We start from the raw sequence: 56,687 nt of genomic DNA, 5'->3' as shown, positions 1-56,687 counted from the left end.
CCGCCGCGGGCTCGACGATCACCGTCGACGAGCTCAAGGACATGATGGACGCCGGCAAGGACTTCGAGCTGATCGACGTCCGGGAGCCCAACGAGTACGAGATCGTGTCGATCCCCGGCGCGAAGCTCATCCCCAAGGACGAGATCCTCTCCGGCCGGGCGCTGTCGCAGCTGCCGCAGGACAAGCCGATCGTGCTGCACTGCAAGACCGGCGTCCGCTCGGCCGAGGTGCTCGCCGCGGTCAAGAACGCGGGCTTCTCCGACGCCGTCCACGTGCAGGGTGGCGTGACGGCCTGGGCCACGCGCATCGACAAGACGCTGCCCACCTACTGAGCGGAGGACCACCCTCCCCCCGGCCGCCCTGCAGGGTCCCGCCGCGAGCCTGCCACCGGTGGGGGGGCGGGGTGGTCCTCCCGCCGGTCCGCTCCCGTTCGCGGGCGGACCGGGCCCTTCCGCTGTCTACTGATCGCATGGCCGACTTCGCCCCCACCGAGCTGCTCGCGCTGTTCCAGCGCGCACAGGCTGCGTTCACCGACCGCGTCGACGCGGTGAAACCGGAGCAGTGGGACGACGAGGCGCTGCCCGGCTGGACCGTCGCCGACCTGGTCGCGCACCTGGTGACCGAGGCGCTCTGGGCGCCGCCGCTGCTGGCCGGCGAGCCGTACATCGACGGCCGCTTCCCCGACGACACCAGCGACCTGCTCGGCGACGACCCCCTGACCGGCTGGGAGACCGCCGCCGACGGTGCACTGGCCGCCTTCGCGCAGGACCGCGCGTTGTTGCACACCGTGCACCTGCAGCGCGGCCCCACCTCGGCGGCCGAGTACATCGAGGAGCTGACCGCCGACCTCACGGTGCACTCCTGGGACCTCGCCCGCGCCACCGACGGCGACACCGAGCTGGACCCGGCGCTGGTCACCGCGGCCCTGGTGGTCGCCGACCGGCTCCCCGTCGACGGTGTGCCCGGCTTGTTCGACCCGCCGCTGGACGTGCCGCGGACCGCCTCGCCGCAGGCCCGGCTGCTGGGCAGGTACGGCCGCCGGGGCTGACCCCGGCCGGTCGGCGAGAGGGGTGGACGACGACCCGCGGCCCCGTACCCGCGGCAGCGGTGGGCCGCTCTCCCCGGGTGCCTCGCCGCTGGACGTCGACGAGGCGGTGTTCGACGTCGTGGAGCGCATCCCGCCGGGGCGGGTGAGCACCTACGGCGCGATCGGCCGGCTGGTCGGCGTCGGGCCGCGGCGGGTCGCCCGCGCGCTGTCCCAGGGCGGGGGAGCGGTGCCCTGGCACCGGGTGGTCCGCGCCGACGGCTCGGCCGCCGGGCCGGTCCGGGTCGAGCAGCTGGCCCTGCTCGCCGCCGAGGGCGTGCCGGTGCGCAACGGCCGGGTCGACCTGGCCGCGGTCGGCTGGCCCTGAGCGCGGTCGGTCAGCAGCGGGTGCCCCCGATGAGGCGGTGGCGTCCGGCTCGGTGAGCGCGCGGCGGCCGTCACCCGATGCGGTCCCGGTCACGGTCGCAGCCCGTGAGGACCTCGGGCGGGTGGCGGCCGCTCACCCGGTCTCCGTGCCCCGCCCGCCGGTGACTCCCGTCGCCGGGGTGCGGGGTCCGACGGGGGCCGCCGCCGTCGGCGAGCCGACGGGTCACCTCCGCGTTCCGCCGGGCGCGCGTGGCCATGGCTGCCCGCAGCGCGGAGCGGTCGTCGTCGTACCCGTAGGCGTCGAGCAGCAGGTGCAGGCGCCGGTGCCGCTCCTGCACCGGGCGGGACGCCGCCGGCCACGCGGGGGCGGACGGACTGCCGGGACCGCGTCCTGGTCGCCATCCCTTTCCGGCGCAGCGCCCGGCACCGACGACGGGGGAGTCCACGGTCGCTGCGCGGCGCGGGCCGCGCCGTGTGACCCGACCCATCCGGAGATCGTCGGCCGCTCGTGGTGTCATCGAGGTGTGGCACTGCGGGGGGACGAGTCAGCGCCGGTCTACCGCCTCGTGCAGCCGGCCGTGCCGTCGGTTCGGCGGCCTCGGCTCGACCCCACCCAGCAGGCCGTCGTCGACCACCCGGGCGGCCCGCTGCTGGTGCTCGCCGGCCCCGGCACGGGCAAGACGACGACGATCGTCGAGGCGGTCGCGGCGCGGATCGCCCGCGGCGTCGACCCCGAGCAGATCCTCGTCCTGACCTTCAGCCGCCGGGCCGCGGCCGAGCTGCGCGACCGCGTCGCCGCGCGGGTGGCGCGCACCATCCGTGAGCCGCTGGCCCGCACCTTCCACTCCTACGCCTACGGCGTGCTGCGGCGGGCGGCGCTGCTGCGCGGCGAGGCGCCCCCGCGGCTGCTCACCGCCGCCGAGCAGGACGCCGTCGTCGCCGAGCTGCTGCGCGGTGACCTGGCCGGGGAGGGTGCGGTGCGCTGGCCGGAGTCGCTGCTGCCGGCGCTGACCACCGCCGGTTTCCGCGGCGAGCTGCGGGACCTGCTGCTGCGGGCCACCGAGCGCGGGGTCGACCCCGAGCTGCTGGCCGCCTGGAGCCGCGAGACCGGCAACGAGGCGTGGCTGCACGCCGCCGCCTTCCAGGAGCAGTACGAGGCGGTCACCGCCTTCTCCACCGCCGGCGGCGGTGACGCGTCGGGCTACGACCCCGCCGAGCTGGTCCGGGCCGCGATCGCCGAGCTCGAGGACGACCCGGAGCTGCTGCGCGCCGAGCGCGAGCGGGCCCGCTGGCTGTTCGTCGACGAGTACCAGGACACCGACCCCGCCCAGGTGGAGCTGCTGCAGCTGCTCGCCGGCGGCGGGGGCGACCTGGTCGTCGTCGGCGACCCCGACCAGGCCGTCTACGCCTTCCGCGGCGCCGAGCCGCGCGGCATCGTCGAGTTCCCGGAGCGGTTCCGCACCGTTGCCGGCCGGCCCGCACCGCGGCTGTCGCTGGGCGTGTGCCGGCGCTCGGGCCCGGGGCTGCTGGCGGTCAGCCGGAGGGTCGCCGAGGCGCTGCCCGGCCCGTGGGAGCACCGCCGGCTGGCCGCGGTCGAGGGTGTCGAGGAGGGCGCCGCCGAGGTGCACGTCTTCGGCTCGGCGGCGGTCGAGGCCGCCTACGTCGCCGACACCCTGCGCCGCGCGCACCTGGTCGACGGCGTCCCGTGGTCGGAGATGGCCGTCGTCGTCCGCGCCGCGCTGGCGATCGGGCCGCTGCGGCGGGCGCTCACCTCCGCCGGCGTCCCGGTCGAGGTCGGCACCGACGACCTGCCGCTGGCCGCCCAGCCGGCCGTCGCGCCGCTGCTGGCCGCGCTCGGCGCGCTGCTGCCGCAGCCGGGCGCCGAGCCGGGCACGCCGGCCCTCGACGAGCCCGGCGCCGAGGCGCTGCTGACCTCCGCGCTGGGCGGCGCGACCGTGCTCGACCTGCGCCGGCTGCGCCGGGCGGTGCGGATCGCGCAGGCCCGGCGCGGGGTCGACGCCGACGAGCGGGGCGCGCCGCTGGCCACCGCGCTCACCGACGAGGCGCTGCTCGAGGAGCTGCCCGAGGCCGTCGCCCGCCCCGCGCGCCGGGTCGCGGACGCGCTGGCCGCCGGCCGGGTGGCGCTGGCCCGCGACGGCTCCGCGGAGGACGTGCTGTGGGCGATGTGGCAGCGCAGCGGCCTGGCCGGCCGGTGGGCGCGGGCCAGCGCTGCGGGTGGGGCGGCCGGAGCGGTCGCCGACCGCGACCTGGACGCCGTCGTCGCGCTGTTCGACGCCGCGGCGGGCTTCGTCGACCGGCTGCCCTCGGCCACCGTCGGCGCGTTCGTCGAGCACCTGTCGGCACAGGAGCTGCCCGGCGTCACCGGCGCGGGCCGCGAGTCGGCGACCGACGCCGTCCGGCTGCTCACCGCGCACGCGTCCAAGGGTCTGGAGTGGGACGTCGTCTGCGTGGCCGGCGTGCAGGAGGGCGTCTGGCCCGACCTCCGCGACCGCGGCACCCTGCTCGGCACGGAGCTGCTGGTCGAGCGGGTGGCGGGCATCGACGGCGCCGTGATCGACCGGCGCGTGCAGATGCTGGCCGAGGAGCGGCGGCTGTTCTACGTCGCCTGCACCCGGGCCCGCCGCCGGCTGGTGGTCACCGCCGTCGAGGGTGCCCTGGACGGTCCCGACGCCGGCGCCACCGCCTCCCGGTTCCTCGACCTCGTCGTCGCCCCGCCCGACGAGGGCCGGCCGCTGACACCGCTCCCGCGCTCGCTCACGCTGCCGGCGCTGGTCGCCGAGCTGCGGCGGGCGGTCAGCGACCCGCAGACCGAGCCGGCCCGCCGGTCGGCCGCCGCCGCGGTGCTGCGGCGGTTGGCCGACGAGGGCGTGCCCGGCGCCTCCCCGGCCGACTGGTGGGGGCTGGCGCCGCTGTCCGACGACGCCCCGCTGGTGCCCGACGGCGAGGCGGTGCGGGTGCGCCCGTCGGCGATCGAGACCTTCCAGCGCTGCCCGCTGAAGTGGGTGCTCGGCGCAGTCGGCGCGGAGGCCTCGCCGGACGCCACGCGCACCGTCGGCTCAGCGGTGCACGCCGTCGCGCAGCAGGTGGCCGAGGGGCTGCCCGCCGCCGAAGCGCCCGCCGCGCTGGCCGAGGAGCTCGACCAGCTCGACCTCGGACCGGGCTGGGCCGACCAGCGGCAGCGGGCCGCCGCCCGCGACATGCTCGACCGGTTCCTGCGCTGGCACGCCGCCAACGGCCGCGAGCTGGTGGCCGCCGAGGCCGACTTCGACGTCACCGTGGGGCGGGCCCGCATCCGCGGCCAGGTCGACCGGCTGGAGCGCGACGGCGCCGGCCGGCTGGTCGTCGTCGACCTCAAGACCGGCCGCAGCGCCGCGCGCGACATCGACACCCACGGGCAGCTGGCCGCCTACCAGGTGGCCGTCGCCGCCGGCGCGTTCGGTGCGCACGGCGACGCCCCCGGCGGGGCGGCGCTGCTGCAGGTCGGCTCCGGGGCCAAGGCCAAGGAGCAGGCGCAGGAGCCGCTCCCCGCCGACGTCCCGGTGGGGGAGACCTGGGCCGGGGAGCTGGTGGCGCAGGTCGGCGACGGCATGGGCGCGGCCACCTTCGAGGTGCGCACCGGCAGCCACTGCTCCCGGTGCCCGGCCCGGCGAAGCTGCCCGCTGCACGAGCGCGGCCGGCAGGTCACCTCGTGAGTCGTCGGGCTCCGGTGCCGGCCGAGGAACAGCTCTCCTTCGACGACGCGCTGTTCGGTGCCGCACCCGAACCGGTCCAGGAGCGCCGGCTGCTCACCCCGGCCGAGGTCGCCGCCCGCTGCGGACTGTCCTACGCGCCCTCCGACGAGCAGGCGCGGGTGGTGTCGGCGCCTGCCGACCGGCCGCTGGTCGTCGTCGCCGGGGCCGGGTCGGGCAAGACCGAGACGATGGCCGCCCGCGTCTGCTGGCTGGTGGCCAACGAGCTGGTCGCCCCCGACGCGATCCTCGGGCTGACCTTCACCCGCAAGGCGGCCAGCGAGCTGGCCGAGCGCATCCGGATCCGGCTGGGCGCGCTGGCGCGGCACCCGGAGACCGATCCGGGGCTGAAGGAGCGGCTGGCCGTCGCGATGCCGACGGTGTCGACCTACCACGGCTACGCCGCCTCGCTGGTCAGCGAGCACGGGCTGCGGATCGGCGTGGAGCCCGGCGCCGGCGTGCTCGGCCCGGCCATGTGCTGGGGGCAGGCGTCCTCCGTCGTCTCCGGCTGGACCGGCGACATGAACGACGTCCAGCTGAGTCCGCTGACCACCGTCGAGGACGTGCTGGCGCTGGCCGGCGAGCTCGGCGAGCACGACGTCTCCGCCGACCGGCTGCGCGCGTGGACCGCGCAGCTGGAGCGGCAGATCGCCGGCTACCCCGACGCGAAGGGCAAGCGCGGCCCGTACAAGCCGGTGGTCGACATGCTGGCCCGCCAGCGCGCCCGCGTGGCGCTGCTGCCGCTGGTCGAGGCGTTCGAGGCGCGCAAGCGGGCCGCCGGGGCGATCGACCACTCCGACCAGGTGGCGCTGGCCGCGCGGGTCGCCGTCAGCGCGCCCGAGGTCGGCCGCCGCGAGCGCGCCCGCTGGCGGATCGTGCTGCTCGACGAGTACCAGGACACCAGCGTCGGTCAGCTGCGGATGCTCGAGGCGCTGTTCGGCCGCACCACCGGGCACGCGGTGCTCGCCGTCGGGGACCCGAGGCAGTCGATCTACGGCTGGCGCGGCGCGTCGGCGGGGACGATCGAGCGCTTCGACCGCACCTTCCCGGGCGTCCGCGGCCGGGCGGCGCAGCGGCTCACCCTGGCCACCAGCTGGCGCAACGACGGCGCGGTGCTCGCCGTCGCCAACGACGTCGCCGGGCTGCTGCCGGCGCCCGAGGTGCCGCTGCCCGACCTCGCGCCGGCACCCACCGCCGGGCACGGGCTGGTCACCGCCGGCCTGTACGCGACCGTGGCCGAGGAGACCGAGGCGCTGGCCGACCGGCTGGCCGCCTGCTGGCGCGGCGAGGACCCGGCGCTGCCGCCGCGCGCCGACGGCCGCCCCCCGACGACGGCGGTGCTGGTGCGCACGCGCAAGCAGCTGCCCGGCATCGCCGCCGCGCTGCGCGCCCGCGGCCTGCCGGTGACCGTCGTCGGCCTGGGCGGGCTGCTGGAGGTGCCCGAGGTCTCCGACGTGGTCGCGACGCTGACCGTGCTCGTCGACCCCACCGCCGGCGACGCGATGGGCCGGCTGCTCACCGGAGCGCGCTGGCGGATCGGTCCCCGCGACCTCGCCGCGCTCGAGTCCCGCGCCCGCGCGCTGGTGCACTCCCGCCGCCCCGGTCGCGAGGACGACGACGATCCCGCTCCCCGCCCGTCCGAGCGCGGCAGCCTCGTCGAGGCGCTCGACGACCTCGGGGACCCGTCGGCCTACTCGCCCGCGGCCTTTCGGCGGCTGCGCCGTCTCGGCGCGGAGCTGGCGCACCTGCGCGGCCGGCTGGGGGAGTCGCTGCCCGACCTGGTGGACGACGTCGCGCGGGTGCTGGGCCTGGAGACCGAGCTGGCCAGCGCGCCCGGCGTCAGCCCCGGCTCGGCCCGGGCCCACCTCGACGCGCTGCACGCGGTCGCCGCGGAGTTCACCGAGCTGGCCGAGCTGCCCTCGCTGCCGGCCTTCCTCGGCTACCTGCGCGACGCCGAGGAGCGCGAGCGGGGCCTCGAGCCGGGGGAGGTCGCGGTCGACCCCGAGTCGATCCAGCTGCTCACCGGCCACTCGGCCAAGGGCCTGGAGTGGGACGTCGTCGCCGTGCCGGGGATGACGGCCGACCAGTTCCCGGCCCGCACCGACACCAGCGACTCGTGGGTCAAGGACCCCGGCGCGGTCCCGGTCGACCTGCGCACCACCGACCGCGCGGAGCTGCCCCAGCTGCGCCTGCCGGTGCCCGGCTCCGGCGACCAGGCCGCGGTGCGCGCCGCGCTCGAGGACTACGTCGAGGAGTGGAAGCGCTTCGGCGAGGCCGAGGAGATCCGGCTCGGCTACGTCGCGGTCACCCGCGCCAAGCACCTGCTGCTGTGCTCGGGCAGCTGGTGGCGCGACGGCGTCAAGCCGTGCGGGCCCTCGGTGCTGCTCGACACCGTCCGCCGCGCGTGCGGCGCCGGGGCCGGTGTCGTCGTCGCGTGGGCCGAGCGCCCCGACGAGGGCGCTCCCAACCCGGCGCTGGAGGAGTGGCCGGTCGGCGTGTGGCCGGCCGACCCGCTCTCGCCGCCGCGCCGCCGGGCGCTCACCGCCGCCGCCGAGCTGGTGGCCGGCGCCGCTCCGCACCCGCTGGACGCCGCGGCCGCGCTCGGCACGGGCGACCCGGAGGTGGAGCGGTGGGTGCGCGACGCCGACCTGCTGCTGCGCGAGCGGAGCCGCACCGCCTCCCCGACCGTCGAGGTGCCGCTGCCCAGCCACCTGTCGGTGTCCGAGCTGGTCACGCTGCGCCGCGACCCGGCCGAGCTCGCCCGGCGGCTGCGCCGGCCGATGCCCGCCGCGCCCGCACCGCTGGCCCGCCGCGGCACCGCCTTCCACGCCTGGCTGGAGGAGCGCTTCGGCGTCGCCCGGCTGCTCGACCTCGACGAGCTGCCCGGCTCCGGTGACGAGTCCGCCGCCCCCGACGGCGCGCTGGCCGCGCTGCAGGAGGCGTTCCTGGCCAGCCCCTGGGCCGACCGGCAGCCGGTCGAGGTCGAGGTGCCCTTCGAGACGCCTCTGGGCCCGCTCACCCTGCGCGGGCGCATCGACGCGGTCTTCGACGACGGCGACGGCGGCTTCGAGGTCGTCGACTGGAAGACCGGCCCGCCCCCGTCGGGCGCGGAGCTCGCCGCCGCGGCGGTCCAGCTGGCCGCCTACCGGCTGGGCTGGTCACGGCTGACCGGCGTCCCGGTCGGGCGGGTCAGCGCCGGGTTCCACCACGTCGCCGCCGGCGTCACCGTGCGCCCGGTCGACCTGCTCGACGAGGCCGGCCTGCTCGCCCTGGTCACCGGCCGGGACGACGACCTGCCGCCCGAGCCGCCGGACGACGACCTGCCCCCTCCGCCGGAGGAGGACTGAGCCTCAGGTCGAGGCGATGCGGTCCAGGACCGCCACGGCCAGCTGGTCCGGGGCCTGCTCGGGGACCCAGTGGGAGATCCCGGCCAGCTCGACGAAGCGGTAGTCGCCGGTGACGTGCTCGGCGCAGCCCTCCGCGGCCCGTCGTCCGATCGCGACGTCGTCGTCGCTCCAGACGTAGGTGGTCGGCACGGTCACGTCGTCGACCGGCGTGGCCGAGCTCATCGCCCGGTACCAGTTGAGCGCGGCGGTCAGCGCGCCCGGCGCCGACAGCACGGCCACGTACTCGTCGACGGCCTCGGCCGGGACGACGTCCCCGAACATCCGCCGCAGCCGCCGGGCGTCGTCGGCGAGCAGCACCTCCTCGGCCTTGCCCTGCTGCCAGAACAGCCGGATGTAGGCCGAGCGCTCCTTCTGCTCCGGGTCGGAGCGGAAGGCCGTGGTGAACGCCGTGGGGTGCGGCACCGAGACGGCGGTCAGCGAGCGCACCCGGTCCTCGTGCCACGCGGCCAGCGCCCAGGCGACGTTCGCGCCCCAGTCGTGCCCGACGACGTCGGCCACCGGCACGTCCATGGCGGTCATCAGGTCGGCGGTGACCTGCGCCAGGTTGGTCAGCGCGTAGGCGTCGACCTCGGCCGGGCGGGCGCCGGGGGAGTAGCCCAGCTGGTCGACGGCGTAGGTGCGCAGCCCCGCCTCGGTCAGCCGGGGCGTCACCGCGGCCCACGACGCCGACGTCTCCGGGAAGCCGTGCAGCAGCAGCACCGGGCGGCCGTCGTCCGGCCCGTCGGCCCGCACGTCGAAGGTGAGGTCGCCGACGTCCACCCGCAGCAGCTGTCCCGGCATGCTGCCGACGCTACCGTCGGCAGCCGTGAGCAGCCCGGAACGCGACTTCGTCACCGCACACTCAGGCGACCTGCACGCCGACCTCGACGCGTGGTTGCGCATCCCGTCGATCTCCGCCGACCCGGCCCACGCGCCCCACGTCGCCGCGAGTGCGGCGTGGCTGGCCGACGCGCTGCGCCGCACCGGCTTCCCGGTCGTGGAGGTGTGGGAGACCGCCGGGGCGCCGGCCGTCTACGCGGAGTGGCCGTCGGCGGACGACGGCGCGCCGGTCGCCCTCGTCTACGGCCACCACGACGTGCAGCCGGTCGACCCGCTGGAGCTGTGGGAGCACCCGCCGTTCGAGCCGACCCGCGTGGAGGGCCCCGACGGTCCGGAGCTGCACGCCCGCGGCGCCATCGACGACAAGGGCAACGTCGCGATGCACCTGCTCGGCATGCGCGCGCACCTGGCCGCCACCGGCCGGGACACCCCGGCGGTGACCGTGAAGGTGCTGGTCGAGGGCGAGGAGGAGTCCGGGTCGCCGCACTTCGCCGCACTGCTGCGCGAGCGCGCCGACCGGCTGCGCTGCGACGTCGTCGTGGTCAGCGACACCGGGATGGCCGCCCCCGACGTCCCCAGCGCCGTGGTCGCCATGCGCGGGCTCGCCGACGCCGAGATCACCCTGCGCGGGCCGGCCGTCGACCTGCACTCGGGCTCCTTCGGCGGCGGCGTCCCCAACCCGCTGCACGCCATGGCCACCCTGCTGGCGAGCCTGCACGACGAGCACGGGCGGGTCACCCTGCCCGGCTTCTACGACGAGGTCCGGCCGCTGACCGACCGCGAGCGCGAGCTCATGGCCCGCGTTCCCTTCGACGAGGCCGCCTGGCTGGCCGGGCCCGCCGCCTCCCGCGTCGCCACCGGCGAGGAGGGCTTCACCACCCTGGAGCGGATCGGCGCGCGGCCCACCGCGGAGGTCAACGGCATGTGGGGCGGCTACACCGGCCCCGGGCACAAGACGATCATCCCGGCCGAGGCGCACGCCAAGATCACCTTCCGGCTGGTGGCCGACCAGCGCCCCGCCGACCTCGCCGACCAGGTGCGCGGCTGGGTGGCGGCCAACCTGCCCGGGGGCATCCAGGCCGACGTGCACGTCCCGGCCGGCGGCGTCTCGCCCTGCGCCAGCGACCTGGACTCCCCGGCGATGGCCGCCCTGCTGACCGCGATCGGGCTGGCGTTCGACCGCGACCCCGCCGACGTGCTGTTCACCCGGGAGGGTGGCAGCGGACCGGAGGCCGACCTGGTCGACGTCCTCGGCGCTCCGCTGCTCTTCCTCGGCGCCGGGCTGCCCACCGACCGCATCCACTCGCCGAACGAGCGGGTGCTGCTGCCGATGCTGCACCGCGGCGCCGAGGCGGCCGCGCACCTGTGGCGGGAGCTCGCGGCCGTGCCGCTGCGCCCACGGTGACGGCGCAGCAGGACGGCGGCCGGTTCGGCCCCTACCGGGTCCTCGGCGTGCTCGGCCGCGGCGGCATGGGGCAGGTGCTGCGGGCGCACGACGACGACCACGAGCGGGACGTCGCCCTGAAGGTGCTGCACCCGCAGTGGGCCCAGGACGAGGGATACCGCGACCGCTTCCGCCGCGAGGCCCGCATCGCCGCCCGCCTGACCGAGCCGCACGTCGTCCCCATCCACCGCTACGGGGAGATCGACGGCCAGCTCTTCCTCGACATGCGGCTGGTCGAGGGCGAGGACCTGGACTCGCTGCTGCGGCGCACCGGCCCGGTGGACCCCGCCCGCGCCGTCGACCTGGTCGGCCAGGTCGCCCGCGCGCTCGACGCCGCCCACGCCGGGGGACTGGTGCACCGCGACGTCAAGCCGTCCAACGTGCTGCTCGTCGGCCGCGCCGACGGGCGCGACCTGGCCACCTCGGCCGCCGGCGAGGACTTCGCCTACCTCGCCGACTTCGGCGTCGCCCGCGGTGCCGACGACGGCCCCGGGCCGGCCCTGACCGCCGTCGGCACCGCGGTCGGCAGCACCGAGTACATGGCCCCCGAGCGGTTCGGCCCGACCCCACCGGACGCCCGCGCCGACGTCTACTCCCTGGCCTGCCTGCTGTTCGAGCTGCTCACCGGCCGCCGTCCGTTCGGCCCCGGCGACCCAGCGCGGGTGATGGCCGCGCACCTGCACGAGCCCCCGCCGCCGCCGTCGTCCCTGCGCCCGGGGCTGCCCGCGGCCCTCGACGAGGTCGTCCTGCGCGGCCTGGCCAAGGACCCGGACCGGCGCTGGCAGCGCGCCGGCGACCTGGCCGAGGCGGCGCGGGGAGCGTTGACGGGCAGCGGCGTCCCGGTGCCCCGGCCGGACGACGCCCCGACGGCGGTCGGCCCCCTCCCGGCGGACGGTGGCCGCTCGACCACCCGGCAGGTGCCGGTCGCCGTCCCGGCGCCGCCCGCGCCGGACCTCGGCGCTCCTCCCGCCGCTCGGCCCCGGCGCCGGTCCGGCTGGCTGCCGTGGGTGCTCGCCGCGGCCGCGACGGTCGCGGCGCTGGTGCTCGCCGGGCTCCTCGTCGCCGCCGACCGCCGGGCCGACGCGGCCGCCGGCGACGTCTCCGGCGTCGCCGAGCGCCTGCTCGCCCTGGGCCTGCCCGACCAGGTCGACCCCGCCGACTGCACGGCCGCGCCCGGGGACGGCCGGGCCCTGGGACGGCTCGACTGCCCGCCCGGGGACCCCGACGAGGACGGCGCCCCGGCGAGCACCCACACGCTCTACGCCGGGGACGGCGCGGCCGCCGCGTTCGCCGCGCACGTCGAGTCCCGGGGGTTGCGGCTGCTCGACAGCGAGCGCGAGTGCGGCCGCGGTGCGGACCCGGAGGGCTGGCTGCAGCTGCGCGACGACGACCGGGTGGTGGGCCGGTTGGCCTGCTCCCTCGACGCCGAGGGGGATGCGCAGCTGCGCTGGACCTGGGACGACACCGGCACCCTCGCCGTCGCCGAGGTGCGCGGCGGCGGGGACGACGGCCTGCGCGAGCTGGTCTCGTGGTGGGACGACGCCGCGGACCGTCGCTGACGGGGGCTCCCGGCCGCCGCACCTAGGGTGACGCCGTGACCGGTACGTCGAGCGCGCCACCGGGGTGGTACCCCGACCCCGACGGCGTCCCCGGGATGGTGCGGTGGTGGAACGGCGGTGGGTGGTCCGACGTCACCACCCCCGTCGGTCCGGGCGTGGCCGTGCAGGCGCCCGCCACCGCACCGGCTCCCGTGCCCGAGCCGGCCGCGCCGACCCCGCCGCCCGGCCCGGGACGGCCCCCGCGGCGCACCGGGTGGGTGGTCGGGCTGTCGGTGCTCGGGCTGGTGCTCGTCGTCCTGATCGGCTTCCTCGTCGGCCGGCCGAGCAGCTCCGTCGACGACACGGGCCCGACCGCGCTGCCGCCGCCCAGCGGCTCGGCCTTCCCGCCCGGCACGCTCCGGATCGTCGACGAGGCCGCCGGGATCGCCTACCCCTACCTGGGCCAGGGCTGGCTCGAGTACGACCTGCAGGACGTCGCCGAGACGACCTCGGTCGCCGGGCAGTACACGGTCACCCAGGAGGTCACGCCCGACGGCGGGCCGTTCATCGCCCAGTGCACCTCCGGGCCGCTGTCGCCGCTGTTCGACCCCGCCGGCGGCCTGCAGTCGACCCTCGCCCAGGTGGCCGACAGCGTGCGGCTGAACTACTACCCGGGACCCAACGAGCGGGAGGTCCTGCGCGACGAGGCCCGCACCGTCGACGGCGCTCCCGCGCACCTGCTGGAGTTCGACCTCTCCTGGGACGTCCGGGGCTACGAGGCGACGGGGGAGCGGGCCGCGCTGCTGCTCGTCGACGTCGGCCGGCCCGCCCCCGCGCTGCTCTACCTCTCCGTCCCCAACACCCACGCGGAGCTGTACGGGGTGATCGACCGCGTCATCGACGGCATCGACGTGCTGTGACATCGTCGGCCTACCGGCTGACACCGTTGCCACGTGCCGTCCCCGGCCGCCGTTGAGCCGGTGAGTCCCGTCCCTGCTCGGGGGACCCTCCGGGCCCCCGCTCCCAGGGACCCGCACCGCGGCCACGTGCCGTCCCCGGCCGCCGTTGAGCCGGTGAGTCCGGTCCCTGCTCGGGGGACCCGCACCGCGGCCACGTGCCTCCACTCCCACGCCGTTGCACCCGCTCCCACGCCGTTGCACCAGCGCGAACGCGAGGGCAACCGCGCGAGGGTCACGAGGAACCCGCCGCGAGAACGGGAGGCCCGCCGGTGGCCGAGGTCGCAGCCTCCGGCGTCGCCCGGCGCGGCGTCCCAGGGCGCGGTTAGGGTCGGGCACGTGACTGCAGCTGGGGCCGACCTCACCCTCCGGCACCCGGTGGAGCGCTTCCGACTCGAGAACGGGCTGCGTGTCGTGCTGGCGCCGGACCGCAGCGTCCCGGTGGTCGCCGTGACCGTCTCCTACGACGTCGGGATGCGCAACGAGCCCCAGGGCCGCACCGGTTTCGCCCACCTCTTCGAGCACCTGATGTTCCAGGGCTCGGCCAACGTCCCGAAGATGGAGCACGCCCGTCTGGTCCAGGCCGCGGGCGGCACCTTCAACGGCTCGACCCACCAGGACTACACCAACTACTACGAGGCCCTCCCTGCCGAGGCCCTCGAACGCGCCCTCTTCCTCGAGGCCGACCGCATGGCGGCGCCGGCCATCACCGAGGAGAACCTCCGCAACCAGATCGACGTGGTGAAGGAGGAGATCCGGGTCAACGTGCTCAACCGTCCCTACGGCGCCTTCCCGTGGCTGCAGCTGCCCGCGATCGCCTTCGAGAGCTTCGCCAACACCCACGACGGCTACGGCTCCTTCGTCGACCTGGAGTCCTCGACCGTCGACGACGCCGCGGACTTCTCCCACCGCTACTACGCGCCGGGCAACGCCGTCCTGTGCCTCGGCGGCGACCTCGACGTCGCGGAGGCCGAGCGGCTGGTGCGTCGCTGGTTCGGCCCCATCACCGCCCGCGAGGTCCCGCCGACGCCGCCCACCGGTGAACCCTCGCCGACCACCGTCCGCTCCGGCGTGGTCGAGGACCCGCTCGCCCCCGCGCCCGCGGTCGCCCTCGGCTGGCGGGTGCCCGACCCGGTCGGCGACCTCGACTTCTACCTCGGCACGGTGCTGCTGGCCGAGCTGCTCAGCGAGGGCGACGCCTCCCGGCTGGAGCGGCGGCTGGTCCACGACGACCAGCTCGCCATCGCGCAGAGCAGCTACGTGGGCCTGTTCGGCGACCCCTTCGACGTCCGGGACGCGACGCTGCTCACCACGCAGGTGCACCACCCGGCGTCGGTCCCGACGGAGAAGGTGATCACCGCGGTGCACGAGGAGATCGGCCGGATCGCCGAGGACGGCGTCGGCGCCGACGAGCTCGCCCGGGTGCAGGCCCGCACCGAGGCCCAGCTGCTGCGTCAGGCCGACTCGGTGCTCGGCCGCACGCTGGCCTTCGCCAACGCCGAGCTCATCCACGGCCGCGCCGAGCTGGCCGGCGAGCTCGCCGCCCGGCTGGCGGCCGTCACCCCCGAGCAGGTGCGGACCGCCGCCCGGGGCCTGGACCCCGGCACCGTCGCGGTCCTCGAGCTGCGTGCCACGGGAGGACGTCGATGAGTGCCCCCGTGCTGATCCCGCCGCTGGGCGAGCCCCGGCCGCAGCCGGAGCTGGCCGTCACCGAGGAGACGCTGCCCAACGGACTGCGGCTCGTCGTCGTCCCGCGGCCCGGTGTCCCGCTGGTCGAGCTGCGCCTGCGGGTGCCCTTCGCCGCGGCGACCGCGCGCGCCGCCGCCCAGCACACCGCCCGCGCCTCGGTGCTCTCCGGCGCCGTCCTGCTGGGCACCGGCGCGCACGACGCCACCGGCATCGCCGAGGCGCTGCAGGCCCACGGCGGGGAGCTGTCGGTCTCCACCGACCCCGACCGCCTGCTGTTCGCCACCACGCTGCTCGCCGAGGGCCTCGCACCCGTGCTCGGCGTGCTGGCCGAGGTGCTCACCGACGCCACCTACCCGGCCGACCGGGTGGAGGCCGAGCGGGCGCGCGTCGCCGAGCGGATCTCCATCGCCCGCTCCCAGCCGGGCGTCATCGCGCGCACCGCCTTGGCCGCCCGCCGCTACGGCGCCCACCCGTACGCCGAGCAGCTGCCCGCCGCCGAGCTGGTCGCCGCGGTGCGCAGCCAGGCGCTGCGCAAGCTGCACCGCGAGCGGGTGCTGCCCGCCGGCAGCACGCTGGTGCTGGTCGGCGACCTCGACCCGGCCGCCGCCGTCGACGCCGTCGGCACCGCACTGGCCGGCTGGACCGGCGAGGGGACGGCGGTCGCCGCCCCACCGGTGCCGCAGCTGGCCCCCGGGCCGCTCCAGGTGGTCGACCGGCCCGGCGCCGTGCAGTCCAACCTGCGCCTGGGTGGCACCGCGCCCGGCCGCACCGACCCCGACCTGCCCGCGGTCCGGCTGGCCAACATGGTCTACGGCGGCTACTTCTCCTCCCGGCTGGTGGAGAACATCCGCGAGCGGCGTGGTTACAGCTACAGCCCGCGCAGCTCGGTCGACCACCTCGCCGCCGCCTCCTCGTTCCTCGTCGAGGCCGACGTCGCCACCGAGGTCACCGGGCCGGCGTTCCTCGAGACCTGGTACGAACTCGGCCGCATGGCCCTGACGCCGGTCAGCGCGGAGGAGCTCGACGCCGCCCGTCGCTACGTGCTCGGCAGCATGGCGCTGTCCACCGCCACCCACGCCGGGCTGGCCAGCACGCTGTCGGCGCTCACGGGGTCGGGCCTGGCGCCGCAGTGGCTGGCCGAGCACCAGCAGGCGCTGGCCCGGGTCACCGTCGAGGAGGTGCAGGAGGCCGCGCGCCGGTTCCTGCAGCCCGGCGGGCTCACCGCCGTCGTCGTCGGCGACTCCGGGCAGGTGGCCGAGCCGCTGCGCGCGTTCGGCCCGGTCGAGGTCGTCTCGTCGGCGGACGCGGCATGAGCGTCCCGGACGGCGGCAGCACGCCGGCGGACAACCCGCCGCCGTCGGGCGACGGCGTCTCCTGGCCGGAGAGCAGCCCCTCACCGGCCGGCGCGGTCCCGGTGCTGTCGCGCTCCGCGCACGACCGCAGCCACCTGGCCCGGTCGCTGCCCGACCCGACCGGCGGCCGCCCGGTGCGGGTGCTCACGGTCGACGAGCGGCGCACCGTGCCGGTCGAGGAGGACGGGGGCCGACCGCGGCTGCTCTGGGAGGAGCGGACCGGGCTGCCCGAGGGCGCGATCTACCTCGGCGAGGCCGACGGCGTGCCCTACGCCGCCGTCCGCGGCGACCGGCGGCTGACCGTCGGTGGCCGCCCCGCGGACACCTGGGCCGGCCTGCGCGACCTCGGCGCCGACCTCGACGACCTCGACGCCGGCCTGCTCGCCGAGGCGGTCGCCATGGTCGAGTGGCACGAGCGGCACCGGTTCAGCCCGCTGTCCGGCGCGCGGACGACGATCGAACGGGCCGGCTGGGTGCAGCGCGACCCGGAGACCGGCGCGGAGCTGTTCCCCCGCACCGACCCGGCCGTGATCATGCTGGTCCACGACGGCGGCGACCGCTGCGTGCTGGGCCGCCAGGCGGTGTGGCCGCCGGGGCGCTTCTCGATCCTCGCCGGCTTCGTCGAGCCGGGGGAGTCCGCCGAGGGCGCGGTGGCGCGGGAGGTGGCCGAGGAGGTCGGCCTGCGGGTCACCGACATCCGCTACGCGGGCAGCCAGCCGTGGCCGTTCCCGCAGTCGCTGATGCTCGGCTACACCGCTCGCGCCGAGGGCGACCTGACGCTGCGGCTGGACCCGACCGAGATCGAGGAGGCCCGCTGGTTCACCCGGGACGAGCTGCGCTCGGGTACCGGCCCGCAGGCGCTGCCCCCGGCGGTCTCCATCGCCCGGCACATCATCGACCGCTGGGTGACCCAGGATCTGTGAACTCCCGGCCCCTCTGCAGGGTCCCGCCGCGAGCTTGCGAGCGGTGGGGGGCAGAGGGGTCCTTCCTCCAGCGGTTCTGGAGCACCAGAGCGGGGTGGTCGGGGGAGTCGGCCAGCACCACGGCGTCGGCCAGCGACACCGGATCCACCTCGTCGTCGTACCGGTCGAACGCCGGCAGCTCCCAGGCCTGCTCGGTGGGCGTGCGGCGGCGACGGGCCGCCGGGGCTACCCGCAGGTGGACGACGACGTCGAAGGCCAACCCGACCCCTTGCAGCAGCGCCCCCGGGACCAGCAGCACGCCGCGGGGCGGCATCGGCCGGGGGACGGCGCGGGCGGCCCGGTCGCGGTCGACGTCCCAGAGCACCGGCAGGTACTCCCCGGAGCCGCCGGGACCGACCGGGCCGAGCACCTCGCGGGACAGCGCGCCGGAGTCCAGCCAGTCGGTGTAGCGGGCGTCGGGGTCGGTGCGGCCGTGCTCGAAGCGCAGGGACGCCGGACGCAGGAACCCGCCGGCGGGGACCACGACGGCGGGGCGCCCCAGCGGCGGCAACCGCTCGGCGACCGCGGCCGCCAGCTCGGCCGGCGCGGCGACGTCGGGCCCGTCCACCGCCACGCGCAGGGCGGTCGCCCCGGGCTCGGGGTCGGTGGCGGCGAGCAGTGCGGCCAGCCGGTCGGCCAGTGCCTCGGGGGTGAGCGGCTCCGGTCGGGTCAGGACCGGCCCTCCGCGGGGCCGCGTCCGGCCCGGCTGCGGGTGCGGGGCGCCCGGCCGGCCTCCCGCACCAGGGTGCGCGGCGCCGGCGCCGGCGCGGCCGGGACCTCGGTGCCCGTCGGGGCGGAACGGGCCACCAGGTCGTCGAGCACCTCGCGGGCGAGCTCTGGCACCGGCCGCCCCTGCGAGCGGGCGTTGCGCCGCAGTTGCTCGAAGGCGGCCTGCGGCGTCGCGCCCTGCCGCTCGGCGAGCACCCCGATGGCGCGCTCGGTGGAGACCCGCGCGGCCAGGGCGTGCTCGAGCTGGGCGACGGTGCGCTCGAGCGAGGCCAGCCGGGCGTCCCGCGGGTCGGCGTCGGGGTCGGCGTCCCCGGCGGCACCACGGGCGGCCCGCCGCGCGCGGCGGTCGGGCTCGACCCGCGCGCCCAGCTCCTCGCTGACCAGGTCGGCGAGGGTCATGCCCTCGACGAGGTCGTCGACGTCCTCGGCCCGGCCGGGGGCGAACACCGACCAGCCGCGTACGGTCCGGGCGACCACCACGGTGGACTCCCCGCCCGACGGGGCACCCCCCGCCGTTGCCTGCTCCAGGGCGGAACTCACGAGGTCGCCCCCGGGCCCGGACGACGGCGGTGTCGGGGGACACTCCGCTGGGGTGGTGCGCTCACTCACTGGGCGGCCTCCGCGAGGGGCTGGGCCCGGCGGGTAGCCGGGGGCAGGGGGCTACGGTAACGAGCCGTCCTCGACGACTATGCCCCCTCGCGCAGCGCAGCGGAGGGACCACCCGCCGTCATGCCTCTGCGGACTGCTCCAGCTGGGCCTTCACCTGGTCGATGCTGGGGTTGGTCAGGGCGCTGCCGTCGGGGAAGAGCAGCGTCGGGACGGTGCGGTTGCCCCCGTTGGCCTGCATCACCAGCTCGGCCGCGGCCGGGTCGCGCTCGATGTCGACCTCGGCGTACTCGATGCCCTCGCGCTGCATCAGCTTCTTGAGCCGCACGCAGTACCCGCACCAGGGGGTGGTGTACATGGTCACGGCGGCGGGAGCGGCGGTCATCGAGGCGTTCCTCCTGGTCGGTCGGGGGTCCGGGCACGCGTGCCCGGCCGTCACGGGGCCACAACGCCGCGCCCCTGGGGATGCTTCCCCCGTCTGTCGCTGGGGGCTGGGAGGATGGGTCACGGCCATCGACGGGAGACGGGGAGGCCGATGTCGCAGATCGCCGGTGCGCCCGGGGACGTCCGGGTGCAGGGCGCCGAGGCGGTGCTCGCGCAGCTGGACGACGAGCAGCGCGCCGCGGCGCAGGCGGTGTCCGGCCCGGTCTGCATCCTCGCCGGTGCGGGCACCGGCAAGACCCGCACGATCACCCACCGGATCGCCTACGGCGTGCACACCGGGGCGTTCGTGCCCGAGCAGGTCCTCGCCGTCACCTTCACCGCCCGCGCCGCGGGCGAACTGCGGTCCCGGCTGGCCGGGCTGGGGGTGGGCGGTGTCCAGGCCCGCACCTTCCACGCCGCGGCCATGCGCCAGCTGCGCTACTTCGCACCCCGGGTGCTCGGCGGGCCGATGCCGGAGCTCGTCGAGAACAAGCTGCGGCTGGTGGCGGCGGCCGCCTCCCGGTCCCGGCTGTCCACCGACCGCACCAGCCTGCGCGACCTCGCCAGCGAGATCGAGTGGGCCAAGACCACGCTGGCCACGCCCGACGACTACCCGGCCCGCGCCCAGGCCGCCGGCCGCGAGCCCCCGTTCGAGTCCGCGGCGGTGGCGCGGGTCTACGCGAGCTACGAGTCGGCCAAGCAGCGCGACGGCGCGCTGGACTTCGAGGACCTGCTGCTGGTCACCGCCTTCGCCCTCGAGGAGCACCCGGACGTCGCCCGCCAGGTGCGCGGGCAGTACCGGCATTTCGTGGTGGACGAGTACCAGGACGTCAACCCGTTGCAGCAGCGGCTGCTCGACGCCTGGCTCGGTGGCCGCGCCGACGTCTGCGTGGTCGGCGACCCCAACCAGACCATCTACTCGTTCACCGGCGCCGACCCCGACTACCTGCTGGGCTTCGCCGACCGGTACCCGGACGCCGAGGTGGTCAAGCTGGAGCGCGACTACCGCTCGACGCCGCAGGTCGTGGCCCTGGCCAACAAGCTGATCGGGCAGGCGCCGCCGCGCAAGGGACTGCCGGGGCTCCGGCTGCTGGGCCAGCGCGCCGACGGCCCCGCGCCCCGCTTCTTCGAGCACCCCGACGAGCCCACCGAGGCCGCGGCGGTCGCCCAGGCCTGCCGAGCACTCGTCGAGGCCGGGACGCCGGCCGCGGAGATCGCCGTCCTGTTCCGGATCAACGCGCAGTCCGAGGTCTACGAGAACGCGCTCGCCGCGGTGGGCGTGCCCTACGTGCTGCGCGGCGGCGAGCGGTTCTTCGAGCGCCCGGAGGTGCGCGAGGCCATCCTGCTGCTGCGCGGCGCCGCAGCAGGCGGCACCGAGCCGGGCGCACTGGTGCCCACCGTGCGCGACGTGCTGGCCTCCACCGGCTGGGTCGAGCACCGCCCGCCGCCCGGGGGAGCGGCCCGGGACCGCTGGCAATCCCTCGCCGCGCTGGTCGACCTCGCCGTCGACCTGGTCGCCGAGGACCCGACGATGGACCTCGCCGGCTTCGTGTCGCACCTGGCCGCCCGCGCCGACGCGCAGCACGCCCCCACCGTGCAGGGCGTCACGCTGGCCTCGATGCACGCGGCCAAGGGCCTGGAGTGGGACGCCGTCTTCGTCGTCGGCCTGGTCGACGGCGTGCTGCCGATCTCGCAGTCGCTGTCCCGGCCGGACGCGGTGGAGGAGGAGCGGCGGCTGCTCTACGTCGCCGTCACCCGCGCCCGGGAGCAGCTGACGCTGTCGTGGTCGCTGGCCCGCAACCCCGGCGGCCGCCGGTCCCGGCCGCGCAGCCGGTTCCTCGACGGGCTGGTCCCCGGGTCCACGCCGACCGCGGCACCCCCGCAGCGGCGGCAGAAGCGCGCCAAGGTGGTGCTCGAGGGCGAGGCGGGGGAGCTGTTCGAGCGGCTGCGCGCCTGGCGCAGCGAGACGGCCGCGTCGGCGTCGGTCCCCGCCTACGTCGTCTTCACCGACGCCACGCTGCAGGCCATCGCGGAGACCCGGCCGGCGTCGCTGCGCGAACTGGCCGCCCTGCCGGGCATCGGCGCTCGCAAGCTCGAGCTCTACGGCGAGGACGTGCTGAGCACCCTCGGCTCCTGAGTCGTTGCCCTCGGTCACGGCGGCCGGACGTCCGCAGCCGCCCGGACCCGGGCCGGTTAATTGCGTTGACCGCCTCCGCGGCGGCCCCCTACTGTCCTGATCGCGCTCGCAGGACACCTCGAGCGCGCCAGGACCCGAGACCGGCCGCACGGCCGTGATCCGACCCCCGGAGGAGGTGGGCGACGTGATCAGCACCATGTGGACCCTCGCCCCCGCCGGGGCTCGTGGCCCGGTGGGCCTCGCCGTGCCCCCGGCTGCCTGCGCCGTCGAGTCGCCCGTGGTCGCGCGTCTGCGCGCCCTCCCGGCTATCCCGGCCGTTCCCACGCGCCCCGGCACCCGTGTCCCCGGCCTCGACTTCTCGGGCATCGACGTCTTCGTGACCCCGGCGACCGGCGCCTTCGGCACCACCGGCTACGCGCAGCAGGTCGGCACGCGCACCACCACCGAGCACAACGGCACCACCCTCGGGATCCACTCCTCGAGGAGACCCTCGAGCTAGCGCTCGACAGGACCTCCTCGAGGCCGCGGAACCCGAACCGGGTTCCGCGGCCTCTCTCATCTCCGCCGCGGCACCCGCCCCGACTCCCGGTCGGCGGGCCCCCGCCGGTCGCAGACGACGAGTACGAGGAGGAGCGGCAGTGCAGTCGACGGCCGACCGTCCGACGTCCCACCGCCGAACCGGGCTCCCCCGGACCGGCGGCTCCCTTCCCCGACGGCCGGCGCCCTCGTTGGCGCCGGCACCGGTGCGGCGTCCCCTGCCGTGCCGGACCGACCCCGACCTCTGGTTCGCCGACACCCCGGCAGGGCTGGAGGAGGCCAAGGTCCGCTGCACGGAGTGCCCGGTCCGCGACGCCTGCCTGGCCGGGGCGCTCCGCCGCGGCGAGCCGTGGGGCGTCTGGGGCGGGGAGATCTTCGAGCGGGGTGTGGTCATCCCGCGCAAGCGCCCGCGGGGTCGCCCCCGCAAGGTGGCGTAGGAGGACCCCCTGCCTCCCACCGCGAGCTCGCGAGCGGTGGGAGGCAGGGGCCATACGAGTCCACCGAGTACGGATCCGCAGGAGCGGGCCGTCCACGACGACGTGAGGACCTGACGTGTACAGCTTCGAGTACGACCTGGCCGTCGACCGGTTGCGCGACCTGCGCGCCGAGGCCGACACCGCGGCGCGCGCCCGCCGGTTGCGCGCCGCCCGCCGCTGGGCCCGCCGTGCCGAGTACGCCACCCGGCGTGCCGCACGGGCCAGCGCCGCCGTCCGCTGAAGTGAGGGCCCGCTGCCCCACCACGGAAGGGCCCGTGCGGCGGGGCCATCCCGATCGAGGCCGGGTCCGGACGCTCCCGGTGCGTCCGGACCCGGCCTCCTGTCGTCTCCGGGGAGGTCAGTCGGTGAAGCCGGGCAACCACGCCTCGAGCACGCTGCGGTAGTCGTCACCCGCGTCGAGCTGGCAGAGCACCCCGATCGACCCGATGGTCACCCGGTGGATGAGCAGGTAGGCGGGCGGCAGGTTGAGCATCCGGCCCAGCCGGTTGGCCTCGCTGCGCGGATCGGCCAGGCGGGCGGCCTGCTCCTGCATCCAGGCGCGGGTGAAGCGGAAGTAGGGGCTCTGGATGGGCTCCAGCAGCGGCAGCAGGTAGTCGAGGACACCCTGGGCGTCCACCTCGACGCCGGGCCGGACGAAGCCCTCGACCCGCAGGTCGGCGAGCACGTCTTCCGCCCGGCCCTCCAGCGCCCAGCGCACCAACCGCCCGATCGGCTCGGGGAGGCCGTCGGGCAGGCGCGCGGTGGCGCCGAAGTCGATGACGCCGAGCCGTCCGTCCTCCAGCAGCCGGAAGTTGCCCGGGTGCGGGTCGGCGTGCAGCAGCCGGGCGCGCTGCGGTCCGGAGAAGTTGAGCACCGCCATGAGGTGGCCGGCCCGGTCCCGCTGCTCGCGGGTCCCGGTCGCGATGATCCGGGACAGCGGCGTCCCCTCGAGCCACTCCGAGACGATCACCTTCGGCGCGCTGGCCACCACCCGGGGGACGACGATCTCGGGGTCGTCGGCGTACGCGGCGGCGAAGGTCCGCTGCGAGTCGGCCTCCAGGCCGTAGTCCAGCTCCTCGACCACCCGGGCCTTGAGCTCGGTGATGAGCGGCTTCACGTCCAGGCCGGGGAACAGCGCGGCGAACAGCCGGGCGAAGCGGGCCAGCTGGTTCAGGTCGGCCATCAGCGCGGTCGCCGCACCCGGGTACTGGATCTTCACGGCGACGTCCCGGCCGTCCCGCCAGGTCGCCCGGTGCACCTGCCCGATGCTGGCCGCGGCCGCCGGCGCGTCGTCGAACTCCTTGAAGCGCGTGCGCCACGAGCCGCCGAGCTGCTGCGCGAGCACCGCGTGGACGGTGCGCGCCGGCATCGGCGGCGCCTCCTCCTGCAGCTTGACCAGCGCTTCCCGGTACGGGGCGGCGACCTCCTCGGGCACGGCCGCCTCGAACACCGAGAGCGTCTGCCCGAGCTTCATCGCCCCGCCCTTGAGCTGCCCGAGGACGGCGAACAGCTGCTCGGCGGTGCGCTGCTGCAGCTCCGCGGTCACCGCATCGGCGGGGCGGCCGGACAGCCGTTTGCCGATGCCCAGGGTGGCCCGACCGGCCGCCCCCAGCGGCAGCGAGGCCAGTCGTGCGGTCCGTGAGACCGAGCCTCGTGGGATGCCCCGGCCAGGCTCGGTCACGTACTCCTCCTCGGCGTCCAGTCGTCCGCGGTCGCGGCGGCACCGGCCCCGTCCGGGCCCGGAGGCGCACTCGCCGACCATTGTCCCCCGATCGGCGCCGGTACCGCTGACGGAGCGGTCAGGACCCCCTCGTCACCGTCGGGCACGCACCCGCAGTCGGGGTGGGCCGGCCACCGGCGGGTGCGGGGCAGCAGGTCCGGCGGGCTCAGCTCCACCGTCGCCCCGACGGCGAGCGGCGCCCCTGTGCCGTCGAGCAGCGCCAGGACCTGCACCGTCGCCGTGACCACGGTCGCCAGGCAGGTCACCGTGGCCCCACCTGGTGGCGCCTCGGCCGCGGTGAGCTGGGCGGCCACCGCCGGCCACCGCGGGTCGACGTCCCGGCGGTGCAGGTCCGCGCAGCGCAGGCAGCCCGTCGCCCCGGGCACGACCAGCGGCCCCACCACGCCGGTCTCCCCGCGGACCGTCGCCACCAGGTGCGGCACCCCGCGCCGCTGCAGGTCGGCCGCGAGCGGGTCCGACGCCGCCCAGGGCCGGGTCAGCACCACCAGGTCGACCGGAGTGCCGGCCGGCAGGGGCCGCAGGTCGGTGAGCGGGCTGACGCGGCGCACGGCGTCCGCGGCGGCCAGCGCGCGCGGGCGGCCCTCGTCGTCGGCGCCGAGCCCACCGACGACGGCGTCCCCGGCCGTGGTCAGCCCGTCGTCCCGGACGCTCACCCGGCCCACGCCGCTGGCGGCGAGCACGGCGGCGAGCGGGACGCCGACCCGCGTCGCGCCGTCGACGACGACGGTCGCTGCCCGGCGGGTGCGCCAGCGCGAGCCGGACTCCCGGCCCGTGGCGGTGGGCAGCTCGGTCCGCGTGCGGGCGGCTGCGGCCGGCCCGACGGCGGAGGCCAGCAGGTCGGCGGGGTCGAGGTCGACCAGCAGCCCGGTGGTGCGCAGACCGTCGAGGACGGCGCTCAGCGCCGCGGCGTCGTGGCCGGCGAGGGCTGCCTCGGCGAGGACGGCACGCTCGGTGCGGCGGCCGTCCAGGTCGCGCAGCAGGGTGGTGAGCCCGGCGGCACCGGGGGAGACGAGCAACCCGTCGGTGGAGTCGGCACCGCCGATCTGGACGTCCTCGGCACCGTCCGGCCCGGCGAGGCGCAGCAGCGGGACGCCCGGGGGCAGCAGGGGGTGCGCGGTGTCGGCCACCGGCGCAGGGTGCCAGCCCACCGACCCGGCGCGCTCCGTCCGTCCACAGGCGCCGGAGACGACGGACGGCGGCGCCCGCGGTGCGGGCGCCGCCGTCCGTGGCCCCCTGCCGGGCCCACCCCGAGCCGGGTCGGCCCCGTCCAGAGGCTCGCCGCGAGCGTGCGAGCGGTCACGAGGACGGGGTCCTCTTTCAGGCCTTGCCGAGGATCCGGTTCATCTTGGTGCCGCAGACGGGGCAGGTGCCCTGCGCCATGCGACGGCCGGACTCGCTGACCTTGACCTCGCCGTCGAAGTCGCGCTTCTCCTTGCACTTCACGCAGTAGCCGTTGTAGCTCTCCGCCACGGTGCCTCCTCGTCTCCGGTCCGCTCGGCGTCCCCGCGCGGGGTGCCGTCCTGCCGAACGCTACCGGGGCGCACCGCGGTTCCCCGTAGGGCGGCCGCCTCGACCCGGCCCACTTCCCACAGCCTGTGGACAGGCCTGTGGAACACGTGGGGACCGGGTGGCGTGTCGCTGTGCGCGGCCGGGGGACAGCTCTCCGGGCCCCATCCGGGGGAAGTGGGGAAAGGGCCTTCCCACCTGCGGTGACGCCCGTGGCGCCCCTGTGGACGACGGCCCGTGGGGCCCGTCCCCGGACCGGGCGGGCCCGTGTCCACCGTCCGTGCGACATGCGCCCGCGAGGGTGTGGCCGCCGGAGCGCACCCGCACCGTGGGAACTACGGTTCCCCCCGTGCCCGGAACGCCTCCCGACACCCAGCGTGGCCCCGTCCCCGACCCCGCGGCGCGGGAGGACGTGCGGGGCACCCGCGCCGTCCCCGAAGACGGGTCGGTGCGGGCGGCGCGCGCCGCGGGGCCCGAGGGGGCCGTCGAGGTCCGGCGCAGCAGCCGGCGGCGGCGGACGGTGACCGCCTACCGGGAGTCCGGGCGCACGGTCGTGCTGATCCCGGCGGCGTTCAGCCGGGCCGAGGAGCAGCGCTGGGTGGCGCAGATGGTCGCCAAGCTGCAGACCCGCGAGGAGCGGCGGCGCCGGTCCCTCGGTGGGGACGACGAGTTGATGGCCCGCGCGCGGGCGCTGTCGGCGGCCCACCTCGACGGGGTGCCGCAGCCGGCCAGCGTGCGCTGGGTGGACAACCAGAACCGCCGCTGGGGGTCGTGCACGCCCGCCGACGGCACCATCCGGCTCTCCAGCCGGCTGCGTGCGATGCCCGAGTACGTCGTCGACTACGTGCTCGTGCACGAGCTGGCGCACCTGGTGGAGCCGAGCCACGACGCGCGCTTCTGGTCCCTGGTGGCGCGCTACCCGCGCGCCGAGCGGGCGCGCGGGTTCCTCGAGGGCGTCGAGGTGGGCGCCGCGCACGGCCCGCCGCTCGCCGGGGACGAGCTGGTCTGAGTACCGAGCTGGTCTGAGTACATCGTCGGCCTACCGGCCGACACCGCGGCCACGGGCCGTCTCGGCCGGCGCCGAGCCCTCGCGTCGCACCCGGCGGGGACCCTCCGGGCCCGCCACCGGGCACGACCCTCGCGGGGCGGCTCCTGTCGCCACCGTGGCCAGGTGCCGTCGCCGGCTACCGATGAGCCGCTGCCCGTGTCCCGATCCGGGACCCTGCGTGCCCGCCCTCGGACTCAGGACCCCGTGTTGTCGCCGTCGTCCTCCGTCTCCGGCTTCCCGGCGTCGTCGGCGGTGAGGGTGCGCAGCTCGTCGTCGGCGCCCTGACGGGCGACGAAGTCCAACGGCTCGTCGAGGTCCTCCGACGTCGGCAGCAGGTCGGGGTGCGACCACAGGCGGTCGCGCTCGGCGCTGCCGTGCTGCTGCACCATCGCGCCCCACACGGTGGCCGCGTCGCGCAGCCGCCGCGGCCGCAGCTCGAGGCCCACGAGGGTGGCGAAGGTCTGCTCGGCCGGGCCGCCGGAGGCCCGGCGGCGGCGCATCGTCTCGGCCAGTGCGCCGTGTCCGGGCAGCCGGTCGCCGGCGGCCTGGGCCACCACGCTGTCGACCCAGCCCTCGACCAGGGCCAGCAGCGTCTCCAGCCGGCGCAGCGCGGCCTGCTGCTCGGGGGTCTCCTCGGGCTCGAGCAGCCCGCTGCCCAGCAACGCCTGGATGCCCTCGGGGTTGGTGGGGTCGATCCCGCCCATCGAGCCCATCGCCTCGTTGATGCCGCGCTCGATCGCCTCGCGGTCGACGTGGATGCCCCGCGCGTAGGCGTGGACGGCGTCGTGCAGCTGCTGGCGCAGCCACGGCACGTGCACAAACAGCCGCTGTGAGGCGGCCTCGCGCAGCGCGAGGAACAGCCGCACCTCGTCGGCCGGGCGGTCGAGGCCGGCGGCGAACTCGGACACGTTCTGCGGCAGCAGGACACCGGCGCCGGCCGGGGCCAGCGGGATGCCGATCTCACTGCTGGTGAGCACCTCACCGGAGAGCCGGCCGAGGGCCTGGCCGACCTGGGCGCCGAACATCAGGCCGCCCATCCGGCCCATGATCCCGGCCAGCGGGCCGGCCATCGCGGCCGCCTCGGCGGGGAGGGCGCTGGTCATGGCGCCGACGACGCGCTCGGCGAGCGGGTCGATGAGGCTGCTCCAGGCGGGCAGCGTCTGCTCCACCCACTCCACCCGGGACCAGGCGAGCGGCCGGTCGACGCCGGAGGGCAGCTCGGTGACCTGGTCCAGCCACAGGTCGGCCAAGCGCAGGGCGTCGGCGACGGCGGCGCGCTCGGCGTCCGACGTCGGCTGCGACCCGGCGGCCAGCGAGCTGATCGCGCCCTGCCGCGCCAGGTCCCAGTTCACCGGCCCGCCGGACCAGGTCATCAGCTTCTGCAGCTCGGCGAACAGCGGCATCTTGGCGAGCAGCTCCTCCGGCGTCCCCCCGCCGCCGGCGCCGGCGCCGCCGAACAGAGCACCGAACCCGAAGGGGTCGTTGCCGGCGCCGGGCCCGGGCTGGTCGCGACGCTCGGGGTCGCGGTCGGGGAGGCCGAAGCCGAACGGGAGATCGCTCATGCCACCACGGTAGCCGCGCAGTCCCTCAGCGGACGCCCCGTCCGCCGGGAGCGCAACGGTGCAGGTCCCGCCGCAGCGACGGCTCCGCCCAGGGGGCCACATAAGCTCGCCGGTCGTGACCCGTCGGATGGCCGTCCTCAGCGTCGGCGTGGTGCTGCTGGTGGTGTTCGGCGTGCTCGGCGCAGCGGTACCGGTGCCCTACGTCGCGCAGGTCCCCGGGCCCACGTTCGACACGCTGGGCGAGGTCGAGGGCGAGCCGATCATCAGCGTCGAGGGCCGCGACCGGAACGAGGCCGAGGGAGAGCTGGTCCTCACCACCGTCGGTGTCAGCCGGGCCGGGCTCAGCCTGGTGGAGGCGGTGCAGGGCTGGTTCGACAGCGAGGTCAGCGTCGTCCCCGAGGAGACCGTCTACCCGCCGGGGCGCAGCGAGCAGGAGACCCGCGACGCCAACCGGCAGGCCTTCCTCACCTCGGAGGAGGCGGCCGAGGCCGCAGCGCTGGCCCAGCTCGGCTACCCCGTGAAGGTGGCCGTGCGCGGGTTGTCCGACGACTCGCCGGCCGAGGGGCGGCTCCAGGAGGGGGACGCGATCGAGAGCGTCGGCGGCCGGCCGACGCCCGACCTCGCGACGCTGGACGCCGTCCTGCGGTCCATCCCCGGCGGCACGACGGTGCCGGTCGCGTACACGCGCCTGGGGCAGCCGGGGACGGCGACGGTCACCACGCGGGCCGCGGACGACAGGGAGGGCTCGCTGCTGGGCGTCCTGGTCCGCGAGCAGCCCACGGCACCCTTCGACGTCGACATCGCCGTCGAGGACGTCGGTGGCCCCTCGGCCGGGCTGATGCTGACCCTCGGCATCCTCGACCTGGTCGGTGACACCGACCTGACCGGCGGGGCGACGGTGGCCGGCACCGGGACGATCGACGCCAACGGGCGGGTCGGCCCGATCGGCGGCATCCAGCTGAAGATGATCGCCGCCGAGGAGATCGGCGCGGAGCTGTTCCTCGTCCCGGCCGACAACTGCGCCGACGCCCTCGCCGCCCCGCAGCCGGGCCTCACCCTCGCCCGGGTGTCCGACCTCGACCAGGCCATGACCGCGCTCGAGGACTTCCGCGCCGGGCGGACCCCGCAGACCTGCTGACGCCGCCCCGGCGACACAACCGTCCCCGGGTGGGGGAAGCTGTCGGCCGGAGCGGGCGTCCGGGGAACCCGGCACGGCCCCGAGCGTTGGTCTGATCGACCGGATCGGTGCCCGGGGGCCCGAGCCGGAGCCGGCCCGACCGACCGTGGCCGACACCGTCCGTGGCGCTCCGTCACGACCGCAACTGAAGGAGACCCTCGTGGCCATGCGGCCCCCCGTGTCCGTGCCGACCCTGTCGCGGCGCGCGAAGGTGGTCATCGGGGCCATCGCCGTCCTGCTGGTGCTCTTCACGGCCATCGGGACGCTCACCAACGTCTACGTCGACTACCTCTGGTTCGACGAGACCGGGTTCACCGAGGTCTTCTGGACCGAGCTGCAGACCCGCGCGCTGCTCTTCGCCGTGGCCGGGGTGGCCACCGGCGGCCTCACCGCGCTGGCGATCTACCTGGCCTACCGGTTCCGCCCCACGTTCCGGCCGATGTCGCTGGAGCAGCAGAACCTCGAGCGCTACCGGCAGTCGATCGAGCCGCGCCGCATCCTGGTGCTCACCTCGGTCGCCGTCGTGCTGGGCCTGTTCGCCGGGTTCACCGCGCAGGGCAGCTGGGAGACCTGGCTGCAGTTCCGCAACAGCACCGACTTCGGCCGGACCGACCCCCAGTTCGGCCTGGACGTCTCGTTCTTCGTCTTCGACTACCCCTTCTACCGGCTGCTGCTGAGCTTCGGCTTCGCGATCGTGATCCTCGCGCTGATCGGCTCGCTGCTCACCCACTACGTGTTCGGCGGCCTGCGGCTGCAGACCCCGGGGCAGAAGCTGACCGGCGCGGCCATGGTGCAGCTGTCGGTGCTGCTCGGGCTGTTCGTCGCGCTCAAGGCGGTCGCCTACTGGCTGGACCGCTACGCGCTGGTCTACTCCGACCGCGGCGGCCTGTTCACCGGCGCCAGCTACACCGACGTCAACGCGCTGCTGCCGGCCAAGACGATCCTGGTCTTCGCCGCCGCCGTCTGCGCGATCGCGTTCTTCGCCAACATCGTCGTCCGGAACTTCCGGCTGCCGGCCGCGGCGCTGGTGCTGCTGCTCATCTCCAGCCTGGTGATCGGCGTGGCCTACCCGGCCATCGTGCAGCAGTTCATCGTCCGGCCCAGCGCCGACCAGCGCGAGGCCGACTACATCGCCCGCGCGATCGAGTCGACCCGCGAGGCCTACGACCTGACGGACGTGGAGTACGTCCAGTACGCCCAGCAGGAGACCGGCGAGCAGGTCGACCCGGCCGCCGCCCTGGCCGAGCTGCGCAACGACACCGAGACGATCCCCAACGCCCGGCTGCTGGACCCCAACGTCCTGTCGGACACGTTCACGGCGCGCCAGCAGATCCGCAACGTCTACGGCTTCCCCGAGAAGCTCGACATCGACCGCTACACGGTCGACGGCGAGACGCAGGACTACGTGGTGGCGGTCCGCGAGCTCAACAGCCAGGGGCTCAGCGAGAACCAGGACACCTGGATCAACCGGCACACCGTCTACACCCACGGCAACGGGTTCGTGGCCGCGCCGGCCAACGAGGTCGTCGCCGGCCAGGAGGGCGGCGAGCCCCGCTTCACCACCCGGGACCTGCCGACCCGCGGCAACATCGAGGTCAGCGACGACGGCGCGCGGATCTACTACGGCGAGCTGATGCGGGACTACTCGGTCGTCGGCGCCCCCGAGGGGTCCGAGCCGCGGGAGTTCGACCTGCCCGAGGGCAGCGACGGCGAGGGCCAGATCAACAACACCTACGACGGCCGGGGCGGCGTCGAGATCGGCAGCTTCTTCCGGCAGCTGACCTTCGCGATCTTCTACCGGGAGCGGAACTTCCTGCTCTCCAGCGCCGTCAACGACGCCTCCAAGGTCCTCTACGTCCGCGACCCGCTGGACCGGGTGGAGAAGGCCGCGCCCTTCCTCACGGTGGACGGCGACCCGTACCCCGCGGTCATCGACGGCCGGGTGACGTGGATCCTCGACGGCTACACCACCTCGGGCTCCTACCCGTACTCCGAGCAGATGGAGCTGGGCGAGGCGGCCGCTGACGCGCTGACCGGCACCGGGACGACGGCGCTGCCGAACGAGACCTTCAACTACATCCGCAACTCGGTGAAGGCCACCGTCGACGCCTACGACGGCACGGTCACGCTCTACGAGTGGGACACCGGGGACCCGGTCCTGCAGACCTACATGAAGGCCTTCCCCGGCCTGGTCGAGCCGCGTGAGGACATGTCCGCGGACCTGGTCAGCCACGTGCGCTACCCGGAGGACCTCTTCAAGGTGCAGCGGGACATCCTGACCCGCTACCACGTCAGCGACCCGGGCGACTTCTACAGCGGCAACGACCGCTGGGCGGTCCCGGCCGACCCGACGCAGGACACCCAGGAGCCGCAGCCGCCGTACTACATCCTGGCCCAGCGGCCGGGCGACCCGGAGGCGAGCTTCCAGCTGACCAGCGCGCTCAACGCCTTCCGCCGGGAGAACCTGTCGTCGTTCGTGTCGGCCTCCAGCGCGCCGGACACCTACGGGCAGATCCAGGTGCTGACCCTGCCGGGCAACACGCCGTTCCGAGGCCCCCAGCAGGTGCAGCAGTCGTTCATCACCAACAACCAGGTGCGGCCGGACCTCACGCTGTTCAACAGCGCGGAGTCGCGGGCGGTGTTCGGCAACCTGCTCACCCTGCCCATCGGTGACAACGGCCTGCTCTACGTCGAGCCGCTGTACGTCGAGGGCACGGGGGAGAACTCCTTCCCGCTGCTGCAGAAGGTGCTGGTCAACTACGGCGACCGGGTCGGGTACGCCAACACCCTGGCCGAGGCGCTGGACCAGGTGTTCGGCGCCGGGGCGGGCGAGGCCGCCGTCGACAACGAGGACGCCCCCGCGCCCACCGACCAGCCCGATGCGCCGGCGACGCCGACCCTGCCCCCGCCGGCCGACGGCGGGACGGGGACCCCGAGCACGCCGGAGATGCAGCAGGCGGTCGAGGCGATCAACAACGCCCTGGCGGCGCTGCAGACCGCGCAGCGCAACGGCGACTTCGCCGGGCAGGGGCAGGCCCTCGAGGACCTGCAGGAGGCCGTCACGGCGTACCAGACCGCGCAGGCGCAGGCCGCCCAGGCGACGACGCCGGGCGGGTGAGCGTGCGGCCGGCGTGGGCACCACCCTGTGGTGGGGCCCACGCCGGCCCCCGCTGCACGCCGGGGGAGCGCGGGGGTATGGTGGTCTCACCGACGCGGGGTGGAGCAGCTCGGTAGCTCGCTGGGCTCATAACCCAGAGGTCGCAGGTTCGAATCCTGCCCCCGCTACCAACCGACAGTGGCCCTCACAGTGACTGTGAGGGCCACTGTCGTTCACGCAAGGATCTGTCGTGTGAGCGGGCTGCAGCAGCAGTGGCGCAACCGGCGGTCGTGGGGCGCTGTCCCCGGTGCCACGTCCCCGCGTCCAGTTCGCAGGCGCCCTCGGTCACTGGAGCAGAGGCGCCGGAACCCACACGGAGGGGCACGTCGCCGCGCGGGGGTGGGCGCGGATCCCCGTGCACACCGGTGTCGACTCGATCGCCTCTGCGCATCGCCTACGCCGTCGGCCTGACGGGGAGGGCGGCCGACGCCGCGATCGCCAGCGCCCCGGCGACGGCGGCCAGCGTGAAGACCCCGGTGCCCGCCTCACCAGAGATCAACAGGGTGAGCAGGCTCGCGCCGGTGATGCTGCCGAGGTAGCGGCAGGTCGACCAGACTCCGGAGGCCAGGCCGGCCCGCTCCGGCGGCAGCGCCTCCAGTCCCGCGGCCTGGACGGCGGCGGTGGCCAGGCCCTGGCCCACCCCGCAGGCTCCCAGCAGCAGGGCGGCGGCGAGCCGGTCCCGGCCCGGTTCCACCGCCAGCAGCAGGACGGCCGGAACGGTCATGAGCACCGCTCCGAGCACCGCCGGCCGGCGCCGTCCCCAGCGGTCGCTGAGCCGGCCACCCAGCAGGGCGGCGACGCTGGCTCCGCTGAGGAGCGGGAGCAACAGCCCCACCGCGCCGGCCGTGCCGACGAGCAGCGGCACGGCGAGGACCACCGTGTACAGGGCCGCGTTGCCCGTCGCAACCGCGGCACCGGCCGCCACCACACCGCGGATCCGGAACACGCGTACGTCCAGGACGGGCAGCGGTTGACGCAGCTCGTGCCGGACGAACCACACCGCGAGCCCGGCGAGTCCGGCGCCCGCCGCCGCGACAACTGCCACGGGTAGCTGCGGGGATGCGCTGAGGAGGGCGGCGCTCCCGCCGAGCAGCAGGAGGAGGAGGCCGGCACCGGAGAGGTCGAAGCGAGCCGGTGCCGCGGCGCGAGCATCCGCCGAGAAGCCCCATAGCGCGGCGGCCAGGGCCAGCACGGCCACCGGCGCGCCCACGAGAAAGGCTCCCCGCCAGCCGATCATGTGGACGGCGCCCCCGCCGAGGGCCGGACCTGCCGCGGCCGCCGCCGTGGCCGACGCTCCCACCAGGCCGAAGGCCCGTCCGCGCCGGTCGTCCGGCACCGCCGTCCGGACTGTCGCCGCCGCGTTCACCAGCGCGAGCGCGCCGCACGCGGCCTGCACGCAGCGCAGCGTGCCCAGGACCGGCAGGTTCGGGGCCGCGGCCGCCAGCACCGAGGCCACGCCGAACCCGGCCGCTCCGAGGAGGACGCTGCGCCGCCGACCCCACCGGTCGCCCAGGGCGCCGGCGATCGGTTGGCAAGCCGCGGTGACGACGAGGTAGGCGGTCACCAGGGCCACGGCGCCGCCCGCCTCGGCAGCGAAGGCCGTCTGGATGGACGGCAGGGCGACGGCCACCGATGTCGAGCCCAGGGGCACCAGGGTGGTCACCAGGCACGCCGCACCGACGACCGCCCGGCCGGTGCCGCTGCCCGCGAGCGCCGCAGGTCCGCTGCCCTGGGGTGCCACGGGCCGCACGGCTCAGCAGAGCACCGTGATGGGGCGGCGCTGGAGGAGGCTGACCGATCCGCCCGCGCACGCCCACTCCACGTCGGAGGGACCCTCGAACACGCGGTCGCAGTCCCGGGCCAGGTCGGCGAGCGCGCGGAGCTCCTCGGGTCCGAGGCAGGGCTGCCGCGACCGCTCCTGACCGACGTCGACCGTCGCCGTGCCGCCGCCGGGCCGGGGTACGACCGCCCGGTCCTTGTGGCCGATCACCTGCTCGATCACCCGGCCGCAGCGGTCCAGCCGGTACCGGTCGGGGATCACCAGGCCCTCCACCACCGCCTCGCCGAGTGCCCAACTGGCCTCCACGACGAGTTCGTCGGCTCCGGTGACCGGGTCCATCGAGAACAGGACCCCGGCAGCCACGGCCGGCACCAGTCGCTGCAGCACCACCCCGCAGCGCGGCACCGACGCGTCCCCGCGGGCCCGGCGGTAGGCCACGGCCGACGGGGAGCAAGCCGACGCGGCGACCCGCACCACTGCGTCCACGACGGCGTCGGGGTCCTCCAGGTTGAGGACCGTCAGGTGCTGCCCGGCGAAGCTCGAACTCGCGCCGTCCTCACCGATCGCCGACGACCGGACCGCCAGCGGTCCGGGCTGCTGCTCAGCGACTGCGCGGACGGCATCCCGGGCAGGGCGCTCACCGGACAACTCGGCGACGAGCTCCGCCGGCAGTGCGATCCCCGGCGGCACCGGCAGCCCGTTGCGCAGCGCCGTCCCCAGTGCCACCGCCTTGCCACCGTAGGCGGTCTCGTCCTCCACCGCCGCCAGCGGCAGCGGCCGGCGGGTCACAGCAGCGTCACCGTGCCGCTGGCCCCGTCGACGCGTATGCGCGCTCCGTCGGGGACGACCCTGGTGGCGTCCTGGCAGCCGACGACCGCGGGGATGCCGAACTCCCGCGCCACGATGGCGGCGTGCGACAGCAGTCCGCCCCGATCGGTCACGATCGCGCCCAAGCGCGGCAGCACCAGGTTGAACGCCGGCCCGGTGCTCGGAGCGACCAGCACGTCCCCCACCTGGATGCGGGACAGCTCCTCCGGGCCGGCGATCACCCGGGCGACGCCCTCGTGCCTGCCCGTGCTCACCCCGAGCCCGTGGACCGTCCGGGCACCGGACGCGCGGGCGGCGTCCTGGAGCACGGCAGAGACCACGAACCCGATCGCCTCGTGGATGCGCGCGGCGGCGGGTGGCAGCCACGCCGCCGGGACAGGCGGACCCGGCGGCGGGCCGAAGCCCGGGGGCATGTCGCGGTAGTCCGCGGTGCGCCGCCAACGCACTCGTTCGGCGACCTCTCCTCGAGAGGGACCATGCCCCGCCAGCAGCAGCGAGCGGACCTCGTCGGCGTCGAGGTCCACCGCGTCCGTGGCGTCGTCCAGCGCGCCGCGGTCCTGCAGCCGGCGACCGACCTCCAGCAGCGCGGACCGGGCGGCGCTCCCCATCAGCCGGTCACCATGCACGGCGCGCTCGTCGCGCAGCCGGTAGACCATCAGGGCCTCGGTCAGGAGGTCGTCGAACTCCGCCCGGTGGTCCGGGGGGACGGCGTTGCGCACCTGCGCTGCGGCCTCCTTCGCCGATGCGTGGTCGCGTCGACCGTCGCGCTGGAGGGCGCCGCGGATCCGCCCCACGACCAGGCCGGGAGCTTCCAGGGAGCCCGGCTCGCCGACGGCGTCCTCCCCGTCGACCGGGAGAGCTGACAGCACGGAGAGATACGCGGCGGCTCGGTCGCCGACCGGTCCTGGCAGCCTCACGAGGCGGTCGAGCAGGTCGCCCGGCTCCACCGTGTCATCCCCGACCAGCGCTGCGGCGTCCTCGTCGTCCGCGAGAGCGGTGACCAGCTCGGCGAGCTCCTCGGGCGCCCCCTCGGTGACCGGGCTCGCGCCGGCGAGGCACGCGAGCACTTCGCTGGGAGGGACCCCCGCCCACCGCAGGGCATGGACGACGAGGTCACCGACGGGGAGCATCGCCGGCGCGTTGTGGCGATGGTGCTGCAGGTGTCCCTCGGACAGGGCCGCGGCACACCGGTCGACGTGGTCGCACAGCTCCCGGTCGTCGAGCGCCGGCAGGGCGACCGTCGTGAGGGCCTTGTGCAGGGCGTGCAGCGCCGGCTTGACCGAGTCGTCCCAGAGCTGCAGGTCCCGCCGCCACCGGCGCTCTGCGAGAACAGCCTCGGCCGTGGCCAGCCGTTCGCGCAGCTCGGGGACCTCCTGCAGCAGCTGCCGGAAGACCGGCTCGGGCGGCGGTCCGACGGCGTCCGGAGGCGCGCCGACCGCGCGTAGGCGGCTGTACATGAAGCCCCCGACGATGGCGACGTCCATCCCCTCGAGCAGGCTGCCGTAGCGGGCGAGGGTGTCGGCGAACCCGGCCATCACCGCGTCCGGCATCACCGAGGCGGTGAACCGGGACAGCGGCCGGGGGACGTGGCTGGCGTCGAGGAACCACGAGCCGGGCCCTGGGGCGGTCCAATCCGGCCGGCCGGTGCTCTGCTGCGCGGTGTCCTGGGGTCGGGTGCGGACCTCGTCCATGTCGTCTCCCGGGTACAGGTGGGAGGCGAACATAGTGAGGCGCCCGGCAGGGGCACAGAGCCCGAGTGCCCGAGTGCCCGAGTGCCCGAGTGCCCATCCCGCCGGGCGCCGCGGGAGGTCAGCCCCGATGGGAGGAGCGGCCAGCGAGGCCGGGCCGTGGCCGAACGGGCCGCGTCCGCCTGTCCGAAGCGCCTGCCAAGATCCTGGACGGGCCGCCGCCTCAGCTGCCGAGCTGCCGTCGGACGCCGGACCGCCGCGGCCACCGCCTCCTGCCCGTCGTCGGGCGTCCCGCGGTGAGGACCCGGCGCGAGGGCCCACCTGCTGGCGGCCGATCCCTCGACCGTCGCATCTGCACGCAGGTCGAGGGGGACACGGACCCCCTCCGACACGGGAACGGGGACGGCCGCTACGGTAATCCCCATGCAGTTGGTCGGGATTGTGCGGTTAGCGCTCGTCGAGCGCCGGCACGTCGACCTGCTGCGGTGCGCGAGCGCGCTCTGTCCGGCCTGATGCCGTCCGAGCCAACCGTTCCCCTCGCCACCGGAGCCCCCCACATGACCCTGCTCGCTGCCCCCACGACCGCGCCCGCCTCCACCGCCGCCGAGCGCCGGCTCCTCGAGATCGAGCGCCTCGAGCCGTCCATCGGCGCCCGGGTCCACGGCGTCGACCTCAGCCGCGCCACCGACGACCAGGTCCGCGCCATCCGGACCGCCCTCGCCGAGTACAAGGTGCTGTTCTTCGCCGGCCAGCACGCCCTGCACCCCGACAGCCAGATCGCGCTGGGCCGCCGCCTGGGCGAGGTCACCGAGTCGCACCCGGTGGTCCCCGGTGTCGACGAGCAGCACCCCGAGATCTACGCGCTCGACAGCGCCACGGGCGGCTTCGCCGACGTCTGGCACACCGACGTCACCTTCGTCCGCCGTCCGCCACTGGGATCGGTCCTGCGGGCCGTCGTCCTGCCGCCCACGGGCGGGGACACCCAGTGGGCGGACCTGGAGCTGGCCTACCAGTCGCTCAGCGAGCCGGTCCGGCGCCTGGCCGACCAACTGGTCGCGGTGCACGACGGCACGCGCGAGTTCGGGTACTACCTCGCCCAGCGCGAGGAGCGGACCACGTGGGAGGGCGAGGAGTTCCGCGCCCTCGTCCCGATCGAGCACCCGGTGGTGCGGGTGCACCCGGAGACCGGCCGCAAGGGGTTGTTCGTCAACCCCGGCTTCGTGTCGCACATCAAGGACGTCTCCGACGCCGAGAGCCGGTACCTGCTCGACCTGTTCTACGCGCACATCACCAAGCCAGAGCACATCGTCCGGCACCGCTGGTCGGTCGGCGACGTCGTCATGTGGGACAACCGCTCGACGGTGCACTACGCCAACCGCGACTACGGCGACCAGCGGCGCGTCATGCACCGCATCACGCTCCGGGGGGACCGGCCGATCGGCCCGACTGGCGCCTGACCGGGCACCTGCACGACGCTCGTCCCAGAGAACTGACCGCACGGCGAGGCGCAGGCCCCTCGAGGGCCTGCGCCTCGTCGCACGACCACCACGCCGGCGAGCCCGCGCCCGGCGCCACAACGAGAGAAGACCCCATGCTGCACACCACGATCCGTCCCCGCGCATCCGCGGTGGCGCTGGCCGCTCTCCTCGCCGCGACCGCCGCCGGGTGCAGCGCCGAGGAGGGCGCCGACAGTGCGGTCGGCGGTGGGGACGGCATCACCGTCCAGACCGCCCAGTTCAGCTGGACGGCCGCCGGCCTGACCAACTCCATCCTCAGCGAGATCGCCGCCGACCGTCCCGAGCTGGGCGTGGCGACGCTGCAGACGACGCAGCTGGACCCGGCTGCCGCGTGGGCGGGCGCGCAGCGCGGTGACATCGACCTGCTGACGGAGGTCGCGCTGCCCAACCAGCAGGAGCTCGCCGACAGCGCCCGCGACCGGGTCGAGATCGTGTCGGAGACCTACGGCGACGCCGCGCAGGGCTGGTTCGTGCCCGCCTACGCCGTCGCGCCCGGCGGCCCGCTCGAGGGCCTGACCAGCGTGACCCAGCTCAACGACTACGCCGGGCCGCTGGGCAACAAGTTCTACGACGCCGACCCCGGCTACATCACCACCGAGCAGAACGCCAAGCGGCTACAGGGCTACGGGATCTCGCTGGAGCACGTCGTCTCCAGCGAGGCGGCAGAGCTGGCGCAGCTGGAGAACAGCTACAGCCGCGAGGAGCCGATCGTGCTGTACCTGTACCACCCGCACGCCGTCTTCGCGCAGTACGACATGGTCCAGCTGGAGGAGCCCACGCCCTACACCGAGGGCTGCCTGGCGCCCGAGGGCGACGGCGCCTGCGCGATGCCGTCGTACAGCGCGAACATCGCCGCCAGCACCGAGCTGCAGGACCAGGCGCCCGGCTTCGCCGACCTGCTCGTCGACCTGCGCATCTCCGTCGAGGAGATGGAGCAGATGCAGAAGCAGGTCGACGTCGACGGCGAGGACGTCACGGAGGTCGCGCGGCAGTGGGTCGACGACCACGCCGACCAGATCGACGAGTGGGTGGGCTGACCGTGCCGCCGGTGTTGCGGGCGACCGGGCTGACGAAGGTCTTCGGCGCGCGCGAGCAGGAGGCGCTGCGGCTGGCCGGTGAGGGCGTCGGTCGCGACGAGGTCCAGCGGCGGACGGGGAGCACGCTCGCCGTCCACGACGTGGGCTTCACCGTCGAGCGCGGGGAGCTGTTCGTCATCATGGGCCTGTCCGGGTCGGGGAAGTCGACGCTGGTCCGGCTGCTCAACCGGCTCATCGAGCCCAGCGCGGGCACCATCGAGGTCGACGGCCAGGACCTGCGGGCGCTCAGCGACGCCGACCTGCGCACGCTGCGCAACGAGAAGGTCAGCATGGTGTTCCAGCACTTCGCGCTGCTGCCGCACCGCACCGTGCGGGAGAACGCGGCCTACGCGCTCAAGATCCGGGGGATCGGCGCGGCCGAGCAGCGCGAGCGTGCCGACTGGGCGCTGCGCACGGTGGGGCTGCTGGAGCGGGCCGACGCGCGGCCCGACCAGCTCTCCGGGGGGATGCAGCAGCGCGTGGGCCTGGCCCGCGCGCTCGCCGCCGACTCCGAGGTGCTGCTCATGGACGAGCCGTTCTCGGCCCTCGACCCGCTCATCCGGCGCGACATGCAGGACCTGCTGGTGCGGCTGCAGACCGAGCTGCACAAGACGATCGTCTTCATCACGCACGACCTCAACGAGGCCATGCGGCTGGGGGACCGCATCCTGATGCTCAAGGACGGGCGCACGGTGCAGCTGGGCACCGGACCGGAGATCATCTCCGCGCCGGCCGACGACTACGTCGCCGACTTCACCTCCGACGTGGACCGCACCCGCGTGCTCACCGCCGGTGACCTGCTGCGCGAGCCGCGGCTGACCGCCCGGCTCGGGCAGCCGGCGGGGGAGGTGCTGCGTGCCCTCGGTGCCGCCGAGGCCAACGGCGTCTACGTGCTCGGCGAGGACGGGCGGATCGCCGGGGTGGCTCGCGACGACCTGCTGGCCCGCGCGCTGCAGGAGGGCCGGACGGCACTCGGCCCGCAGGAGCTGGTCGCCGACTTCGCCACGACCGCACCCGATCGCCCGCTGGTCGAGTTCGTCCACCTGGTCGGCCGCTCCGCGGTGCCGCTGGGGGTCGTGGACGACGACGGCCGGCTGCTGGGCGTGGTGCCCCGTGCGGCAGTGCTCGACGCGCTGGCCGCCGTCCCCGCGCGACGGGGGGCCTGATCGTGCCGGACATCCCGCTCGGTCGGTGGGTCGCGGACCTCATCGACTGGCTGCTGGCCACGGTGCCGTGGCTGTTCGACGCCATCTCCGCGGTCATGCAGGTCCTCGTCGACGGCCTGACCGGCGTGCTGGCGACAGCGCCGCCAGTGGTGTGGATCGTCGTCTTCACGCTGATCGCCCTCGTGGTCCGCGGGTGGGGGCTGGCGCTCTACACGGTGCTGGCGTTCCTGCTCGTGGTCTCGCTGGAGCTGTGGGTCGAGACGATGCAGACCCTCGCGCTGGTCCTGGTGGCGGCGGTGATCGCCACGGCGATCGGGGTGCCGATCGGCATCCTGGCGGCCCGGAACCGGGCGGTCAGCGTCGTCGTCCGGCCGGTGCTGGACTCCATGCAGACGACGCCGGTGTTCGTCTACCTCATCCCGGCCGTGTTCTTCTTCGGCGTGGGCGTCGTGCCCGGCGTCGTGGCGACGATCCTGTTCGCCATCCCGCCCGGCGTGCGGCTGACCGAGCTCGGCATCCGGCAGGTCGACCGGGAGGTCGTGGAGGCGGCACACGCCTTCGGTGCCCGGCCCGGCCAGATCCTGCGGGAGGTCCAGCTGCCGCTCGCGCTGCCGTCGATCATGGCCGGCATCAACCAGGTGATCATGCTGGCGCTGTCGATGGTGGTCACGGCCGGACTGCTCGGCGCCGCGGGTCTCGGCGCGGTCGTGGTCCGGGCGGTGACCCAGCTCGACGTCGCCTCCGGGTTCGAGGGCGGTCTCGCCGTCGTCCTGCTCGCGATCTTCCTCGACCGGCTGACGGCGGCGTTCGGTCAGACCACGGCCCTGTCGCGGCTGGTGCGGGGCCGGGCACGCCGGACCCTGCCCGGGAGGACGGCGTCGGACGCCGGGGAGCCGGCCCGGGCCGGAGCGCCGGAACCCGTCTGACGCCCCGCGGTCGGCGGCGGCGGACCGGGGGGTGGCCATACTGGAGTCACTACAGCCGGGGTCCAGCCCAGTGCCCCTGCTGCCCGCGCCCCAGGGAGCCGACGACCCCCGATGACCCACAGCACCGAGACCGGCGAGCCGTCGTCCGTGGACCTGCCAGCGCTGCGGACCTGGAACCAGGAGGCACGGGTCCGCGCCGCGGAGCTGCGGGTCCAGATCGAGACGAGGCGGCAGCAGCACCGGGAACTCACCGACCGCGGTGGACGGTCGGCCGCTGCGGCGAGCGCCACCGAGCTCGCCGAGCTGCGCGCCCGGGCGGAGACGGCCGAGCGCCGGGCCGACAACCTCGAACGGGCGTTGGCGAGCAACCGCCGCATCGGGATGGCCGTCGGCATCCTGCTCGAGCGGCTGCACGTCCCCGAGGAGCAGGCCTTCGAGCTGCTCCGGCAGGAGAGCATGCGGCGGAACATCCGGCTGGCGCAGGTGGCCGAGACGGTCGTCTACACCGGCACGCTCTGAGGTCCCGGCGGGACGTGTATGGTGGAGTCACCGACGCGGGGTGGAGCAGCTCGGTAGCTCGCTGGGCTCATAACCCAGAGGTCACAGGTTCGAATCCTGTCCCCGCTACCACGTGCGGAGGGCCCGGTCACCACGGTGACCGGGCCCTCCGTCGTCGTGCTGCCGGCCGCCCCGAGGGTGTTGTGCGTCACCGGCCGGCTCCCTAACGTCGCGGTCACCGACGCTCCCAGGGAGGGCACCCGTGACCGTTGAGGCCGTTCCGTCCGGGCCCGTCGACCTCGACGCGGTCGACCTCTCCGACCGGGACTGGTGGATCGGGCCGCCGTCGGTGCGGTACGCGACCTTCGCGGCCCTGCGCAGGGAGCGACCCTTCGCGTTCTTCGCCGAGCCCGAGATGCCGGGGATCCCGGTCGGGCCCGGTTACTGGGCCGTCACCCGCTACGCCGACCTGGAGGCGATCAGCTCGCAGCCGGAGGTCTTCTGCTCGGGCCGCGGCGCGGTGTCCATCCCCGACGTCCCGGCCGACCTCAACGAGTTCTACGGCTCGCTGATCAGCATGGACGACCCCCGGCACGCCAAGATCCGGCGCATCGTCTCCAAGGCGTTCACCCCGCGCATGCTCGAGCAGCTGGTGGACGGCGTCCGTGCGGTCGTCGACGACGTGCTGACCCGTGCCCGGCGGACGGCGGAGGCGCAGGGCGGGTCGATCGACGTCGTCACCGACGTCGCCGCACCGATCCCGCTGCGGGTCATCTGCGACATGATGGGCGTCCCGGAGGAGGACCGCGCCATGGTGCTCGCGCGGTCCAACGTCATCCTCTCCGGCGGGGACCCCGAGCTCATCGAGGACGAGAACGACCCGGTCACCGCCTTCCTGCTGGCCGGCATGGAGCTCGCCGGTCTCATGGAGCGGCTGGCCGCCGAGCGGCTGGAGCGCCCGCGGTCGGACCTCACCACCGCGCTGGTCACCACCGAGGTCGACGGCGAGCGGCTGTCGAACCAGGAGATCGCGTCGTTCTTCATCCTGCTGCTGGTCGCCGGCAACGAGACGACCCGCAACGCCATCTCCCAGGGTGTGCTGGCGCTGCACGAGCACCCCGACCAGCGGGCGCGGTGGGCGGCCGACCCGCGGCTGGACCGCACCGCCGTCGAGGAGGTGGTGCGCTGGACCAGCCCGGTCACCTGGATGCGGCGCACCGCCACCCGGGACGGCGAGGTCAACGGTCACCGCTTCCGAGAGGGCGACAAGTTCCTGCTCCTCTACGCCGCCGCCAACCGCGACCCGGCCGTGTTCCGGGACCCGGAGGTCCTCGACCTGGCCCGTGACCCCAACCCGCACGTCGGGTTCGGGTCGAAGGGGCCGCACTTCTGCCTCGGCGCGCACCTGGCCCGCCGGGAGCTGGCGGTGACCTTCCGGGCGCTGCTCGACCAGTTGCCCGACCTCGAGGTCACCGGCGAGCCGGACCGGCTTCGGTCGTCGTTCGTCAACGGCGTCAAGCGGCTGCCGGCCCGGCTGGGTCGAGGGCGCTGATGCGCGTCGAGGCCGACCTCGACGTCTGCGTCGGTTCGGGCACCTGCGAGCTCCTGGCGCCGGACGTCTTCGAGGTCGGGGAGGACGGCGTCGTCCGGGTGCTGCGGCCGCAGCCGGGGCAGGCCGACGAGGACGCCGTCCGGGACGCCGTCGCCCAGTGCCCGACCGGGGCGCTGGGGCTCGCCGACTGATGGCAGGACCCCCTGCCCACCGCTCGCGCGCTCGCGGCGGGACCCTGCCGGGCCGCCCGTCCTCCCACCCCCGCAGGCTCGGGGCGGTGCCCTGGACGGGGCCGAGGAGAATGTGCCGGCATGGAGCTCACCGTCACCGACGTCCCCGAGGCCGGCCGCTACGAGGCCCGTGCCGGCGACCGCGTGCTCGGCCTGGCCAACTACCAGCGGCGGGGCGACCGGGTGGTGTTCACCCACACCGAGGTCGACCCCGACGCCGAGGGCAGCGGCGTGGGCAGCACGCTGGTCCGCGGCGCGCTGGACGACGTCCGGGCACACGGGCGGCAGGTGGTGCCGCGCTGCTCGTTCGTCCGCGCCTGGATCGACCGGCACCCCGACTACGCCGACCTGGTCGACGCCTCCGCCTGAAGCGGCGGCCGGGACGGGCTCCCCCTCAGAGGACCTGGTGGCCGTACATCTCACCGAGCGGGTCGGCGATCAGCTCGATGCGTGCGCCGTCGGGGTCGCGGAAGTAGACCGAGACGCCGCTGTGCACCTCGTGCGGCACGTCGGCGGCGGTCAGCCGCTGCACCAGCTCGGACCAGCGCTCGGGGTCGACGCTGATGGCCATGTGGTGCAGCCCGCCGAGCACCTCGGCGTAGGGGCCGACGTCCAGGCCGGGGAAGTCGAAGAAGGCGATCAGGTTGCCGTTGCCGATGTCGAAGAAGAAGTGCGACGAACCGGGGTAGTCGCGGTTCTCGATCAGCTCGGTCAGCGGGAAGCCGAGCACGTCCTGGTAGAAGCGGACCGTGCGCTCGACGTCGCTGCTGATCAGCGCGGTGTGGTGCAGGCCGCGTGCGGTCGACGCCGGCCGCTCGCCCGAGGGCTTGAGGTGCGCCTCCCGGATCCGGGTGCGCTCTCGCTCGATGGCGGACAGGTCCAGGTCGCCGGCGGTGTCGCTCACGGGTCCTCCTCGGGGTCGGTCGGCGGTCGGGCAACCGCTGCGACCAGGATCTCGTTCCCCCGACGGGTCCCGGTCACCCGTCGGTGCGAGTCTGGTGACCATGCGTGTGCTGGTCGCCGGGTGGTTCTCCTTCGACGAGGTGATCGCCACCGTCGGCGACGAACTGGGCGCCGACGTGGTGGCCCGGTGGCTCACCGACCTGGGCGTCGACCACGACGTCGCCTGGGCGCCGTACATGGAGCGCGGCGTGGACTGGCGGGACGTCGACCCGGCCGCCTACACGCACCTGGTGTTCGTCAGCGGCCCCTTGGCCGACCGGCCGCTGCTGCGCGAGCTCACCGAGACCTTCGCCGGCGCACAGCGCTGGGCGGTCAACGTGTCGGTGGTGCAGGAGTCCGCACGGGTCCTGTTCGACCGGGTGTGGGAGCGCGACGCCGCGGGGCTGGCCCGCCCGGACCTCGCCGTCGAGGGCCCGGAGCCGCAGGTGCCGGTGATCGCAGTGGCGTTCACGCCGGTGCAGGGCGAGTACGGGGAGCGCAGTCAGGCCGGTCGGGTCCGCGACGCCATCGAGGAGTGGCTGGCCGACCGCGCGCTGCCCTGGTTCGAGCTCGACATGGACCTCTACGAGAAGCCGCACGCCCGCCGTCCGGCCCAGGTCGAGGCGCTGGTGCGCCGGGCCGACGTGGTGGTGAGCATGCGGCTGCACGCGCTGGTGCTCGGCCTCAAGCACGGCCGGCCGGTCGTCGCCTGCGACCCGATCGCCGGCGGCGCCAAGGTCACCAGCCAGGCCGCGGCGCTGGACTGGCCGCTCGTCCTGCCCGCCGAGGAGCTCACCGCCGAGGCACTCGACGCCGCCCTGGCGCGCTGCCTGTCCGGCGAGCTGGCCGAACGGGTGCGGGCGGCGGGGGAGCGGGGCCGGGCGGGCAACGCCCGCGCGCGGGCCTGGTTCGAGGAGCAGCTCGCGAGTTGAGCTCCCGACTCGCCGACGAGAGCACCGATCTCGCACGCTCGTGGGCCCGTGTCCGTGTGGGATCGCCGATCCCGCCGCCCGAGGAGGACCGTTGATCGAGTTGCGCACGCAGGGCGAGCTGGACGCGATGCGCGCCGCCGGAGCGGTCGTGGCCGACATGCTGGCCGCCGTCCGTGCCGCCGCGGCCCCGGGTGTCCGGCTCACCCAGCTGGACGAGGTGGCCCGCGCCGTCCTCGCCGACGCCGGCGCCTCCTCGCCGTTCCTCGGGTACGCGCCGCTGGCCACCACGCCGCCGTTCCCCGGCGTCGTCTGCCTGTCGGTCAACGACGTCGCGTTGCACGGCATCCCGACCCCGCAGGAGCTGGAGGACGGCGACCTGCTCAGCGTGGACGCCGGGGCCACCCTCGACGGCTGGGTGGGCGATGCCGCGATCACCTTCCCGGTGGGCACGCCCCGGCCGGAGGACCTCGAGCTCGTCGCGACCACCGAGCGCGCGCTGGCGGCCGGGGTCGCCGCGGCCGTCGTCGGCAACCGGGTCGGCGACATCTCCGCGGCGATCGGCGCGGTAGGCCGGGCCGGCGGGTGCGGGATCAACACCGACCAGGGCGGTCACGGCGTGGGCCGCTCGATGCACGAGCCGCCGTCCGTCCCGAACGAGGGCCGCCCCGGCCGCGGGCTGCCGCTGCGTCCGGGGTTGGTGATCGCGATCGAGCCCTGGTTCCTGGCGGGCGGCAGCGACGACTACCGGGTCGCCGCCGACGGGTGGACGCTGTACAGCGCCGACGGCAGCCGCGCGGCGCACGTCGAGCACACCGTGGCGGTCACCGACGACGGCCCCCGCATCCTCACCGCTCCGAGGTGAGCGGTCGGTCGCCGACCTCGCCCCGCAGCGCCAGGCGGGGACTGCTGCGCCACGTCGGCGATCACCGCCGGCCGAGCAGCGTCCAGATCTCCTCGGCCACCCGGTGGTACCGCTCCACCGGTCCGGCGGTGTCCTCGTCGAACCAGCGGACGAACTCCGCGTGCACGACTGCCCGGACGTCGTCGACCGTGCGGGCGTCCTGCAGGCGCACGGCGATGGTGCCGGCCTCAGGTGCGTACTCGTCGGGGTTGTCGCCGAACGCGATGCCGACGGGGTCGTGCCGGTAGAGCAGCGCCTCCAGCTCGGCGACCAGTCCCCGGTAGCTCGCGCGCAGCTCGCCCTCGCGGTCGCCCACGGTGTCAGGCGAGGGCCTGGTCCAGGTCGGCGACGAGGTCCTCGACGTCCTCGATGCCGACCGAGAGCCGCACCAGGTCGGCCGGCACCTCCAGCGGCGACCCGGCCGCGCTGGCGTGGGTCATCCGCGCCGGGTGCTCGATCAGCGACTCCACGCCGCCCAGGGACTCCGCGAGGGTGAACACCTGCGCCCGCTCGCAGACCCGCAGGGCGGCGTCCTCCCCACCGGCGAGCCGGAACGAGAGCATCCCGCCGAACCCGGACATCTGCTTGGCGGCGATGTCGTGGCCGGGGTGGTCGGGCAGACCCGGGTACCGCACGGACGCGACCGCCGGGTGGCCGAGGAGGAACTCCGCGACCTGGGCGGCGTTGGCCTGGTGCCGGTCCATGCGGACGCCGAGGGTCTTGATGCCGCGCAGCACCAGCCAGTCGGCCAGCGGGCCGGAGACGGCGCCCATCGCGTTCTGGTGGAAGGCGAGCCGCTCGGCCAGTTCGTCGTCGTCCCCGACGACCAGCGCACCGCCGACGACGTCGGAGTGCCCGCCCAGGTACTTCGTCGTCGAGTGGACGACGACGTCGGCGCCCAGCGTCAGCGGCTGCTGCAGGTAGGGCGAGGCGAAGGTGTTGTCGACGACGAGCAGCGCCCCGGCGTCGTGCGCCACCTCGGCGACCAGCGCGATGTCGGCGATGTTGAGCAGCGGGTTGGTCGGGGTCTCGCACCAGACCACCCGCGTGCTGGGCCGGATGGCCGCCCGCAGCGCGTCGACGTCGTTCAGGTCGGCCGGCGTGTGCTCGACGCCCCACCGCGAGGCGACCCTCGAGATGAGCCGGAAGGTCCCGCCGTAGGCGTCCCCGCCGAGCACGACGTGACTCCCCGGCTCGCAGACCGTGCGCAGCAGGGTGTCCTCGGCGGCCAGGCCGGAGGCGAAGGCCAGGCCGGTGCGGCCCTGCTCGAGGGCGGCCAGCGCCTCCTGCAGCGCCGTCCGGGTGGGGTTGGCGCTGCGCGCGTACTCGTAGCCGCCGCGCAGCCCGCCGACGCCGTCCTGCTTGAAGGTGGTCGCCAGGTGCAGCGGGACGACGACGTCGCCGGTGGCCGGGTCGGGGTCCTGCCCGGCGTGGATGGCCCGGGTGTTGAAGCCGGAGTAGCTCATGCGTCGACCGTAGGAGCCAGCCCCGCGAGGTGCCCGAGCACGTCCTGCCGGGTGACCACGCCGGCCGGCTTGCCCTCCTCGTGCACCAGCAGCGCGTCGGCCGTCCCGAGGGCCGCGACCGCGGCGCTGACCGGCTCCCCGGAGCCGATGATCGGCAGCGGCGGGGACATGTGCCGCTCCACCCGGTCGGCGAGGTTGGCCCGCCCGGCGAACAGCGCGTCGAGCAGCGTCTTCTCCTCGACCGACCCGACGACCTCGCCGGCGGTCACCGGCGGCTCGGCGCGCACCACCGGCAGCTGGCTGACGCCGTACTCCCGGAGGATGTCGATGGCGTCGCGCACCGTCTCGTTGGGGTGGGTGTGCACCAGCTCCGGCGTCGTCCCGCCCTTGCCGGCGAGCAGCTCACCGACGGTGCCCCGGGTGGCCTGCTCGAGGAAGCCGTAGTCGGCCATCCAGTCGTCGTTGTAGATCTTGCCGAGGTAGCCGCGCCCGCCGTCGGGCAGCAGCACGACCAGGACGTCGTCCTTGGTCAGGCGCTCGGCGGCGCGCAGCGCGCCGGCCACCGCCATGCCGCAGGAGCCGCCGACCAGCAGGCCCTCCTCGCGGGCCAGCCGCCGGGTCATCGCGAAGGAGTCGCCGTCGCTGACGGCGACGATCTCGTCGGCGATGGTGCGGTCGTAGGCCTCGGGCCAGAAGTCCTCGCCCACGCCCTCGACCAGGTACGGCCGCCCGGTGCCCCCGGAGTAGACCGAGCCCTCGGGGTCGACGCCGACGACGCGCACCCCTCCGCCGGAGACCTCCTTGAGGTAGCGGCCGGTGCCGCTGATCGTGCCGCCGGTGCCGACGCCGGTGACGAAGCAGGTGACCCGGCCGTCGGTCTGCTCCCAGATCTCCGGCCCGGTGGTCTCGTAGTGCGACCGCGGGTTGGCCGGGTTGGCGTACTGGTCGGGCTTCCAGCCGCCGGGGATCTCGCGGGCCAACCGGTCGGAGACCGAGTAGTAGGAGCGCGGGTCGGCCGGGTCGACGGCGGTCGGGCAGACGTGCACCTCGGCGCCGTAGGCCTTGAGCACGTCGATCTTCTCCTTGCCCACCTTGTCGGGGCAGACGAAGACGCAGCGGTAGCCGCGCTGCTGGGCGACCAGCGCCAGCCCGATGCCGGTGTTGCCGCTGGTCGGCTCGACGATCGTCCCGCCCGGCTGCAGCGCGCCGCTGGCCTCGGCCTCGTCGATCATCCGCACGGCGATGCGGTCCTTCACCGAGCCGCCGGGGTTGAGGTACTCCACCTTGGCCAGCACCAGGGGCGCGTCCGGCCCCAGGTCGCGGGTCACGGACGTCAGCCGGACCAGCGGGGTGTGCCCGACCAGTTCGATGACGCTCTCGGCGTACTGCACGCAGACCTCCTCGGCCGGCACCCCCGGCGGGCGCTCGGCGCCCCATCCCACCACCGGCGACGACTCCCGGGCCCGGGAGCCGTCGTACCAGCATGACGACGACGGACCTGCGGGCCGACGAGGGGTACGCACCGGCCACCGGTGGGTGCAGGTGTACCGGCGGAGCCTGGGGCAGGGCGGCACCCCGCTGGTGGTCGTGCACGGCGGCTGGTTCCCGAGGTCCTGGCCGGCATGGACCAGGTGGGCACCGCGGGGTCCGGGGGATCACCGCGCCGGTGCGGCCGGTCCACGGCGACGCCGACAGCGTCCCGCCCCCGCACGCCGCCGAGTTCTTCGCGCTGCTCGGCGGCGGCCTGCGCGACGCCGGGTGGGACGGCTCGGGGCGGTCGGCGTCCCGGCCGGCCGTCCTGCCCGGGCGCACCCACCACGACGTCTCCTCGAGCCCCGAGCTGGCGGTGGTCGTCGACGGGTTCCTCGGCTGACCGGGTCCCCGGGTGTTGTCGGCCGACCCGGTCAGCCGGGACGATGCGGCATGACCGAGAGCTTCCCCACCGTCCCGCTCGACGGTGCCCCCGGCATGCCGCTGCTCGGGTTCGGCACCTGGCTGATGAACGGCTCCGAGTGCTACGACGCCGTCCGCACCGCCCTGGACGCCGGCTACCGACACCTCGACACCGCGGCGATCTACCGCAACGAGGCCGAGGTCGGGCGGGCGCTGCGCGACTCCGGCGTCGACCGCGACGAGGTGTTCGTGACGACCAAGCTGCCGCCGCCACGGGCCGACCAGGCCGACCAGGTGCTGGAGGGGTCCCTCGACGCGCTCGGCGTCGACGCGGTCGACCTGTGGCTCGTCCACTGGCCGCCCGGCGGCGCCCGGCCGGACGTCTGGGAGCGCTTCGTCGCCGCGCGCGAGGCCGGCCGGGCGCGGGCCATCGGCGTGAGCAACTACTCGCTGGAGCAGGTCGACGAGCTGACCGAGGCGACGGGCGTGACGCCGCAGGTCGACCAGGTCAGCTGGGCACCGTCGCGGTACGACCCCGCGCTCCAGGCCGGGCTCCGGGAGCGCGGCGTCGTCCTCGAGGGCTACAGCCCGTTCAAGAACACCGACCTCGGCGACCCGGTGCTGCGCGAGGTCGCCGACGCGCACGGCGTCACGCCGGCGCAGGTGGTGCTGCGCTGGCACGTGGAGCACGGCGTCGTCGTCATCCCCAAGTCGGCCACCCCGGAGCGGATCCGGGCCAACCTGGCGATCGGCGGGTTCTCGCTCACCGACGACGAGGTCGCCCGGATCGACGGCCTGGCGCAGGTGTGAGCGCCACGGCGGACGGCGCCGGGGACGCGCCGTCCGCCTTGCCGCCGGAGCACGCGGCACCGAGGCTGAGGCGGTGACCCAGTTCCCGGTCCCCCTGTCCGGACCACCGGAGCAGCCCCGAGGCTCCAGGGGCGTGCCGAGGTGACCGCGGTCGACGCCTCGGTCTTCGAGGGCTCCTTCTGGCGCGACCCCTATCCCGCCTACGAGCGGCTGCGCGCACAGGCCCCGGTGCGCGAGGTGGCGCTGCCCCGGGGTGGCACCACGTGGCTGGTCACGCGCTACGACGACGTGCGCGCGGCCTTCACCGACCCCCGCCTGGTCAAGGACCACCGCGCGACCCTGCCGCCGGAGGTCCGCGCCCATGCCCCGCGCCTGCCGGGGCCCTTCGGTTCGATGATGATCCTGCTCGACCCGCCGGACCACACCCGACTGCGCCGGCTGGTCTCGCGGGCCTTCACCGCGCGGCGCACCGCCGAGCTGCGCCCCCGCATCGAGGCACTGGCCGCCGCCCTGCTCGACGCCGTGCCCACGACCGAGCCGGTCGACCTGCTTGCCACCTACGCGGTGCCGCTGCCCATGGCCGTCATCTGCGAGCTGCTCGGGGTGCCCGACACCGACCGCGACGCCTTCGGCACCTGGTCGCGCGCGCTGGTCGACGACCACGACGACGTCGACCAGCAGCAGGCCACCGCGGGTCTGGCCGAGTACCTGTACGCCCTCGTCGAGAGCAAGCGGCGCGCCCCGGACGGCGCCCTGATCTCGGCTCTGGTCGAGGTCTCCGAGGCCGGCGACCAGCTCAGCACCGAGGAGGTCGTCGCGATGGGCGTGCTGCTGCTCATCGCCGGCCACGAGACCACGGCCAACCTCATCGGCAACGCGGTGCTGGGCGTGACCACCGACGCCACGCTGCGCGAGCACCTGCTCGCCGACCCGCAGCGGATCCCCGCGGCGGTCGAGGAGTTCCTGCGCTGGGACGGCCCCGTGCACAACGCCCCCCTGCGCTTCGCCGCCGAGGACGTCGAGTACTCGGGCACCACCATCCCCGCCGGGTCGGTGGTCACGCTGTCCGTGGGCGCGGCCAACCGCGACCCGGGACGCTTCGACCGGCCCGAGCTGCTCGACCCCGAGCGCGACACCGGCGGGCACCTGGCCTTCGGTCACGGGATCCACTTCTGCCTGGGTGCCCCCCTGGCGCGCCTGGAGGGGGAGGTGGCCCTGCGGTCGCTGCTCGACCGGTTCCCCGACCTGCGCCTGGCCGTCCCGCCGGAGGACCTCCACCACCGGCGCAGCGTCATCGTCCACGCCCTCGAGACGCTGCCGGTGGTCCTGCGCCCCCCGGCCGCGGGGAGCGCCTCCGCGTAACCGGCCGGTGGCGGGCCCGGGCGAGGCGGGACGAGGATGCCGGGGTGACCTCTCCACCTCCTGTCGGCACCCGCACGCTCGGCCGCGACGGCCTGGTCGTCTCCGCCCTCGGCCTGGGCTGCATGGGCATGAGCCAGATGTACGGCGCGGCCGACCGCGGCGAGTCGATCGCGACCATCCACCGTGCGCTCGACCTCGGCGTGACCTTCCTCGACACCTCCGACGTCTACGGCGACGGGCACAACGAGGAGCTGGTCGGCGAGGCGATCGCCGGACGGCGCGACGAGGTGCAGCTGGCCACCAAGTTCTCGCTGTCGCGCAACGACCGCGGGGGCATGGACATCGACGGCCGCCCGGAGAACGTGCGGGCCCGCGCCGAGGCCAGCCTGCGCCGGCTCCGGGTCGACGTGATCGACCTCTACTACCAGCACCGGGTCGACCCGAAGGTGCCGATCGAGGACACCGTCGGGGCGATGGCCGACCTCGTGCAGCAGGGCAAGGTCCGCCACCTCGGGCTGTCGGAGGCCTCGGCCACCTCGATCCGCCGCGCCGTCGCGGTCCACCCGATCGCCGCACTGCAGAGCGAGTGGTCGCTGTGGACCCGCGACCTCGAAGTGGCCGGGGGCGGTGGGGCGGGTGGGGACGCGGTGCTCGGCGTGGCCCGCGAGCACGGCATCGGCGTCGTGCCGTTCAGCCCGCTGGGCCGCGGCTTCCTGACCGGTGCGATCCGCAGCCCGGAGGACTTCGGCGAGGACGACTGGCGCCGCGGCCACCCGCGCTTCACCGGCGAGGCCTTCGCGGCCAACCTGCGGCTGGTCGACGCCGTCCGGGCGATGGCCGAGGAGAAGGGCTGCACGCCCGGCCAGCTCGCGCTGGCCTGGGTCCTCGCCCAGGGGGACGACGTGGTGCCGATCCCGGGCACCAAGCGGCGCCGCTACCTGGAGGAGAACGTCGCGGCCGCCGCCGTCGAGCTGTCGGCCGAGGACCTCACGCGGCTGGGGGAGATCGCCCCGCCCGGGGTCGCGCAGGGCGGTCGGTACGTCGACTCCTCCTACAGCTACGGCGACAGCCCGGAGCGCGTGGCGTGACCGTGCCGGCGACGAGGCTGCGGGTGCCCGGGGCCGACGGCGTCGAGGTCGCCCTGCACCGGTGGGGCGCCCCCGGTGACCTGCCGCCGGTGTACCTCCAGCACGGCTTCGTCGCGGACACCCGGCTCAACTGGGTCGGCACCGGGACCGTCGGCGTCCTCCTGTCGGCCGGTCGGGAGGTCGTCGGCGTCGACGCCCGCGGGCACGGGAGGTCGGACAAGCCGCACGACCCCGCCGCCTACGGGGAGCGCCGGATGGCCGACGACCTGCGGCGGGTGGCCGACGCGCTCGGCCACGACTCCTTCGACCTGGCGGGCTACTCGATGGGCGCGACGGTCGCGATGCTGACCGCGGCCACCGACCGGAGGGTGCGCCGGCTGGTCGTCGGCGGTGCCGGTGCCCCGTTCGTCGAGCCGGGTGGTGCCGAGCGCCACGCCGCCCTGATGGCCCGGCTGGCCGCCGCGCTGGAGGCGGCCGACGTCGCCGACGTGCACGACCCCGCCACCGTCGACTTCCGCCGGATGGCCGACGCCCTCGCCGCCGACCGGCACGCCCTGGCCGCGCACGCCCGCGCGGTGCACACCCGTGCGGTGGACCTGGCCGCCATCACCGCGCCCACGCTCGTCCTCGCCGGCGACGCCGATCCGCTGGCGGACCGCCCCGAGGCGCTCGCCGCGGCCATCCCCGGTGCCCGGGTGGCCGTCGTCCCCGGCGACCACTCGACCGCCCTCCGGACGCCGGCCTTCGCGGCGGCGCTGGTCGACTTCCTCGGGGAGCCGTCGTGACCGACCCGAACTGCGGGGTGGCCCACGGGGCACCGGCGCCCGAGGTCACGGGGCGGGTGCTCGTCGCGGTGTTCGCGTCGCCGGTGGCCGAGGTGCTGCTGCGCTGGGCGCCCGAGCTGGGCTTCCGCACGGTGCTGCTCGACCCGGACCCCTCCCGAGGCGCCGGTGCGGTGGATCTGGCCGACGTCCCCGGAGACCTCTCGGGCGCCGACGTCGTCGTCACCGACCACCACCGTCCCGAGCTCGGCGAGGTGCTGCGCGACGCCCTCGCCCGCCGGGTGCGCTGGGTCGGGGTGATGGGCAACCCGCGGCACGAGGGCCCGCACGTGGCGGCGCTGGCCGCGCTCGGCGTCCCGCCCGAGGAGGTGGCGCGGGTGCACCGGCCGATCGGGCTGGACATCGGCTCCCGGACCCCGGCCGAGATCGCGCTCAGCACGCTGGCCGGGCTGCTGGCCGACCGCAACGGCCGCAGCGGCGGGTTCGCGCACCGCCCGACCTGAGCGAGCTCGCGAGCTCACGCAGGAGCACAGCCACCCGGCCGGGACCGGAGCCGGCGGCCGCGCTCGACCGGTGGCGTGCGGAACGGGGGCCGCGGCTGGCACGTTGACCGGCGCAGGAGGGCGGAACGGCCGCCCGGACGAGCGGAGGAGGACCGGCGATGGCGTCGCTGTTCAACAAGCTGACCCAGTTCGCGAACACGCCGAAGGGCCGGCAGGTCATCGCGCAGGCCACCGAGAAGGCCCAGCAGCTGGCCAAGGACCCGAAGACCCGGGCGAAGATCGACGACGCCCGGCGCCGCTTCCAGGGCGGTCGCGGCACCGGTCGCTGAACGGGACGCACACCGGCCGGCCCCGCGCTCGGGGCGGGCCGGTGTGCGTCTCAGGCGGCCGGGTCGGGCTGGCGCAGCAGGCCCAGCGCGGCGTCGTGCAGCCGGCCGTTGGTGGCCAGCGCGCTGCCGCCGGTCGGGCCGGGGACGCCGGAGAGGTCGGTGAACGTCCCGCCGGCCTCGCGCACGATGACGTCGAGGGCGGCGAGGTCCCACACCGAGACCTCGGGCTCGCAGGCGAGGTCCACCGCGCCCTCGGCCAGCAGCACGTAGCTCCAGAAGTCGCCGTAGGCGCGGGTGCGCCACACCGACCGCGTCAGGTCGAGGAAGCCGCCGAGCAGCCCGCGCTCCTCCCAGCCGGAGAGGCTGGAGTAGGACAGGCTCGCGTCGTCCAGCCGGCCGACGGCGGACACCGTGCAGCGGGTCGCCGACTCCAGCCGCCGGCCGGTCCAGGTCCCCACGCCCTTGGCCGCCCACCAGCGGCGGTTGAGCGCCGGCGCGGAGACCAGGCCGACGACCGGCTCGTCACCGTCGAACAGCGCGATGAGCGTGGCCCACACGGGCACGCCCCGCACGAAGTTCTTCGTCCCGTCGATCGGGTCGAGCACCCACCGCCGCGGGCCGTGGCCGGTCGTGCCCATCTCCTCGCCGAGCACCGCGTCGCGGGTGCGCGCGCGGGCAAGCGTGATGCGCAGCTGTTCCTCCACGGCCCGGTCGGCGTCGGTGACCGGCGTGAGGTCCGGCTTGGTGTCGACCTGGAGGTCCAGCGCACGGAAGCGGTCCAGGCTGATCGAGTCCGCCTGGTCGGCCAGCACGTGCGCCAGGTGCATGTCCCCCGTGTAGTCCCGGCCCGGTGTCATGGGCACCGAACCTAGCGGGCGCTCAGTCGAAGACCGCGGCACTGACCCCGCTGGGGCCCTCGTACTCCCGGTCGTCGATCTTCTGCAGCGCCTCGAGCACGTCCTTGTCGCCGCCCTTGGCGTGCTCGAGGATCTGCTCCTTCGTGGCCGGGTAGTCCATGCCCTTGAGGGCCTTCTGGATGTCGATGGGGCTCACCATGGCCCCGGCCTACCCCCGTCCGCCGCGGGCGATGCGCGGATACCGTCGGGGAGTGCGCGCCGCGACGATCGCCGGGCTGCTGGCCGACCCCGCCCGGCTCAAGGTCGTCGCCGCCCTCGCCCTGGGCGCCGGCACGCTCGAGGAGGTCGCCGAGGCCACCGGGCTGCCGCTGAAGGACGTCGCCCTGGCCGCGCGCCGGCTGGGCCGGGCGGGCCTGGTCCGCCGTGACCGGCACGCGCTCGAGCTGCTGACCGAGCAGTTCGGCGCCGCGGCCCGCGCCGCCGCCGAGGCCGCCCCGCCGCCCGAGCCGCTGTCCGACGACCCCGCCGAGGACGCCGTCCTCTCCGCGTTCGTCCGCGACGGCCGGCTGGTGTCCATCCCGGCCCAGCAGAGCAAGCGCCGGGTCGTGCTCGAGCACCTGGTCCGCGTCTTCGACGTCGGCGTCCGCTACCCCGAGCGCGAGGTCAACGCGCTGTTGGCGGTGTGGCACCCCGACACCGCCGCGCTGCGCCGCTACCTGGTCGACGAGGGCCTGCTCACCCGGGACGCCGGCCTCTACTGGCGCAGCGGCGGCTGGGTCGACGTCTGAGGATCCTCCCGGGGGCGGCTCGCGCCGCGACGCCGAGGCCGACTGCGGGGACCCGCAGATCGGCAGCTCCTGACCGGTCCGGGCACCCGGCCCCCGTGCGGTGGGGAAGCGGTGGATCCGGCCTGCACCGCGGGGCCGGTGCTCCCCGGCGCGCTGGTCGCCGTCCCCGCGGGAGCCGGACCGGTCGCTGACCGGCGTCGGCGGCCGGGACCTCGAGGTGGAGGACGCCGGCCGCGACGGCTGAGGTGGTCGAGTGGCGGGTTCCCGTGGTCCCGCGGTCCCGTGGCCACGACGGGTCGCCGCTCGGGGCGGACCCGCTGGCCGGGGAGGCTGCCGGGTCCCGCACT

At 75.6% G+C, this 56,687-nt stretch carries 55 protein-coding genes and 2 tRNA genes (1 of these 57 cut by a window edge); 39 read left to right on the top strand and 18 right to left on the bottom strand.

Annotated features, from left to right (window positions below):
- From moeZ to BLS21_RS01580, 3 genes are all read left to right on the top strand, one after another.
- Positions 1 to 332: the 3' portion of an adenylyltransferase/sulfurtransferase MoeZ gene (gene moeZ, locus BLS21_RS01590; RefSeq protein ID WP_091212887.1), read on the top strand. Its footprint begins 829 nt before the window's first position; 332 of the gene's 1,161 nt are visible here — the last part of the coding sequence; its start codon lies beyond the left edge, outside the window; the stop codon is at positions 330 to 332.
- Positions 333 to 469: 137 nt separating this feature from the next.
- Complete coding sequence (locus BLS21_RS01585) at positions 470 to 1,048, top strand: TIGR03086 family metal-binding protein (RefSeq protein WP_091212885.1); 579 nt, start codon at positions 470 to 472, stop codon at positions 1,046 to 1,048.
- A 22-nt stretch (positions 1,049 to 1,070) separates the two neighbouring features.
- Entirely contained in the window at positions 1,071 to 1,412 is a 342-nt protein-coding gene (locus BLS21_RS01580; RefSeq protein WP_245699926.1) for an MGMT family protein, read from the top strand.
- A gap of 70 nt (positions 1,413 to 1,482) precedes the next feature.
- Here BLS21_RS01580 and BLS21_RS01575 read toward each other — a convergent pair whose 3' ends face one another.
- Positions 1,483 to 1,749, bottom strand: coding sequence for a hypothetical protein (locus tag BLS21_RS01575; RefSeq protein WP_091212882.1), 267 nt, complete (start codon positions 1,747 to 1,749; stop codon positions 1,483 to 1,485).
- Positions 1,750 to 1,935: 186 nt separating this feature from the next.
- Here BLS21_RS01575 and BLS21_RS01570 point away from each other — a divergent pair, with 186 nt between their 5' ends.
- Together BLS21_RS01570 and BLS21_RS01565 are read left to right on the top strand one after the other, a co-directional pair.
- Positions 1,936 to 5,124 (top strand): ATP-dependent helicase, encoded by a 3,189-nt coding sequence (locus BLS21_RS01570; protein ID WP_217635934.1) that lies wholly within the window; start codon positions 1,936 to 1,938, stop codon positions 5,122 to 5,124.
- Entirely contained in the window at positions 5,121 to 8,507 is a 3,387-nt protein-coding gene (locus BLS21_RS01565; RefSeq protein ID WP_091212881.1) for an ATP-dependent helicase, read from the top strand. The genes BLS21_RS01570 and BLS21_RS01565 overlap by 4 nt, the downstream gene beginning before the upstream one ends.
- A gap of 3 nt (positions 8,508 to 8,510) precedes the next feature.
- Here the strand turns inward: BLS21_RS01565 and BLS21_RS01560 are convergent, their stop codons facing one another.
- The gene (locus tag BLS21_RS01560; protein ID WP_091213744.1) at positions 8,511 to 9,347 is read right to left on the bottom strand and encodes an alpha/beta fold hydrolase; all 837 of its coding nucleotides are present in this window, start codon (positions 9,345 to 9,347) and stop codon (positions 8,511 to 8,513) included.
- 25 nt (positions 9,348 to 9,372) lie between these two features.
- Between BLS21_RS01560 and BLS21_RS01555 the strand changes: the two genes are divergently transcribed.
- The 6 genes from BLS21_RS01555 to nudC all read left to right on the top strand — a co-directional run bounded on the left by BLS21_RS01555 (position 9,373) and on the right by nudC (position 17,288).
- Positions 9,373 to 10,791, top strand: a complete 1,419-nt coding sequence (locus tag BLS21_RS01555) for a M20/M25/M40 family metallo-hydrolase (protein ID WP_245699925.1) — start codon at positions 9,373 to 9,375, stop codon at positions 10,789 to 10,791.
- Complete coding sequence (locus BLS21_RS01550; RefSeq protein WP_139176986.1) at positions 10,788 to 12,389, top strand: serine/threonine-protein kinase; 1,602 nt, start codon at positions 10,788 to 10,790, stop codon at positions 12,387 to 12,389. Before BLS21_RS01555 ends, BLS21_RS01550 begins: the two co-directional genes overlap by 4 nt.
- Positions 12,390 to 12,424: 35 nt before the next feature.
- On the top strand, positions 12,425 to 13,288 hold the full coding sequence (locus BLS21_RS01545; RefSeq protein WP_091212878.1) for a DUF2510 domain-containing protein: 864 nt from the start codon (positions 12,425 to 12,427) through the stop codon (positions 13,286 to 13,288).
- A 375-nt stretch (positions 13,289 to 13,663) separates the two neighbouring features.
- Complete coding sequence (locus BLS21_RS01540; protein WP_091212875.1) at positions 13,664 to 14,974, top strand: M16 family metallopeptidase; 1,311 nt, start codon at positions 13,664 to 13,666, stop codon at positions 14,972 to 14,974.
- Positions 14,971 to 16,326 (top strand): M16 family metallopeptidase, encoded by a 1,356-nt coding sequence (locus tag BLS21_RS01535; protein WP_091212872.1) that lies wholly within the window; start codon positions 14,971 to 14,973, stop codon positions 16,324 to 16,326. The genes BLS21_RS01540 and BLS21_RS01535 overlap by 4 nt, the downstream gene beginning before the upstream one ends.
- Positions 16,323 to 17,288 (top strand): NAD(+) diphosphatase, encoded by a 966-nt coding sequence (gene nudC / locus BLS21_RS01530; RefSeq protein WP_091212869.1) that lies wholly within the window; start codon positions 16,323 to 16,325, stop codon positions 17,286 to 17,288. Before BLS21_RS01535 ends, nudC begins: the two co-directional genes overlap by 4 nt.
- Here the strand turns inward: nudC and BLS21_RS01525 are convergent.
- The 3 genes from BLS21_RS01525 to BLS21_RS01515 all read right to left on the bottom strand — a co-directional run bounded on the left by BLS21_RS01525 (position 17,257) and on the right by BLS21_RS01515 (position 19,047).
- Positions 17,257 to 17,901: a nucleoside/nucleotide kinase family protein gene (locus BLS21_RS01525; RefSeq protein WP_245699923.1), complete on the bottom strand. Its 645-nt coding sequence runs from the start codon at positions 17,899 to 17,901 to the stop codon at positions 17,257 to 17,259. The genes nudC and BLS21_RS01525 overlap by 32 nt on opposite strands.
- 95 nt (positions 17,902 to 17,996) lie before the next feature.
- Positions 17,997 to 18,536, bottom strand: coding sequence for an ANTAR domain-containing protein (locus BLS21_RS01520; RefSeq protein WP_245699920.1), 540 nt, complete (start codon positions 18,534 to 18,536; stop codon positions 17,997 to 17,999).
- A 247-nt stretch (positions 18,537 to 18,783) separates the two neighbouring features.
- Positions 18,784 to 19,047, bottom strand: coding sequence for a mycoredoxin (locus BLS21_RS01515; protein ID WP_091212862.1), 264 nt, complete (start codon positions 19,045 to 19,047; stop codon positions 18,784 to 18,786).
- A gap of 150 nt (positions 19,048 to 19,197) precedes the next feature.
- Between BLS21_RS01515 and BLS21_RS01510 the strand changes: the two genes are divergently transcribed.
- The 4 genes from BLS21_RS01510 (at position 19,198) to BLS21_RS24900 (ending at position 22,476) form a co-directional block, all read left to right on the top strand.
- Complete coding sequence (locus BLS21_RS01510; RefSeq protein ID WP_091212858.1) at positions 19,198 to 21,222, top strand: ATP-dependent helicase; 2,025 nt, start codon at positions 19,198 to 19,200, stop codon at positions 21,220 to 21,222.
- Between the two features lie 184 nt (positions 21,223 to 21,406).
- Positions 21,407 to 21,721 (top strand): hypothetical protein, encoded by a 315-nt coding sequence (locus tag BLS21_RS01505; protein WP_139176985.1) that lies wholly within the window; start codon positions 21,407 to 21,409, stop codon positions 21,719 to 21,721.
- A 244-nt stretch (positions 21,722 to 21,965) separates the two neighbouring features.
- Positions 21,966 to 22,196: a WhiB family transcriptional regulator gene (locus BLS21_RS01500; RefSeq protein ID WP_280140493.1), complete on the top strand. Its 231-nt coding sequence runs from the start codon at positions 21,966 to 21,968 to the stop codon at positions 22,194 to 22,196.
- A gap of 115 nt (positions 22,197 to 22,311) precedes the next feature.
- Positions 22,312 to 22,476 carry a hypothetical protein gene (locus BLS21_RS24900; RefSeq protein ID WP_175479357.1) on the top strand — a complete coding sequence of 55 codons (165 nt, stop codon included), beginning with the start codon at positions 22,312 to 22,314 and terminating at the stop codon, positions 22,474 to 22,476.
- 117 nt (positions 22,477 to 22,593) lie between these two features.
- On the opposite strand, the gene BLS21_RS01495 is transcribed toward BLS21_RS24900, so the two are convergent.
- The 3 genes from BLS21_RS01495 to BLS21_RS24895 form a co-directional block, all read right to left on the bottom strand.
- On the bottom strand, positions 22,594 to 23,916 hold the full coding sequence (locus tag BLS21_RS01495) for an ABC1 kinase family protein (protein ID WP_091213738.1): 1,323 nt from the start codon (positions 23,914 to 23,916) through the stop codon (positions 22,594 to 22,596).
- Entirely contained in the window at positions 23,913 to 25,103 is a 1,191-nt protein-coding gene (locus BLS21_RS01490) for a ThiF family adenylyltransferase (protein ID WP_091212850.1), read from the bottom strand. The genes BLS21_RS01495 and BLS21_RS01490 overlap by 4 nt, the downstream gene beginning before the upstream one ends.
- 190 nt (positions 25,104 to 25,293) lie before the next feature.
- Positions 25,294 to 25,446 (bottom strand): DUF5679 domain-containing protein, encoded by a 153-nt coding sequence (locus BLS21_RS24895; protein WP_012950213.1) that lies wholly within the window; start codon positions 25,444 to 25,446, stop codon positions 25,294 to 25,296.
- A gap of 385 nt (positions 25,447 to 25,831) precedes the next feature.
- Here BLS21_RS24895 and BLS21_RS01485 point away from each other — a divergent pair, with 385 nt between their 5' ends.
- Complete coding sequence (locus BLS21_RS01485) at positions 25,832 to 26,491, top strand: M48 metallopeptidase family protein (RefSeq protein ID WP_245699918.1); 660 nt, start codon at positions 25,832 to 25,834, stop codon at positions 26,489 to 26,491.
- Between the two features lie 233 nt (positions 26,492 to 26,724).
- Here BLS21_RS01485 and BLS21_RS01480 read toward each other — a convergent pair whose 3' ends face one another.
- The gene (locus BLS21_RS01480; RefSeq protein ID WP_091212848.1) at positions 26,725 to 28,092 is read right to left on the bottom strand and encodes a zinc-dependent metalloprotease; all 1,368 of its coding nucleotides are present in this window, start codon (positions 28,090 to 28,092) and stop codon (positions 26,725 to 26,727) included.
- A gap of 115 nt (positions 28,093 to 28,207) precedes the next feature.
- Between BLS21_RS01480 and BLS21_RS01475 the strand changes: the two genes are divergently transcribed.
- From BLS21_RS01475 to BLS21_RS01465, 3 genes are all read left to right on the top strand, one after another.
- Positions 28,208 to 29,230 (top strand): YlbL family protein, encoded by a 1,023-nt coding sequence (locus tag BLS21_RS01475; protein WP_245699917.1) that lies wholly within the window; start codon positions 28,208 to 28,210, stop codon positions 29,228 to 29,230.
- Between the two features lie 205 nt (positions 29,231 to 29,435).
- Entirely contained in the window at positions 29,436 to 32,387 is a 2,952-nt protein-coding gene (locus BLS21_RS01470; RefSeq protein ID WP_245699915.1) for a UPF0182 family membrane protein, read from the top strand.
- Positions 32,388 to 32,480: 93 nt separating this feature from the next.
- A tRNA-Met gene (locus BLS21_RS01465) sits at positions 32,481 to 32,557 on the top strand.
- Between the two features lie 263 nt (positions 32,558 to 32,820).
- Here the strand turns inward: BLS21_RS01465 and BLS21_RS01460 are convergent.
- The 3 genes from BLS21_RS01460 to BLS21_RS25465 are packed head-to-tail and all read right to left on the bottom strand — an operon-like array spanning position 32,821 to position 36,725.
- Positions 32,821 to 34,167 carry an MFS transporter gene (locus BLS21_RS01460; RefSeq protein WP_175479356.1) on the bottom strand — a complete coding sequence of 449 codons (1,347 nt, stop codon included), beginning with the start codon at positions 34,165 to 34,167 and terminating at the stop codon, positions 32,821 to 32,823.
- A gap of 12 nt (positions 34,168 to 34,179) precedes the next feature.
- Entirely contained in the window at positions 34,180 to 34,995 is an 816-nt protein-coding gene (locus tag BLS21_RS01455; RefSeq protein ID WP_175479355.1) for a PEP/pyruvate-binding domain-containing protein, read from the bottom strand.
- A complete protein-coding gene (locus BLS21_RS25465; protein ID WP_139176984.1) occupies positions 34,992 to 36,725 on the bottom strand; it encodes a PEP-utilizing enzyme in 1,734 nt (577 codons plus the stop codon). Before BLS21_RS25465 ends, BLS21_RS01455 begins: the two co-directional genes overlap by 4 nt.
- A gap of 420 nt (positions 36,726 to 37,145) precedes the next feature.
- Between BLS21_RS25465 and BLS21_RS26370 the strand changes: the two genes are divergently transcribed.
- From BLS21_RS26370 to BLS21_RS01405, 10 genes are all read left to right on the top strand, one after another.
- Entirely contained in the window at positions 37,146 to 37,235 is a 90-nt protein-coding gene (locus tag BLS21_RS26370) for a putative leader peptide (protein WP_425431574.1), read from the top strand.
- Positions 37,236 to 37,279: 44 nt separating this feature from the next.
- The gene (locus BLS21_RS01445) at positions 37,280 to 38,179 is read left to right on the top strand and encodes a TauD/TfdA dioxygenase family protein (protein WP_245699914.1); all 900 of its coding nucleotides are present in this window, start codon (positions 37,280 to 37,282) and stop codon (positions 38,177 to 38,179) included.
- 134 nt (positions 38,180 to 38,313) lie between these two features.
- Positions 38,314 to 39,276, top strand: coding sequence for a glycine betaine ABC transporter substrate-binding protein (locus BLS21_RS01440; RefSeq protein WP_091212833.1), 963 nt, complete (start codon positions 38,314 to 38,316; stop codon positions 39,274 to 39,276).
- Positions 39,277 to 39,287: 11 nt separating this feature from the next.
- On the top strand, positions 39,288 to 40,481 hold the full coding sequence (locus BLS21_RS01435) for a quaternary amine ABC transporter ATP-binding protein (RefSeq protein ID WP_245699912.1): 1,194 nt from the start codon (positions 39,288 to 39,290) through the stop codon (positions 40,479 to 40,481).
- A 2-nt stretch (positions 40,482 to 40,483) separates the two neighbouring features.
- Entirely contained in the window at positions 40,484 to 41,407 is a 924-nt protein-coding gene (locus BLS21_RS01430; protein WP_091212830.1) for an ABC transporter permease, read from the top strand.
- 111 nt (positions 41,408 to 41,518) lie between these two features.
- On the top strand, positions 41,519 to 41,926 hold the full coding sequence (locus BLS21_RS01425) for an ANTAR domain-containing protein (protein WP_091212827.1): 408 nt from the start codon (positions 41,519 to 41,521) through the stop codon (positions 41,924 to 41,926).
- Positions 41,927 to 41,960: 34 nt separating this feature from the next.
- Positions 41,961 to 42,037, top strand: a tRNA-Met gene (locus BLS21_RS01420).
- 130 nt (positions 42,038 to 42,167) lie between these two features.
- Positions 42,168 to 43,457: a cytochrome P450 gene (locus BLS21_RS01415; protein ID WP_091212826.1), complete on the top strand. Its 1,290-nt coding sequence runs from the start codon at positions 42,168 to 42,170 to the stop codon at positions 43,455 to 43,457.
- Entirely contained in the window at positions 43,457 to 43,648 is a 192-nt protein-coding gene (locus tag BLS21_RS01410) for a ferredoxin (RefSeq protein ID WP_091212823.1), read from the top strand. Before BLS21_RS01415 ends, BLS21_RS01410 begins: the two co-directional genes overlap by 1 nt.
- A gap of 120 nt (positions 43,649 to 43,768) precedes the next feature.
- Positions 43,769 to 44,056 (top strand): GNAT family N-acetyltransferase, encoded by a 288-nt coding sequence (locus BLS21_RS01405; RefSeq protein ID WP_091212821.1) that lies wholly within the window; start codon positions 43,769 to 43,771, stop codon positions 44,054 to 44,056.
- 25 nt (positions 44,057 to 44,081) lie between these two features.
- Here BLS21_RS01405 and BLS21_RS01400 read toward each other — a convergent pair whose 3' ends face one another.
- A complete protein-coding gene (locus BLS21_RS01400) occupies positions 44,082 to 44,591 on the bottom strand; it encodes a VOC family protein (RefSeq protein ID WP_091212818.1) in 510 nt (169 codons plus the stop codon).
- A gap of 100 nt (positions 44,592 to 44,691) precedes the next feature.
- Here BLS21_RS01400 and BLS21_RS01395 point away from each other — a divergent pair, with 100 nt between their 5' ends.
- Both BLS21_RS01395 and map read left to right on the top strand, forming a co-directional pair.
- Positions 44,692 to 45,561 (top strand): polysaccharide pyruvyl transferase family protein, encoded by an 870-nt coding sequence (locus BLS21_RS01395; protein WP_091213724.1) that lies wholly within the window; start codon positions 44,692 to 44,694, stop codon positions 45,559 to 45,561.
- A gap of 91 nt (positions 45,562 to 45,652) precedes the next feature.
- Positions 45,653 to 46,423 (top strand): type I methionyl aminopeptidase, encoded by a 771-nt coding sequence (gene map / locus BLS21_RS01390; RefSeq protein WP_091212815.1) that lies wholly within the window; start codon positions 45,653 to 45,655, stop codon positions 46,421 to 46,423.
- Between the two features lie 61 nt (positions 46,424 to 46,484).
- Here the strand turns inward: map and BLS21_RS01385 are convergent, their stop codons facing one another.
- From BLS21_RS01385 to BLS21_RS01375, 3 genes are read right to left on the bottom strand one after another with little or no spacing between them, the layout of a single operon-like run.
- Positions 46,485 to 46,778, bottom strand: a complete 294-nt coding sequence (locus BLS21_RS01385) for a hypothetical protein (RefSeq protein ID WP_245699911.1) — start codon at positions 46,776 to 46,778, stop codon at positions 46,485 to 46,487.
- A 4-nt stretch (positions 46,779 to 46,782) separates the two neighbouring features.
- A complete protein-coding gene (locus BLS21_RS01380; RefSeq protein WP_091212813.1) occupies positions 46,783 to 47,928 on the bottom strand; it encodes a cystathionine gamma-synthase in 1,146 nt (381 codons plus the stop codon).
- Entirely contained in the window at positions 47,925 to 49,319 is a 1,395-nt protein-coding gene (locus BLS21_RS01375) for a cystathionine beta-synthase (RefSeq protein ID WP_091213719.1), read from the bottom strand. Before BLS21_RS01375 ends, BLS21_RS01380 begins: the two co-directional genes overlap by 4 nt.
- A gap of 275 nt (positions 49,320 to 49,594) precedes the next feature.
- Between BLS21_RS01375 and BLS21_RS01370 the strand changes: the two genes are divergently transcribed.
- From BLS21_RS01370 to BLS21_RS24885, 7 genes are all read left to right on the top strand, one after another.
- Entirely contained in the window at positions 49,595 to 49,801 is a 207-nt protein-coding gene (locus BLS21_RS01370) for a hypothetical protein (RefSeq protein ID WP_217635932.1), read from the top strand.
- A 50-nt stretch (positions 49,802 to 49,851) separates the two neighbouring features.
- Entirely contained in the window at positions 49,852 to 50,631 is a 780-nt protein-coding gene (locus tag BLS21_RS01365) for an aldo/keto reductase (protein ID WP_091212811.1), read from the top strand.
- Positions 50,632 to 50,772: 141 nt separating this feature from the next.
- A complete protein-coding gene (locus BLS21_RS01360) occupies positions 50,773 to 51,993 on the top strand; it encodes a cytochrome P450 family protein (RefSeq protein ID WP_091212809.1) in 1,221 nt (406 codons plus the stop codon).
- Positions 51,994 to 52,037: 44 nt separating this feature from the next.
- On the top strand, positions 52,038 to 53,081 hold the full coding sequence (locus tag BLS21_RS01355) for an aldo/keto reductase (protein WP_091212807.1): 1,044 nt from the start codon (positions 52,038 to 52,040) through the stop codon (positions 53,079 to 53,081).
- Positions 53,078 to 53,866 (top strand): alpha/beta fold hydrolase, encoded by a 789-nt coding sequence (locus BLS21_RS01350; RefSeq protein WP_091212805.1) that lies wholly within the window; start codon positions 53,078 to 53,080, stop codon positions 53,864 to 53,866. Before BLS21_RS01355 ends, BLS21_RS01350 begins: the two co-directional genes overlap by 4 nt.
- Positions 53,863 to 54,366, top strand: a complete 504-nt coding sequence (locus BLS21_RS01345; protein ID WP_091212803.1) for an XdhC family protein — start codon at positions 53,863 to 53,865, stop codon at positions 54,364 to 54,366. Before BLS21_RS01350 ends, BLS21_RS01345 begins: the two co-directional genes overlap by 4 nt.
- A 158-nt stretch (positions 54,367 to 54,524) precedes the next feature.
- Complete coding sequence (locus BLS21_RS24885) at positions 54,525 to 54,695, top strand: hypothetical protein (RefSeq protein WP_175479354.1); 171 nt, start codon at positions 54,525 to 54,527, stop codon at positions 54,693 to 54,695.
- Positions 54,696 to 54,745: 50 nt separating this feature from the next.
- Here the strand turns inward: BLS21_RS24885 and hisN are convergent, their stop codons facing one another.
- Both hisN and BLS21_RS01335 read right to left on the bottom strand, forming a co-directional pair.
- A complete protein-coding gene (gene hisN / locus BLS21_RS01340) occupies positions 54,746 to 55,552 on the bottom strand; it encodes a histidinol-phosphatase (RefSeq protein ID WP_091212801.1) in 807 nt (268 codons plus the stop codon).
- 22 nt (positions 55,553 to 55,574) lie between these two features.
- On the bottom strand, positions 55,575 to 55,751 hold the full coding sequence (locus BLS21_RS01335; RefSeq protein WP_091212799.1) for a DUF2795 domain-containing protein: 177 nt from the start codon (positions 55,749 to 55,751) through the stop codon (positions 55,575 to 55,577).
- 52 nt (positions 55,752 to 55,803) lie between these two features.
- Between BLS21_RS01335 and BLS21_RS01330 the strand changes: the two genes are divergently transcribed.
- On the top strand, positions 55,804 to 56,340 hold the full coding sequence (locus tag BLS21_RS01330; RefSeq protein WP_091212797.1) for a DUF2087 domain-containing protein: 537 nt from the start codon (positions 55,804 to 55,806) through the stop codon (positions 56,338 to 56,340).
- Positions 56,341 to 56,687: the final 347 nt, after the last annotated feature.

It is taken from the genome of Geodermatophilus siccatus, from assembly GCF_900103785.1.
Taxonomy (GTDB): domain Bacteria; phylum Actinomycetota; class Actinomycetes; order Mycobacteriales; family Geodermatophilaceae; genus Geodermatophilus; species Geodermatophilus siccatus.
Note: the sequence above shows the minus strand (reverse complement) of the source record. Positions and strands in the feature narration are given on the sequence as shown.

Coding starts and splice junctions, on each gene's coding strand:
- BLS21_RS01560 (WP_091213744.1), bottom strand. CDS start 9,347: ATGCCGGGACAGCTGCTGCGGGTGGACGTCGGCGACCTCACCTTCGAC.
- BLS21_RS01535 (WP_091212872.1), top strand. CDS start 14,971: ATGAGTGCCCCCGTGCTGATCCCGCCGCTGGGCGAGCCCCGGCCGCAG.
- BLS21_RS24885 (WP_175479354.1), top strand. CDS start 54,525: ATGGCGTCGCTGTTCAACAAGCTGACCCAGTTCGCGAACACGCCGAAG.
- BLS21_RS01425 (WP_091212827.1), top strand. CDS start 41,519: ATGACCCACAGCACCGAGACCGGCGAGCCGTCGTCCGTGGACCTGCCA.
- hisN (WP_091212801.1), bottom strand. CDS start 55,552: ATGACACCGGGCCGGGACTACACGGGGGACATGCACCTGGCGCACGTG.
- BLS21_RS01405 (WP_091212821.1), top strand. CDS start 43,769: ATGGAGCTCACCGTCACCGACGTCCCCGAGGCCGGCCGCTACGAGGCC.
- BLS21_RS01445 (WP_245699914.1), top strand. CDS start 37,280: ATGACCCTGCTCGCTGCCCCCACGACCGCGCCCGCCTCCACCGCCGCC.
- BLS21_RS01410 (WP_091212823.1), top strand. CDS start 43,457: ATGCGCGTCGAGGCCGACCTCGACGTCTGCGTCGGTTCGGGCACCTGC.
- BLS21_RS01335 (WP_091212799.1), bottom strand. CDS start 55,751: ATGGTGAGCCCCATCGACATCCAGAAGGCCCTCAAGGGCATGGACTAC.
- BLS21_RS01380 (WP_091212813.1), bottom strand. CDS start 47,928: ATGAGCTACTCCGGCTTCAACACCCGGGCCATCCACGCCGGGCAGGAC.
- BLS21_RS01510 (WP_091212858.1), top strand. CDS start 19,198: ATGTCGCAGATCGCCGGTGCGCCCGGGGACGTCCGGGTGCAGGGCGCC.
- BLS21_RS01440 (WP_091212833.1), top strand. CDS start 38,314: ATGCTGCACACCACGATCCGTCCCCGCGCATCCGCGGTGGCGCTGGCC.
- BLS21_RS01480 (WP_091212848.1), bottom strand. CDS start 28,092: ATGAGCGATCTCCCGTTCGGCTTCGGCCTCCCCGACCGCGACCCCGAG.
- nudC (WP_091212869.1), top strand. CDS start 16,323: ATGAGCGTCCCGGACGGCGGCAGCACGCCGGCGGACAACCCGCCGCCG.
- BLS21_RS01585 (WP_091212885.1), top strand. CDS start 470: ATGGCCGACTTCGCCCCCACCGAGCTGCTCGCGCTGTTCCAGCGCGCA.
- BLS21_RS01365 (WP_091212811.1), top strand. CDS start 49,852: ATGACCGAGAGCTTCCCCACCGTCCCGCTCGACGGTGCCCCCGGCATG.
- BLS21_RS01470 (WP_245699915.1), top strand. CDS start 29,436: ATGCGGCCCCCCGTGTCCGTGCCGACCCTGTCGCGGCGCGCGAAGGTG.
- BLS21_RS26370 (WP_425431574.1), top strand. CDS start 37,146: ATGCAGTTGGTCGGGATTGTGCGGTTAGCGCTCGTCGAGCGCCGGCAC.
- BLS21_RS25465 (WP_139176984.1), bottom strand. CDS start 36,725: ATGGACGAGGTCCGCACCCGACCCCAGGACACCGCGCAGCAGAGCACC.
- BLS21_RS01395 (WP_091213724.1), top strand. CDS start 44,692: ATGCGTGTGCTGGTCGCCGGGTGGTTCTCCTTCGACGAGGTGATCGCC.
- BLS21_RS01515 (WP_091212862.1), bottom strand. CDS start 19,047: ATGACCGCCGCTCCCGCCGCCGTGACCATGTACACCACCCCCTGGTGC.